Annotated in this window: 57 protein-coding genes (1 of these 57 running past the window's edge); 31 read left to right on the plus strand and 26 right to left on the minus strand. The window is 73.3% G+C overall.

What is annotated here, in order from left to right; all coding sequences use genetic code 11:
• Positions 1-110 precede the first annotated feature (110 nt).
• Complete coding sequence (locus ACZ49B_RS14125; protein WP_468304933.1) at positions 111-539, minus strand: type II toxin-antitoxin system Rv0910 family toxin; 429 nt, start codon at positions 537-539, stop codon at positions 111-113.
• Between the two features lie 171 nt (positions 540-710).
• On the opposite strand from ACZ49B_RS14125, the gene ACZ49B_RS14130 reads away from it, so the two are divergent.
• Together ACZ49B_RS14130 and ACZ49B_RS14135 are read left to right on the plus strand one after the other, a co-directional pair.
• Positions 711-1,682 carry an EamA family transporter gene (locus tag ACZ49B_RS14130; RefSeq protein ID WP_468304935.1) on the plus strand — a complete coding sequence of 324 codons (972 nt, stop codon included), beginning with the start codon at positions 711-713 and terminating at the stop codon, positions 1,680-1,682.
• Between the two features lie 165 nt (positions 1,683-1,847).
• Positions 1,848-2,864 (plus strand): DMT family transporter, encoded by a 1,017-nt coding sequence (locus ACZ49B_RS14135; protein ID WP_468304937.1) that lies wholly within the window; start codon positions 1,848-1,850, stop codon positions 2,862-2,864.
• Here the strand turns inward: ACZ49B_RS14135 and ACZ49B_RS14140 are convergent.
• The gene (locus ACZ49B_RS14140; protein WP_468304940.1) at positions 2,846-3,547 is read right to left on the minus strand and encodes a pyridoxamine 5'-phosphate oxidase family protein; all 702 of its coding nucleotides are present in this window, start codon (positions 3,545-3,547) and stop codon (positions 2,846-2,848) included. The genes ACZ49B_RS14135 and ACZ49B_RS14140 overlap by 19 nt on opposite strands.
• Before the next feature lie 37 nt (positions 3,548-3,584).
• On the opposite strand from ACZ49B_RS14140, the gene ACZ49B_RS14145 reads away from it, so the two are divergent.
• Positions 3,585-4,916 carry an aminotransferase class I/II-fold pyridoxal phosphate-dependent enzyme gene (locus ACZ49B_RS14145; protein WP_468304943.1) on the plus strand — a complete coding sequence of 444 codons (1,332 nt, stop codon included), beginning with the start codon at positions 3,585-3,587 and terminating at the stop codon, positions 4,914-4,916.
• 225 nt (positions 4,917-5,141) lie between these two features.
• Here the strand turns inward: ACZ49B_RS14145 and ACZ49B_RS14150 are convergent, their stop codons facing one another.
• Positions 5,142-6,074, minus strand: coding sequence for a DMT family transporter (locus ACZ49B_RS14150; protein WP_468304946.1), 933 nt, complete (start codon positions 6,072-6,074; stop codon positions 5,142-5,144).
• A 74-nt stretch (positions 6,075-6,148) separates the two neighbouring features.
• Here ACZ49B_RS14150 and ACZ49B_RS14155 point away from each other — a divergent pair, with 74 nt between their 5' ends.
• Positions 6,149-7,048: a LysR substrate-binding domain-containing protein gene (locus ACZ49B_RS14155; protein ID WP_468304949.1), complete on the plus strand. Its 900-nt coding sequence runs from the start codon at positions 6,149-6,151 to the stop codon at positions 7,046-7,048.
• Positions 7,049-7,126: 78 nt separating this feature from the next.
• On the opposite strand, the gene ACZ49B_RS14160 is transcribed toward ACZ49B_RS14155, so the two are convergent.
• Complete coding sequence (locus ACZ49B_RS14160; RefSeq protein ID WP_468304951.1) at positions 7,127-7,585, minus strand: pyridoxamine 5'-phosphate oxidase family protein; 459 nt, start codon at positions 7,583-7,585, stop codon at positions 7,127-7,129.
• Positions 7,586-7,661: 76 nt separating this feature from the next.
• Here ACZ49B_RS14160 and ACZ49B_RS14165 point away from each other — a divergent pair, with 76 nt between their 5' ends.
• The 8 genes from ACZ49B_RS14165 (at position 7,662) to ACZ49B_RS14200 (ending at position 14,410) form a co-directional block, all read left to right on the plus strand.
• On the plus strand, positions 7,662-8,276 hold the full coding sequence (locus tag ACZ49B_RS14165; protein ID WP_468304954.1) for a cysteine hydrolase family protein: 615 nt from the start codon (positions 7,662-7,664) through the stop codon (positions 8,274-8,276).
• An 18-nt stretch (positions 8,277-8,294) separates the two neighbouring features.
• On the plus strand, positions 8,295-9,140 hold the full coding sequence (locus ACZ49B_RS14170) for a HipA family kinase (RefSeq protein ID WP_468304956.1): 846 nt from the start codon (positions 8,295-8,297) through the stop codon (positions 9,138-9,140).
• The gene (locus ACZ49B_RS14175; protein ID WP_363178003.1) at positions 9,137-9,520 is read left to right on the plus strand and encodes a DUF3037 domain-containing protein; all 384 of its coding nucleotides are present in this window, start codon (positions 9,137-9,139) and stop codon (positions 9,518-9,520) included. Before ACZ49B_RS14170 ends, ACZ49B_RS14175 begins: the two co-directional genes overlap by 4 nt.
• A gap of 179 nt (positions 9,521-9,699) precedes the next feature.
• The gene (fabG, locus tag ACZ49B_RS14180) at positions 9,700-10,461 is read left to right on the plus strand and encodes a 3-oxoacyl-ACP reductase FabG (RefSeq protein WP_468304959.1); all 762 of its coding nucleotides are present in this window, start codon (positions 9,700-9,702) and stop codon (positions 10,459-10,461) included.
• 21 nt (positions 10,462-10,482) lie between these two features.
• The gene (locus ACZ49B_RS14185; protein WP_267000725.1) at positions 10,483-11,253 is read left to right on the plus strand and encodes an SDR family oxidoreductase; all 771 of its coding nucleotides are present in this window, start codon (positions 10,483-10,485) and stop codon (positions 11,251-11,253) included.
• A 152-nt stretch (positions 11,254-11,405) separates the two neighbouring features.
• A complete protein-coding gene (locus ACZ49B_RS14190; protein WP_468304963.1) occupies positions 11,406-12,989 on the plus strand; it encodes an ABC transporter substrate-binding protein in 1,584 nt (527 codons plus the stop codon).
• 131 nt (positions 12,990-13,120) lie between these two features.
• On the plus strand, positions 13,121-13,789 hold the full coding sequence (locus ACZ49B_RS14195) for a uracil-DNA glycosylase (protein WP_468305556.1): 669 nt from the start codon (positions 13,121-13,123) through the stop codon (positions 13,787-13,789).
• Positions 13,790-13,885: 96 nt separating this feature from the next.
• Positions 13,886-14,410, plus strand: a complete 525-nt coding sequence (locus ACZ49B_RS14200; RefSeq protein WP_468304966.1) for a hypothetical protein — start codon at positions 13,886-13,888, stop codon at positions 14,408-14,410.
• A 5-nt stretch (positions 14,411-14,415) separates the two neighbouring features.
• Here ACZ49B_RS14200 and ACZ49B_RS14205 read toward each other — a convergent pair whose 3' ends face one another.
• Positions 14,416-14,970, minus strand: a complete 555-nt coding sequence (locus tag ACZ49B_RS14205; protein WP_468304967.1) for a hypothetical protein — start codon at positions 14,968-14,970, stop codon at positions 14,416-14,418.
• A gap of 118 nt (positions 14,971-15,088) precedes the next feature.
• The gene (locus ACZ49B_RS14210; protein ID WP_468304970.1) at positions 15,089-15,613 is read right to left on the minus strand and encodes a DinB family protein; all 525 of its coding nucleotides are present in this window, start codon (positions 15,611-15,613) and stop codon (positions 15,089-15,091) included.
• An 83-nt stretch (positions 15,614-15,696) separates the two neighbouring features.
• Here ACZ49B_RS14210 and ACZ49B_RS14215 point away from each other — a divergent pair, with 83 nt between their 5' ends.
• Positions 15,697-16,602, plus strand: coding sequence for a Gfo/Idh/MocA family protein (locus ACZ49B_RS14215; RefSeq protein ID WP_468304973.1), 906 nt, complete (start codon positions 15,697-15,699; stop codon positions 16,600-16,602).
• On the opposite strand, the gene lnt is transcribed toward ACZ49B_RS14215, so the two are convergent.
• The 5 genes from lnt to ACZ49B_RS14240 form a co-directional block, all read right to left on the minus strand.
• Positions 16,547-18,145 (minus strand): apolipoprotein N-acyltransferase, encoded by a 1,599-nt coding sequence (gene lnt, locus ACZ49B_RS14220; RefSeq protein WP_468304976.1) that lies wholly within the window; start codon positions 18,143-18,145, stop codon positions 16,547-16,549. The two genes, ACZ49B_RS14215 and lnt, sit on opposite strands and share 56 nt — an antisense overlap.
• A 69-nt stretch (positions 18,146-18,214) precedes the next feature.
• The gene (locus ACZ49B_RS14225) at positions 18,215-18,685 is read right to left on the minus strand and encodes a nuclear transport factor 2 family protein (protein ID WP_468304979.1); all 471 of its coding nucleotides are present in this window, start codon (positions 18,683-18,685) and stop codon (positions 18,215-18,217) included.
• 69 nt (positions 18,686-18,754) lie between these two features.
• Positions 18,755-18,931: a hypothetical protein gene (locus ACZ49B_RS14230; RefSeq protein WP_099893904.1), complete on the minus strand. Its 177-nt coding sequence runs from the start codon at positions 18,929-18,931 to the stop codon at positions 18,755-18,757.
• Between the two features lie 123 nt (positions 18,932-19,054).
• On the minus strand, positions 19,055-19,933 hold the full coding sequence (locus ACZ49B_RS14235) for an undecaprenyl-diphosphate phosphatase (RefSeq protein ID WP_053789703.1): 879 nt from the start codon (positions 19,931-19,933) through the stop codon (positions 19,055-19,057).
• Between the two features lie 48 nt (positions 19,934-19,981).
• Positions 19,982-20,707 carry a TVP38/TMEM64 family protein gene (locus tag ACZ49B_RS14240; protein WP_468304982.1) on the minus strand — a complete coding sequence of 242 codons (726 nt, stop codon included), beginning with the start codon at positions 20,705-20,707 and terminating at the stop codon, positions 19,982-19,984.
• 49 nt (positions 20,708-20,756) lie between these two features.
• Between ACZ49B_RS14240 and ACZ49B_RS14245 the strand changes: the two genes are divergently transcribed.
• The 5 genes from ACZ49B_RS14245 to ACZ49B_RS14265 all read left to right on the plus strand — a co-directional run bounded on the left by ACZ49B_RS14245 (position 20,757) and on the right by ACZ49B_RS14265 (position 24,764).
• Complete coding sequence (locus ACZ49B_RS14245) at positions 20,757-21,473, plus strand: DNA alkylation repair protein (RefSeq protein ID WP_468304985.1); 717 nt, start codon at positions 20,757-20,759, stop codon at positions 21,471-21,473.
• 52 nt (positions 21,474-21,525) lie between these two features.
• Positions 21,526-21,657, plus strand: coding sequence for a hypothetical protein (locus ACZ49B_RS14250; protein WP_468304988.1), 132 nt, complete (start codon positions 21,526-21,528; stop codon positions 21,655-21,657).
• Positions 21,658-21,750: 93 nt separating this feature from the next.
• Positions 21,751-22,932, plus strand: a complete 1,182-nt coding sequence (tuf, locus tag ACZ49B_RS14255) for an elongation factor Tu (protein WP_468304991.1) — start codon at positions 21,751-21,753, stop codon at positions 22,930-22,932.
• A 108-nt stretch (positions 22,933-23,040) separates the two neighbouring features.
• Positions 23,041-23,889 carry a patatin-like phospholipase family protein gene (locus tag ACZ49B_RS14260; RefSeq protein ID WP_468304994.1) on the plus strand — a complete coding sequence of 283 codons (849 nt, stop codon included), beginning with the start codon at positions 23,041-23,043 and terminating at the stop codon, positions 23,887-23,889.
• A gap of 83 nt (positions 23,890-23,972) precedes the next feature.
• A complete protein-coding gene (locus ACZ49B_RS14265; protein ID WP_468305559.1) occupies positions 23,973-24,764 on the plus strand; it encodes a spermidine synthase in 792 nt (263 codons plus the stop codon).
• Here ACZ49B_RS14265 and ACZ49B_RS14270 read toward each other — a convergent pair.
• Positions 24,751-26,076 carry an MFS transporter gene (locus ACZ49B_RS14270; protein WP_468304997.1) on the minus strand — a complete coding sequence of 442 codons (1,326 nt, stop codon included), beginning with the start codon at positions 26,074-26,076 and terminating at the stop codon, positions 24,751-24,753. The genes ACZ49B_RS14265 and ACZ49B_RS14270 overlap by 14 nt on opposite strands.
• A gap of 130 nt (positions 26,077-26,206) precedes the next feature.
• Positions 26,207-27,232 carry a DUF8017 domain-containing protein gene (locus ACZ49B_RS14275; protein WP_468305000.1) on the minus strand — a complete coding sequence of 342 codons (1,026 nt, stop codon included), beginning with the start codon at positions 27,230-27,232 and terminating at the stop codon, positions 26,207-26,209.
• Between the two features lie 95 nt (positions 27,233-27,327).
• Between ACZ49B_RS14275 and ACZ49B_RS14280 the strand changes: the two genes are divergently transcribed.
• From ACZ49B_RS14280 to ACZ49B_RS14295, 4 genes are all read left to right on the plus strand, one after another.
• Positions 27,328-27,780 (plus strand): DUF4442 domain-containing protein, encoded by a 453-nt coding sequence (locus ACZ49B_RS14280; RefSeq protein ID WP_468305003.1) that lies wholly within the window; start codon positions 27,328-27,330, stop codon positions 27,778-27,780.
• 315 nt (positions 27,781-28,095) lie between these two features.
• Complete coding sequence (locus ACZ49B_RS14285) at positions 28,096-28,296, plus strand: DUF2191 domain-containing protein (RefSeq protein ID WP_468305005.1); 201 nt, start codon at positions 28,096-28,098, stop codon at positions 28,294-28,296.
• Positions 28,297-28,411: 115 nt separating this feature from the next.
• On the plus strand, positions 28,412-30,922 hold the full coding sequence (locus ACZ49B_RS14290; protein WP_468305008.1) for a beta-glucosidase: 2,511 nt from the start codon (positions 28,412-28,414) through the stop codon (positions 30,920-30,922).
• Between the two features lie 57 nt (positions 30,923-30,979).
• The gene (locus ACZ49B_RS14295) at positions 30,980-31,636 is read left to right on the plus strand and encodes a DedA family protein (RefSeq protein WP_468305011.1); all 657 of its coding nucleotides are present in this window, start codon (positions 30,980-30,982) and stop codon (positions 31,634-31,636) included.
• 31 nt (positions 31,637-31,667) lie between these two features.
• Here the strand turns inward: ACZ49B_RS14295 and ACZ49B_RS14300 are convergent, their stop codons facing one another.
• A complete protein-coding gene (locus tag ACZ49B_RS14300; RefSeq protein WP_053789694.1) occupies positions 31,668-32,219 on the minus strand; it encodes a gamma carbonic anhydrase family protein in 552 nt (183 codons plus the stop codon).
• A gap of 137 nt (positions 32,220-32,356) precedes the next feature.
• On the opposite strand from ACZ49B_RS14300, the gene ACZ49B_RS14305 reads away from it, so the two are divergent.
• Positions 32,357-33,130: an acyltransferase gene (locus ACZ49B_RS14305; RefSeq protein ID WP_468305014.1), complete on the plus strand. Its 774-nt coding sequence runs from the start codon at positions 32,357-32,359 to the stop codon at positions 33,128-33,130.
• A gap of 60 nt (positions 33,131-33,190) precedes the next feature.
• Here the strand turns inward: ACZ49B_RS14305 and ACZ49B_RS14310 are convergent, their stop codons facing one another.
• On the minus strand, positions 33,191-34,057 hold the full coding sequence (locus ACZ49B_RS14310) for an EamA family transporter (protein WP_468305017.1): 867 nt from the start codon (positions 34,055-34,057) through the stop codon (positions 33,191-33,193).
• Positions 34,058-34,222: 165 nt separating this feature from the next.
• The gene (locus ACZ49B_RS14315) at positions 34,223-34,627 is read right to left on the minus strand and encodes a CoA-binding protein (protein ID WP_468305020.1); all 405 of its coding nucleotides are present in this window, start codon (positions 34,625-34,627) and stop codon (positions 34,223-34,225) included.
• A gap of 101 nt (positions 34,628-34,728) precedes the next feature.
• Here ACZ49B_RS14315 and ACZ49B_RS14320 point away from each other — a divergent pair, with 101 nt between their 5' ends.
• The 3 genes from ACZ49B_RS14320 to ACZ49B_RS14330 all read left to right on the plus strand — a co-directional run bounded on the left by ACZ49B_RS14320 (position 34,729) and on the right by ACZ49B_RS14330 (position 39,666).
• Positions 34,729-35,355: a YigZ family protein gene (locus ACZ49B_RS14320; RefSeq protein ID WP_468305022.1), complete on the plus strand. Its 627-nt coding sequence runs from the start codon at positions 34,729-34,731 to the stop codon at positions 35,353-35,355.
• 136 nt (positions 35,356-35,491) lie between these two features.
• Complete coding sequence (locus ACZ49B_RS14325) at positions 35,492-36,658, plus strand: exonuclease SbcCD subunit D (protein WP_468305025.1); 1,167 nt, start codon at positions 35,492-35,494, stop codon at positions 36,656-36,658.
• Positions 36,655-39,666 (plus strand): AAA family ATPase, encoded by a 3,012-nt coding sequence (locus ACZ49B_RS14330; protein ID WP_468305028.1) that lies wholly within the window; start codon positions 36,655-36,657, stop codon positions 39,664-39,666. Before ACZ49B_RS14325 ends, ACZ49B_RS14330 begins: the two co-directional genes overlap by 4 nt.
• Here the strand turns inward: ACZ49B_RS14330 and ACZ49B_RS14335 are convergent.
• On the minus strand, positions 39,656-40,102 hold the full coding sequence (locus ACZ49B_RS14335) for an Lrp/AsnC family transcriptional regulator (protein ID WP_266669214.1): 447 nt from the start codon (positions 40,100-40,102) through the stop codon (positions 39,656-39,658). The genes ACZ49B_RS14330 and ACZ49B_RS14335 overlap by 11 nt on opposite strands.
• 94 nt (positions 40,103-40,196) lie before the next feature.
• Between ACZ49B_RS14335 and ACZ49B_RS14340 the strand changes: the two genes are divergently transcribed.
• On the plus strand, positions 40,197-40,724 hold the full coding sequence (locus ACZ49B_RS14340) for a rhodanese-like domain-containing protein (protein ID WP_468305031.1): 528 nt from the start codon (positions 40,197-40,199) through the stop codon (positions 40,722-40,724).
• Between the two features lie 91 nt (positions 40,725-40,815).
• Here the strand turns inward: ACZ49B_RS14340 and ACZ49B_RS14345 are convergent, their stop codons facing one another.
• The 4 genes from ACZ49B_RS14345 to ACZ49B_RS14360 form a co-directional block, all read right to left on the minus strand.
• Positions 40,816-42,519 carry a DUF885 domain-containing protein gene (locus ACZ49B_RS14345; protein ID WP_468305035.1) on the minus strand — a complete coding sequence of 568 codons (1,704 nt, stop codon included), beginning with the start codon at positions 42,517-42,519 and terminating at the stop codon, positions 40,816-40,818.
• A 161-nt stretch (positions 42,520-42,680) separates the two neighbouring features.
• Positions 42,681-44,150, minus strand: a complete 1,470-nt coding sequence (locus tag ACZ49B_RS14350) for a GNAT family N-acetyltransferase (protein ID WP_468305037.1) — start codon at positions 44,148-44,150, stop codon at positions 42,681-42,683.
• Positions 44,151-44,303: 153 nt separating this feature from the next.
• Positions 44,304-45,899: an alkaline phosphatase D family protein gene (locus ACZ49B_RS14355; RefSeq protein ID WP_468305041.1), complete on the minus strand. Its 1,596-nt coding sequence runs from the start codon at positions 45,897-45,899 to the stop codon at positions 44,304-44,306.
• Between the two features lie 106 nt (positions 45,900-46,005).
• On the minus strand, positions 46,006-46,857 hold the full coding sequence (locus ACZ49B_RS14360; protein ID WP_468305043.1) for an alpha/beta fold hydrolase: 852 nt from the start codon (positions 46,855-46,857) through the stop codon (positions 46,006-46,008).
• A gap of 310 nt (positions 46,858-47,167) precedes the next feature.
• Between ACZ49B_RS14360 and ACZ49B_RS14365 the strand changes: the two genes are divergently transcribed.
• Positions 47,168-47,929: a GntR family transcriptional regulator gene (locus ACZ49B_RS14365; protein ID WP_468305046.1), complete on the plus strand. Its 762-nt coding sequence runs from the start codon at positions 47,168-47,170 to the stop codon at positions 47,927-47,929.
• Between the two features lie 469 nt (positions 47,930-48,398).
• On the opposite strand, the gene ACZ49B_RS14370 is transcribed toward ACZ49B_RS14365, so the two are convergent.
• From ACZ49B_RS14370 to ACZ49B_RS14380, 3 genes are all read right to left on the minus strand, one after another.
• Positions 48,399-49,556 (minus strand): ROK family transcriptional regulator, encoded by a 1,158-nt coding sequence (locus ACZ49B_RS14370; RefSeq protein ID WP_468305049.1) that lies wholly within the window; start codon positions 49,554-49,556, stop codon positions 48,399-48,401.
• Positions 49,557-49,687: 131 nt separating this feature from the next.
• Positions 49,688-50,338, minus strand: coding sequence for a response regulator (locus tag ACZ49B_RS14375; RefSeq protein WP_030300198.1), 651 nt, complete (start codon positions 50,336-50,338; stop codon positions 49,688-49,690).
• A gap of 4 nt (positions 50,339-50,342) precedes the next feature.
• Positions 50,343-51,518 (minus strand): sensor histidine kinase, encoded by a 1,176-nt coding sequence (locus tag ACZ49B_RS14380; RefSeq protein WP_468305052.1) that lies wholly within the window; start codon positions 51,516-51,518, stop codon positions 50,343-50,345.
• Positions 51,519-51,626: 108 nt separating this feature from the next.
• On the opposite strand from ACZ49B_RS14380, the gene ACZ49B_RS14385 reads away from it, so the two are divergent.
• From ACZ49B_RS14385 to ACZ49B_RS14395, 3 genes are read left to right on the plus strand one after another with little or no spacing between them, the layout of a single operon-like run.
• Positions 51,627-52,538 carry an ABC transporter ATP-binding protein gene (locus tag ACZ49B_RS14385; protein WP_468305054.1) on the plus strand — a complete coding sequence of 304 codons (912 nt, stop codon included), beginning with the start codon at positions 51,627-51,629 and terminating at the stop codon, positions 52,536-52,538.
• 29 nt (positions 52,539-52,567) lie between these two features.
• Positions 52,568-53,317, plus strand: a complete 750-nt coding sequence (locus tag ACZ49B_RS14390; RefSeq protein ID WP_468305057.1) for an ABC transporter permease — start codon at positions 52,568-52,570, stop codon at positions 53,315-53,317.
• A 40-nt stretch (positions 53,318-53,357) separates the two neighbouring features.
• Positions 53,358-53,792: a hypothetical protein gene (locus ACZ49B_RS14395; protein ID WP_468305060.1), complete on the plus strand. Its 435-nt coding sequence runs from the start codon at positions 53,358-53,360 to the stop codon at positions 53,790-53,792.
• On the opposite strand, the gene mug is transcribed toward ACZ49B_RS14395, so the two are convergent.
• Positions 53,789-54,349 carry a G/U mismatch-specific DNA glycosylase gene (gene mug, locus ACZ49B_RS14400; RefSeq protein ID WP_468305561.1) on the minus strand — a complete coding sequence of 187 codons (561 nt, stop codon included), beginning with the start codon at positions 54,347-54,349 and terminating at the stop codon, positions 53,789-53,791. The two genes, ACZ49B_RS14395 and mug, sit on opposite strands and share 4 nt — an antisense overlap.
• A protein-coding gene (gene purB / locus ACZ49B_RS14405) for an adenylosuccinate lyase (RefSeq protein WP_468305062.1) crosses the window boundary here: on the minus strand, positions 54,346-54,790 show its 3' portion. It continues 989 nt past the right edge of the window; the window shows 445 of its 1,434 coding nt (coding positions 990-1,434); its start codon lies off the right edge, out of view; the stop codon is at positions 54,346-54,348. Before purB ends, mug begins: the two co-directional genes overlap by 4 nt.

Consider the following 54,790-nt stretch of genomic DNA (forward strand, 5'->3'; position numbering starts at 1 on the left):
TACTCCCCCCCCCCCCCCTCCCCCCCCCCCCCCCCCCCCCCCCCCCCCCCCCCCCCCCCCCCCCCCCCCCCCCCCCGCCGCCGTATCTGCGTACCGACCGGGGGGCGGGGTCAGACGACCAGGCCGGCGAGCTTGCGGAGCGACTCGTTCAGGGCGGCGGTGGCCGAGTCCTTGAGCTTGCCGGCCATCAGGGAGACGGCGGCCCCGTTGAACTCCCCGTCGATGCGGACCGTCGTGGCCCCGCCGTCCGGGATCAGGGTGTACCGGGTGAGGATGGCCACGCCCATGGGGCCCTTGCCCGTGATGGCGAAGACGCGCTCGGTCTCCAGCTCCGAGACGGTCCAGGCGACCTCGGCCGGGAAGCCCATCATCTTCATGTTCTCCTCGAAGGTCGCGCCGACCGCGAGGGTCTCGGGGCCGCCCTTCGGGAAATTGGTGTGGGTCATGCTCCACTGGCCGTACGCCGTCCAGTCCGTCAGCTGGGCCCAGAGCTTCGCGGCGGGCGCCTCGATGCGTGATTCCGCGGTGACTTCGGCCATGCGACCACCCCTTCTCGTCGGGTACGTGCGGCGGAACGTAGCCCCGGCGGGCGGAACATTCAATACTGACGACCTGTCAGAAATGATCGGCCCGGTCACGCCCGGTCTCGGATGCGTCTCAACAGGTGTCACGTCCGTGACGGTCCTGACCGGCCCTGCCATGATGGCCGGATGCAAGCGTCAGGGAGAAACGCCGGACTGGGCCTCGCGCTCGTCTCGGCGTTCGCGTTCGGTGGTTCGGGTGTGGCGGCGAAGCCGCTGATCGAGGCGGGTCTGGACCCGCTGCACATGGTCTGGCTCAGGGTGGCCGGGGCGGCGCTGGTGCTGTCCCCGCTGGCCTGGCGGCACCGCGGCCTCCTGCTGCGCAAACCCCTGCTGCTCGCCGGCTTCGGCCTCGTCGGCGTCGCGGGCGTGCAGGCCTTCTACTTCGCCTCCCTGTCCCGGATCCCGGTCGGCGTGGCCCTGCTCCTGGAGTACCTCGGCCCGGCGCTGCTGCTCGGCTGGATCCGGTTCGTGCAGCGCAAGCCGGTGACCCGGGCCGCCGCGGCCGGCGCCGCCCTGGCCGTCGTGGGGCTGGCCTGTGTCGTCGAGATCTGGTCCGGGCTGAGCTTGGACCTGCTCGGTGTGCTGCTCGGCCTCGCCGCCGCCTGCTGCCAGGCTTTCTACTTCGTGTTCGCGGACCACGGCGCCGACGGCGGCGCCGGGGACGAGGTGCCCGACCCGCTCGGGGTGATCGCGTACGGCATGCTCGTCGGCGCGCTGGTGATGACGGTGATCGCCCGGCCGTGGGAGATCGACTGGCAGCTGCTGGGCGGGCAGGCCGCGATGGGGGACCTGTCGGTGCCCGCGTGGACGCTGCTCGCCTGGGTGGTGCTGATCGCGACGGTCCTCGCGTACCTGACCGGCGTGGTCTCGGTGCGCAGGCTCTCGCCGCAAGTGGCCGGTGTCGTGGCTTGTCTCGAGGCGGTCGTGGCCACCGTGCTCGCCTGGGTCCTGCTGGGCGAGCACCTCTCGACCCCGCAGATCGTCGGCGGGGCGCTGGTGCTCGGCGGGGCCTTCGTCGCACAGTCCTCGAGGCCCACTCCGCCGGGAGCGCCGGATCCGGAATCGGCCGTTCTGGACCGTGAGACGACGACGGCCTAAGGTGGCGATCATGCATTCGACCGTTCTTCCGCCTCCGGCCGCGTAGCCGCGGGCAGCTGCCCCTCGTGACGAGGACCCGGCCCGGGGAGTTCCCGGGCGGGTCAGCGCTGCCCGCGAAGCGATGACCTTCCTCTTTCATCCTTCACGCATGCGCGGAGCACACTCGTGTCGAATCTTTCGCCCGCTTCAGGGCGCAGCCTGCTGTACCTCGTCGTCGCCGGAGCCGCCTGGGGCACCGCCGGGGCGGCCGCCTCCCTCCTCTTCCTGGCCAGTGACCTCGGCCCGCTCGCCCTGTCGTTCTGGCGGTGCGCCGGCGGGCTCGTGGTGCTGCTGGGGGTGCTCGCCGTACGCCGGCCCCGGGGTCCGCGGCGGGCGGTGCGACCGTCGGTGGCCTCGCTGATCGGGACGGGGCTGATGTTCACCCTGTTCCAGGCCGCGTACTTCGCCGCCGTGCGGGAGACCGGCCTCGCGGTCGGGACCGTGGTGACCCTGGGCGCCGGGCCGGTGCTGATCGCGCTCGGAGCGCGGCACTGGACGGGCGAGCGGCTCGGCCGGGGCGGGGCGGCCGCCGTCGTCGGGGCGCTCGCCGGGCTCGCCGTGCTGGTCCTGGGCGGCGGGGGCGGCGAGGTGCGGCCGGCCGGCGTCGGCTGGGCCCTGTTGTCGGCCGCCGGGTACGCCGCGATGACCCTGCGGGCCCGCTCGCTGGGGCGGCGCGGGGCGGGCGGGGACCCGCTGGTCACGACCGCCTGGTCGGTCGCGGTGGGCACGGTGTGCCTGCTGCCGCTCGCCGCGGCGGAGGGGCTGTTCCCGCACACCGCCGAACTCGGGCGGGTGCTCTGGCTGCTGGTGTACGTGGCCACCGTGCCGACGGCCCTGGCGTACGCGCTGTACTTCACCGGGGCCGCCGCGGTGCGGGCCGCGACGGTGTCCGTGATCATGCTGATCGAGCCGGTCAGTGCGGCGGTGATCGCCGTACTGGTGCTCGGTGAGCGGCTGACCGGCGCCGTGGTGCTGGGCACCGTACTGCTGCTGACCGCGGTGGGTGCGCTGATCGCGGCCGAGGCGCGCAGGCCGGCGGGCGGGCCGGTGGTCCGGCCCGCCCGCGAGACCCATGAGACCCATGAGACCCATGGGGCGCGCGAGCCCCATGAGCCCCGCGAGGCTCAGAGCGCGGCGAGGTAGTCCGGGGTGGCGATCCCGGGGGCAAGGTCGTCGGCCGGGATCGGGGTCCCGTGCACCGGCGCGACCGGGACCACGCCCGACCAGTACGGCAGGTCCATGTCCTCGGGTTCGTCGTTGGGGCCGCCGGTGCGGAGCTTCGCCGACACCTCGTTCAGGTCCAGGCGGATCACCGCGGTGGCGGCGAGCTCCTTCGCGTTGGCGGGCCGGGAGTCGGCCGAGCGGCCCGGCACCACGTGGTCGACGAGGGCGTCCAGGGCCATCCGGCGTTCGTCCTCGTCGGTCACCTGGTACGCGGTGCCGTGCACGATCACCGAGCGGTAGTTGATCGAGTGGTGGAAGGCCGACCGGGCCAGCACCAGGCCGTCCACGTGCGTCACGGTCAGGCAGACGGGCAGGCCCGGGTCGGCCTGGCCGGCGGCGAGAAGCGGGCGCGAGCCGGTCGAGCCGTGGACGTACAAGGTCTCGCCGACCCGGCCGTAGAGCGTCGGCAGGACCACGGGCGCGCCGTCGCGGACGAAGCCGAGGTGGCAGACGTAGGCCTGGTCGAGTATCGAGTGCACCGTCTCGCGGTCGTAGCGCGCCCGCTCGCGGGAGCGGCTCGGGACGGTGCGGTCGGTGGGCTCGTAGCCGCCGTTCGTCCCGTTCGTCTCGGGCATCGCTTGCGTGTCGGTCGTGGCGGTCATGATGCGCGCTCCGTTGTACTAGTGCATACTTGTCTTTGTGCTAGGAGAGTATCGGATCACAGGGAGCCGCGCATCGGATATCGCGGCCAGTGTCGAAACGGGCGTCGGATCGGGCGCGCTCGCGCCGGGAGCGCTGCTGCCGCCGATGCGGGAGCTCGCGGGGGTGCTCGGGGTGAACCCGAACACCGTGGCCGCCGCGTACCGGACCCTGCGCGAGCGCGGGGTCATCGAGACCGACGGGCGGCGCGGCAGCCGGGTACGGGGACGGCCGGCGAGTGCGCCGCGCGACGAGCTGCGGATGGCGGTGCCGCCGGGCGCGCGGGACGTCGCCTCGGGCAATCCGGACCTACGGCTGCTGCCTTCGCTGGACGGAGCCCTGGCCGAGGCCGCGCGCCGGTACGCACAGGCGCCGACGCTGTACGGGGACGACCCGGTGGTGCCGGAGCTGCGCCGGCTGGCCCGGGCCGACCTCGACGCGGACGGTGTGCCCGCCGGGCCGGTGGGGGTGACCTCGGGCGCGCTGGACGGGATCGAGCGGGTCCTGGCCGCGCACCTGCGCCCGGGGGACGCGGTGGCGATCGAGGACCCGGGGTGGGGGAGCGTGCTGGACCTGGCGGCGGCGCTGGGCCTGCGCGTGGTGCCGGTGGCGGTGGACGACGACGGGCCCCTCGTCGCGGCGGTGGAACGGGTGCTCGCGCAGGGCGCGCGGGCGCTGCTCGTGACCGCGCGGGCGCAGAACCCGACCGGGGCCGCGGTCGGCGCGGACCGGGCGGCGGAGCTGCGCGGCGTGCTGGCGCGGTACCCGGAGGTGCTGGTGGTCGACGACGACCACGGGCACGCCATCGTGGACCTCCCGCTGCACTCGCTGGGCGGGGTGACCCGGCACTGGGCGCTGGTGCGGTCCACGGCGAAGGCGTACGGGCCCGACCTGCGCCTCGCGGTGCTGACCGGCGACGCCGTGACCCTGGACCGGGTCCGGGGGCGGCAGCGGCTGGGGCCGGGGTGGGTGAGCCGGCTGCTCCAGTACGCGGTGGTCGAGCTGTGGACCTCGGGCGCGGTGGACCGGGCGGCGGTCGCGCGCTCCTACGGGGAGCGGCGGGACGGGCTGGTCGCGGCCCTGCGGGAGCGGGGCGTACGGGCCCACGGCCGCAGCGGGATGAACGTATGGGTGCCCGTCGCCGACGAGACGGGGGCGGTGACGCGGCTGCTGGCCGCGGGCTGGGCGGTGGCCCCGGGCAGCCGGTTCCGGGTGGATTCGGGGCCGGGCGTACGGATCACGGTGTCGGGCGTGCAGCTCGGCGAAGTGCCGGGGCTCGCGGCCGCGGTGGCGGCATCGGTCCGGCCCGCGGCGGGCGGCCGCTTCGACTGAGGGCCCCCCGGAGCACAAGACGCCGCGGGCCAGGCGGGACTTCTGGGACCCCTAGGGGGTGTCGTCAAAGTAGCGTCGTCCGCCCGTGAGGGCAGGGCCGGCGGGGTCTGGTGCGTGTGATCGCAAGGCGGAGGAGGGAGGCGACGCTCGCGTCGTCGACCGACGACAACGCGGCGAGCGCGCGTGCCGGGCTCCGCCGGCCAGACGGGACTTTGACGACACCCCCTAGCGGCGGCGGGTCTGCGTCAGGGCGGCTCCGGCCAGGACGATCGCCGCGCCCACCGGCGTGTTCCAGTGCAGCTGTTCGCCGAGGAGCAGGACGCCCGCCGTGGTGGCGATGACCGGGATGAAGTACGTGACCATCTGGGCCGTGGTCGGGCCGACCTCCCCCACCAGGCCGTACTGCATCTGCAGGGCCATCCCCGTGCCCAGGGCGCCCAGCGCGATCACCGACAGCGTCGGCCAGAGCGGGAACGAGGCGGGGGCCGAGGTGAACGCGGTGCTGATCACCAGCAGTTGGACCGTCGAGAGCATCAGCTGGGCGCCGGTCAGCGCCACCGGCGAGCCCGGGACCGATGCCAGCGTGCGCCGGACGTAGATCCAGCCGATCGGGTAGCAGAGCGAGGCGAGCAGGGCGAGCGCGGTGCCCCTGGCGTCGATGCCCGAGAAGCCCTGCCAGGCGCCGAGGACGGTCAGGACGCCGAGGAAGCCCAGGCCCAGGCCGGCGAAGCGGCGGCGCGTCGGGCGGTCCTCGGACAGGGCCACCATCGACAGCGCCATGCCCCACAGCGGCGAAGTGGCGTTGCAGATCCCGGCCAGGCTCGACGGGATGCTCAGCTCGGCGTACGAGAAGAGCGAGAACGGGGCGGTGTTGAGCAGGAGCGCGGCCACGGTCAGGTGCGCCCAGGTGCGCCGGCCCCGGGGGAGCGGCTCGCGGCGGACCACGAGCACGGCCAGCAGCGCCAGCGCACCGAACAGCACCCGGCCGAGGGCGACCTGGAACGGCGCGTACGCCTCCGTGCCCACCTTGATCAGCAGGAAGCTGAAGCCCCAGACCACCGAGAGGAGCGCGAAGCGGAGCCGCCAGTCCACCCGCCGGGCCCGGGTGGGGGCGACCGGCGCGGAGAGGAGGGGGCGAGGGGTGGCGGGTGCGCTCATGAGGAGCACTCTGCTCCGCTCGACTGCGTAGGACAAGCGAGACTTCTTCGTGGTGACGGCGTAGCATCGCTTACATGTTGAACCTGGAGCGCCTGCGTACCCTCGACGCCCTCGCCCGCCACGGCTCGGTCAGCGGCGCGGCCGACGGGCTCCACGTCACCACCTCCGCCGTCTCCCAGCAGATGGCCAAGCTGGAGCGGGAGGTCGGCCAGCCGCTGCTGGCCAAGAACGGCCGCGGTGTCCGGCTCACGGACGCGGGCCGGCTGCTCGCCGACCACGCGGCCCGGATCATCTCCCAGGTGGAGCTCGCCCAGGCCGACGTGGAGGCCCAGCGGGGCTGCGCCGTCGGCGAGCTGCGGATCGGCGCCTTCCCGACCGCCATGCGCGGACTGCTGCCCCAGGCGCTCACCGCCCTGCGCGCCGGACACCCCGAACTGCGGCCCCTCGTACGGGAGCAGGAGCCCGAGGACAGCATGGCGGCCGTCGTACGCGGCGACCTCGACCTGGCCCTGGCCATCGACTGGCACAACAAGCGCATGCCGGTGCCCGCCGAGCTCACCCGGGCGCACCTGCTCGACGACTCCTGCGACATCGCCGTGTCGGCGGGGCACCGGCTCGCCGACCGCGACCGGATCTCCCTCTCCGAGTTCGCCGACGACGACTGGATCTCCTGGAACGAGGGCCAGTTCTGCCACGAGTGGCTCGTGTACACGCTGCGCGGCACCGGGATCGAGCCGCGCATCGCGCACATCGCCGAGGAGCACCACACCCAGCTGGCCTTCGTGGAGGCCGGGCTCGGGGTGTGCGTGGCGCCCCGGCTCGGGCGCGGCCCCGTGCCGCCCGGGGTCCGGCTGCTGCCCGTGAGCGACGCGGTCCGCCGCCACGTGTACGTCGTCTGGCGGGCGGACGCCGACCGGCGGCCCTCGATCCGGGCCGCCGTCGAGGCCCTGCGGCAGGCCGCCGCGGTGCTCTAGAACATCGGGGCATCGGGGCATCGGGGCATCGGGGCGCCGGGACGTCAAGGCACCCACGGCATCAGGGCGCCAACGGCATCAGAGCTTGCGGAAGTCCCAGGAGACGATCGACTCCGGGGTGAGCCGGATCCACGCGTGGCGGCCGTCGTGCGGCATCTCCTCGATGCCGAAGTTCTTGGCGGGAAACAGCCGTTCCGCCTCGGCCAGCTCCGGGCAGGGCTCGCCCGTGCGCGGAGCCTCGCCCACGAAGACGGCGCTGCCGGTGAGTTCGACACCGCGCAGTTCGTCGTACGCCTCGCCCGCGTCCACGACCACCGAGATCCGCGGGTCCTTCCGCAGGTCGGACCACCGGCGGCTGCGCGTGATCGAGTACAGCCACAGGGAGCTGCCGTCCCAGGCGAACCACAGGGCGCCCACGTGCGGCCGGCCGTCCGGGGAGACGGTCGCCACCCGGCAGGTGCGCTGCTCGCGCAGGAAGGCGTCCACTTCGGCGTCGGTCATCATGATGCGGCGGCCCCGCCGCTGTGTCCCGTCCATCCGTCCCGCACCCCTTCACATCTGACTGTGTGTCAGGAATCATGCGGGATCGATGGTCGTCACGCCAGGGGGAGCCATGCCGGAACTCGATCCCGCCACCACCGCGCTGCTCACCGTCGAGTGCCAAAGCGGCGTCGTCGGCGAGGAGAGCGCCCTGCCCGAGCTGGCGAAGGAGGCACGGGACTCCGGGACGCTGGGGCGGGTGGCCGCGCTGGTCGACGCCGCGCACGGGGCCGGCGTACAGGTGCTGCACGCGATCGCCGAGCGACGGCCGGACGGGCTGGCGGCCAACGACAACGCGCGGCTGTTCCGGGCCGCCGGGAAGCTGCCCGTACGCCAGCTGTCGGGGAGCCGGGCTGTCGAGGTGGCGGCCCCGATCGAGGTGGCCGAGAACGACCTGGTGGTCCGCCGGCTGCACGGGCTCTCGCCGATCGCGGGCACCGACGTGGACGCCCTCTTGCGCAACCTCGGCATCCGCACCCTCGTCGTCGTCGGGGTCTCCTCGAACATCGCGATCCCGAACACCGTCTTCGACGCCGTCAACCTCGGCTACCGGGTGGTGGTGCCGTCCGACGCCATCGCGGGGGTGCCCGCCGCGTACACCGCCGAGGTGATCCGCAACTGCCTGGCGCTCGTCGCGACCGTCACCACGGCCGAAGCCCTCCTCGCGCAGTGGGATTCCGCGCACTGACCCCCGTAACCTGGGCGGATGCTGTCCGAAGTGATCGCGACCCGTTACGTCACGCCTCTGCGTGAGGGCGGCTCGCTCCCGGGGATCGTCGAGGCCGACGACCTCGGTACCTATGTCATGAAATTCACCGGAGCCGGACAGGGCCGCAAGACCCTGGTCGCCGAAGTCGTCTGCGGGCGCCTGGCGCAGCGGCTGGGCCTGCGGGTCCCGCGGCTGGTGCAGATGCAGCTCGACCCCGTGATCGGGCTCGGCGAACCCGACCAGGAGGTCCAGGAGCTGCTGAAGGCCAGCGGCGGCCTCAACCTCGGGATGGACTACCTGCCCGGGTCGATCGGCTTCGACCCCCTCGCGTACCAGGTGGACCCCGCCGAGGCGGGGCGCGTGGTCTGGTTCGACGCGCTGATCAACAACGTCGACCGGTCCTGGCGCAACCCGAACATGCTCGTCTGGCACGGGGACCTGTGGCTCATCGACCACGGCGCCACCATGATCTGGCACCACAACTGGCCCACCGCCGAGAGCGCCGCCGCCAAGCCGTACAACGCCTCCGACCACGTCCTGGCCCCCGTCGGCCCGGACGTCGCGGCGGCCGCCGCCGCGCTCGCGCCCCTGGTGACCCGGGACCTGCTCGAGGAGGTCGTCGCCGACGTGCCCGACGAGTGGCTGGTCGACGAGCCGGGCTTCGACTCCACCGACGCGGTGCGCCGCGCCTACGTGGAGGTGCTGCTGCCGCGCGCGGCCACGATCCACGAGAGGATCTCGATGGAGGCCGAGGCGAAGGCGCCCTCCAAACCGCCCGGGTGGCTGACCGACCATCTGACCGAATGGCCCCACAAGACCAAGAAGAAGAGCGACAGCGAGTGACCAAGCGGGACGTGTTCGAGTACGCGCTGGTGCGCGTGGTGCCCCGGATGGAGCGCGGCGAGTGCTTCAACGCCGGCGTGATCGTCTACTGCCGGGCGCGCTCGTACGTGGCTGCGCGCACCCACCTGGACGAGGCCAAGCTCCTCGTCCTGGACCCGGAGGCCGACGTGGCCGGCGTACGCGCCGCCCTGCACGGGGTCGAGGGCGTGTGCACCGGCGGCGAGCGGGCCGGTCAGGCGGCGGGCGACGACGCGGGCCGCCGGTTCCGCTGGCTGATCGCCCCGCGCAGCACGGTGGTGCAGCCCGGGCCGGTGCACACCGGGCTGACGGCCGACCCGGAGGCCGAGGTGGAACGGCTGCTGGACCTGCTGGTGCGCTGATCCGCGAGGCGGTCGTACGACGATCCGTACGGCTGCCGATGTGACGTGAGGAGCCCTGGGGCCGGGTGCCGTTGACACCGGGTGCCAGGGCTCCTAGCGTCTCCTCAGCTGAAGCTACTAAGCGGTTGCTCACCCACGGGGAGCCGCTGATGAGGATTCCGAGCGCGAGGAGATCCACCATGTCCACCACCGAGCAGCGCGTCGCGATCGTGACCGGGGCGGCCCGGGGCATCGGCGCGGCCACCGCCGTGCGTCTGGCCGCCGAAGGCCGGGCCGTCGCCGTGCTCGATCTCGACGAGGCGGCCTGCAAGGACACCGTCGAGGCGATCACGGCGGCCGGCGGCAAGGCCCTGGCGGTCGGCTGCGACGTTTCCGACGCGGCGCAGGTGGAGGCGGCCGTCGAGCGCGTCGCGAGCACCCTGGGCGCCCCGACCATCCTGGTCAACAACGCGGGCGTGCTGCGCGACAACCTGCTCTTCAAGATGAGCGAGAACGACTGGGACACCGTCATGAACGTCCACCTGCGCGGTGCGTTCCTGATGTCGAAGGCCTGTCAGAAGTACATGGTGGACGCCAAGTTCGGCCGTATCGTCAACCTGTCCAGCAGCTCGGCGCTGGGCAACCGGGGCCAGGTCAACTACTCCGCCGCCAAGGCCGGCCTGCAGGGCTTCACCAAGACCCTGGCCATCGAGCTCGGCAAGTTCGGCGTCACGGCCAACGCCGTCGCCCCCGGCTTCATCGTCACGGAGATGACCGCCCAGACGGCCGCCCGCGTGGGCATGGGCTTCGAGGACTTCCAGGCCGCCGCGGCCACCCAGATCCCCGTCCAGCGCGTCGGCCGCCCGGACGACATCGCCAACGCGATCGCCTTCTTCACGGGCGAGGCCGCCGGCTTCGTCTCCGGCCAGGTCATGTACGTGGCCGGCGGCCCGCTCAACTGACGAGAGGCAGGGCGCAGGATCATGACGAACAGCAGCACGAACGCAGCGGACAGCGGGAAGGTCGCGCTGATCACCGGCGCGAGCCGGGGCATCGGCTACGGCATCGCCGAGGCGCTCGTCGCCCGCGGCGACCGGGTGTGCATCACCGGGCGCAACGAAGACGCGCTCAAGGAGGCCGTCGAGGCGCTCGGTGCGGACCGGGTGATCGGGGTCGCCGGCAAGGCGCACGACGAGGCCCACCAGGCGGTCGCGGTCGAGCGGACGATGGAGGCCTTCGGGCGGGTCGACTTCCTGATCAACAACGCGGGTACCAACCCGGTCTTCGGTCCGATCGCGGACCTGGACCTCGGCGTCGCGCGCAAGGTCTTCGAGACCAATGTGATCTCGGCGCTCGGGTTCGCCCAGCGGACCTGGCACGCCTGGCAGAAGGACAACGGCGGTGCGATCGTGAACATCGCGTCCATCGCCGGCGTCTCCGCCTCGCCCTTCATCGGCGCGTACGGGATGAGCAAGGCCGCCATGGTCAACCTCACCCTTCAGCTCGCCCACGAGATGGCGCCCGGGGTCCGCGTGAACGCGATCGCCCCCGCGGTGGTCAAGACGAAGTTCGCCCAGGCGCTCTACGAGGGCCGGGAGCAGGAGGCCGCGGCCGCGTACCCGCTCGGCCGGCTCGGGCTGCCGGAGGACATCGGCGGCGCGGCGGCTTTTCTCACATCTGCACAAGCGGAATGGATCACGGGCCAAACTCTGGTCGTTGACGGGGGAATGTTCCTCAATGCCGGAGTGCACTGATCGATAATCGGACGCATTTGCCTCCCGAGGGGAGGCAAATGCGTACCTAATATGCACGAAATCGGTCAAGTGTCACATGAAACCTACCCATTGGATTTGTGAGGCACTGCGGTAGGGTCTGCCGCACCCCTGGCTGATCGAGGAGCGTGCACGTGTTCATCCGGACCAGATGCCTGCAGATCACTGCGGCCCTTGCGTCCATATCCCTGCTCGCCGGATGCGGTCTGCTTTCGGACGACAGCAGTGACGCCGCGAAGAGGATCGTCGTCGGCACGACGAGCGCCCCGAGCACCCTCGATCCCGCCGCCGCCTGGGACGGCTCCTGGGAGCTGTACCGGAACGTCTACCAGACCCTGCTGGCGTTCCCCACGGGCTCCACCAAGCCCCAGCCCGACGCCGCCCAGAACTGCGACTTCACCGACGCTGCGAACGAGTCGTACCGGTGCACGCTGAAGAAGGGCCTGAAGTTCTCCAACGGCGAGGCGCTCGACGCCAAGGCCGTCAAGCACTCGCTCGACCGGATCCGGACGATCAACTCCCAGACCGGTCCGCTGGGCCTGTTCGGCAGCCTGGACAAGATCGAGACCCCGGACGCGCTGACGGTCGTCTTCCACCTGAAGACCCCCGACGCGACCTTCCCCTTCGTCCTCGGTTCGCCGGCCGCCTCGCTGGTCGCCCCGAAGGACTACCCGGCCGACAAGGTGCGGGAGGACGACAAGGTCACCGGCTCCGGCCCGTTCGTGCTCGACTCGTACAAGGAGGGCAGCGAGGCCGTCCTCGGCAAGAACGGGACGTACAACGGCTTCGCGAACCGGCGTAACGACGGGGTGACCATCCGCTACTTCGCGGACTCCACCAAGATGATCGCGGCGCTCAAGGACAAGGAGATCGACGCGACCTACCGCGGTCTGTCGGCTCCTGAGATCAAGGACCTGCAGACCCCCGCCTCGCACTCGCAGGGCGTCCAGGTCGTCGAGAACGTCGGCGCCGAGATCCGCTACCTGGTCTTCAACCCCAAGGACCCGCAGGTCGCCAAGCTGCCGGTGCGCCAGGCCATCGCCCAGGTCGTCGACCGCGGCGCGATCGTCTCCAAGGTCTACCAGGGCACCGCCGAGCCGCTCTACTCGATGGTCCCCAAGGGGGTCGTGGGCCACAAGACGCCCTTCTACGACAAATACGGCCAGGCCGACGTCAAGAAGGCCCAGAAGATCCTCAGGGACGCCGGGATCACGCAGCCGGTGGAGCTGACGTTCTGGTACACCACCGACCGCTACGGCGCCTCCACCGCCGACGAGTTCACCGAGCTCAAGCGCCAGCTGGACGAGAGCGGCCTCTTCAAGGTCACCCTGCGCGGCCAGCCCTGGAAGGTGTTCCAGGTCGGCTACAAGAACGGCGAGTACCCGGTCTTCGGCCGCGGCTGGTTCCCCGACTTCCCGGACCCGGACAACTTCATCGCGCCGTTCGTCGGCAAGGAGAACGCGGTCGGCACCCCGTACGAGCCCGCCCAGATCCTCACCGACCTGCTGCCCAAGTCCCGCCGCGAGAGCGACCGCGCCGCCGGCGTCCGCGAGTTCGAGCAGGCCCAGCAGATCTTCGCCGAGGACGTCCGCCTCCTGCCCCTGTGGCAGGGCAAGCTGTACGTCGCCGCCCGTGAGGACATCGCGGGCGCCGAGCGGGCGCTCGACCCGCAGACGGTCTTCCAGATGTGGGAGCTGTACCGCAAGACCAGCTGGTAGCAGGCCCGCCTCGTCCGCGGGTGCCCCCGGGCGCCCGCGGGTGAGGCGTTGTCAGTGGCCCCGGGTAGGTTCTGAGCTGTTGCACCACGCAGTTGCGCGAACTTGTACCGGAGGTTGTAGACGTGACCCAGATGCTGCCCGAGTCCTGGCTCCCCGTCCTCGGCGACGAGCTGGACCAGCCCTACTTCAAAGAACTCGCCGAGTTCGTCGAGAAGGAGCGGGCGAACGGGCCGGTCTACCCGCCCCGAGAGCAGGTCTTCGCTGCCCTGGAGGCCACCCCCTTCGACAAGGTGAAGGTCCTCGTCCTCGGCCAGGACCCCTACCACGGCGCCGGCCAGGGACACGGCCTGTGCTTCTCCGTGCGGCCCGGGGTCAAGACCCCGCCCTCGCTGCGCAACATCTACAAGGAGATGCACGCGGAGCTGGGCACGCCCGTCCCGGACAACGGGTACCTGATGCCGTGGGCCGAGCAGGGCGTCCTGCTGCTCAACGCGGTGCTCACCGTCCGCGAGGCCGAGCCCAACTCGCACAAGGGCAAGGGCTGGGAGAAGTTCACCGACGCGGTGATCCGCGCGGTGGCCGACCGCCCCGACCCGGCCGTCTTCGTGCTGTGGGGCGCCTACGCCCAGAAGAAGCTCCCGCTGATCGACGAGGAGCGGCACGCGGTCGTCAAGGGCGCCCACCCCTCCCCGCTGTCGGCCAAGAAGTTCTTCGGCTCCCGGCCCTTCACGCAGATCAACGAGGCCGTCGCGGCGCAGGGCCATGAGCCGATCGACTGGCGGATCCCGGACCTGGGCTGACGTCCCACCGCGCCTCGGTGCCATTGCCGGTGCCTGCCGTTAGCGTCGTGACGAACCAGGCCGGAGCAGGCCTGGCAGAGCAAGACGGAGGCCGCCGTGACGGAGCAGCAGGAGGCGTCGGAGGACGCCGTCATGACCAGGATCGGCCAAGCCGTCATCCTGCTGCACGCCGGTGACCGAGAGGAGGCCCGCAACCGCCTCGGCGAGATCTGGAACGAGATCGGCGAGGACGGCGACTGCCTCCACCGGTGCACGCTCGCGCACTACATGGCCGACGCCCAAGACGACCCCGCCGACGAACTGGCCTGGGACCTGCGGGCCCTGACCGCCGCCGACGGGCCGGGGCGGGTGCTGCGGGACGGGCTGCCCGCGCAGCACGAGCCGCATCCCGCCGTGCGCGTGTTCTACCCGTCCCTGCACCTCAGCCTGGCCGCCGACTACGTCAAGCTCCGGCGGCCCGAGGCGGCGCGGGTGCACCTGGCCAGGGCCCGGGCCGCCACCGGGGCCCTGGCCGACGACGGGTACGGGAACGGCGTCCGGGCCGCCATCGCCCGGCTGGAGCGGCGCCTGGCCGCGGAACCGGGCAGGGGGCCCCGGCCGTTCCCGGAGCAGTATCAGTAGCCTGCTCAGCCTTCGTGGACGCCCGCACAGATGCGGGCCTCCGGGCTGTCCGGGTGCCAGCGGCCGTGCCGGCGGCCCATCGCGCACACGTCGGCGGGCCGGACCGGCAGTTCCTTCATCAGCTCGCGCGGCACCTCCACGTCCCGCCCCGACGGGTCCGTACGGCCCCCCTTGCCCGCTGAGCGGCGTGCGCCGGGCCGGTGCGGCTCCGGGATGTCCGGCACCGGCGGGACGGCCTGTGAGGGTGCCTCGGGCGCCGCGCCCGCCGGGTCTGCCGGAACCGCCGCGCTGCGGGGCGCGGCCTGCCGCCCCGCAGCGGAGGCCGCCGGCTGCGCGGACTGCCCCGGCACGGCCTTCAGCGCCTCCAGGGCGGGCGCCTGGACCGCCACCGGCGCGGCCCCCGGGCCGCCGCGCGGCTCGTACTGCGGCGGCACCCCCGTGGTGCCGGGTGCGGCCGCCGGCTGCATCGGGGCGGGGGTCACATTCACGCAGCCGGAGACGGCCGAGACGGCACAGGCGACTCCGAGCAGCAGCTTCGTCGTGGTTCGCGTTGGATGCACTCGCGCAACTCTGCTGTGCGAGGACCCCGTTGCGAAAACCCGGAGCCGATATTGACCCCGCACGGGTGACGGACATCCGCCGGACACCGGCCCGGTACCCGGCTCGCACCGCAGGGCGTCAGTCGCCCGTGGCGCCGTCGATCTGCTCGCGCAGCAGGTCCGCGTGCCCGTTGTGGCGCGCGTACTCCTCGATCATGTGGGTGTAGACCCAGCGCAGGCTGAACGCCTCGCCGCGGTGGTGGCTCGCGGGATCCGACAGCAGGTCCAGCGAACGGCCCGCCGAGGCCTGCCGCGCCAGCTCGATCTCGGTCTGCCAGGTCTGCTCGGACTCGGCCCAGGTGGCGTCCGCGCCGAAGCGGAAGTCCCCGTCCGGCTCTTCGCGCGTGCAGTACAGCTCGGGGAGGTCCTCGCCCAGCATGATCTCCCGGAACCAGTACCGTTCCACCTCCGCCATGTGCCGTACGAGCCCCAGCAGGCTCAGTTCGGAGGGGGCGAGCACGGCGCGGCTCAGCTGCTCGTCCCCGAGGCCCTCGCACTTCCAGGCCAGGGTGGCGCGGTGGTAGTCGAGCCAGCCGTCCAGCATCTCCCGCTCGTTCGCGGTGGTGGAGGGCTCGGTGCGATGGGATCCGGTGGTGGTGTTCATGGTCGACATCCTCGGCGAACGCGCCTCCCGCCACCAGGGATTAAGCTGCGGAAGTCCTGAACGGATCAACCTGGAGGTTCCCGGTGAAGGTCGGCGTCATCGGACTCGGCGACATCGCCCAGAAGGCGTACCTGCCCGTCCTCACCGCCCGCCCGGGCGTCGAGCTGCACCTGCAGACCCGCACTCCGGCCACGCTGGAGCGGATCGGGGAGACGCACCACATCCCGGCCGCACGCCGGCACACCGGCCTCGACGCACTGCTGGCCGAAGGTCTCGACGCGGCATTCGTGCACGCACCGACGGCCGTTCACCCCGAGATCGTGACACGGCTGCTCGAAGCGGACGTGCCCACGTACGTGGACAAGCCGCTCGCCTACGAGCTCGAGGAATCGCGGCGGCTGGTGGAACTGGCCGAGCAGCGCGGGGTGTCGCTCGCCGTCGGCTTCAACCGCCGCCACGCGCCCGGCTACGTGCAGTGCGCCGACCACCCGCGCGACCTGATCGTCATGCAGAAGAACCGGATCGGGCTGCCCGAAGACCCGCGGACCTTCGTCCTCGACGACTTCATCCACGTCGTCGACACCCTGCGCTTCCTGCTGCCCGGCGAGACCGACCACATCGACGTCCGGGCGCAGGTGCGCGACGGGCTGATGCACCAGGTCGTCCTCCAGCTCTCGGGCGCCGGCTTCACCGCGCTCGGCATCATGAACCGGCTGTCCGGCTCCACCGAGGAGATCCTCGAGGTGTCCGGGCAGGAGACCAAGCGGCAGGTCGTCAACCTCGCCGAGATCATCGACCACCGGGGCCAGCCGACCGTGCGGCGCCGCGGGGACTGGGTGCCGGTCGCCCGCCAGCGCGGCATCGAGCAGGCCGTCGACGCGTTCCTGGAGTCCGTCGAGGCGGGCAGGACGGTCAGTGCCCGCGACGCGCTGCTCACCCACGAGCTGTGCGAGCAGGTGGTGTCGTCGGCTCTGGAGCAGGCTTCCTGAGCCCGAGCGAGCGGGCGCCCTCGAGCGTGCAGTACGCCGCCAGCAGCGCGAGGGCGGCCCCCACGGGCCAGTCCCCGAAGCGGACGTAGAACGTCGTGCCGCCGGCGAGCGGGACCTCGTACACCTGCGCCGCGCGCGCGGAGGTCGCCAGCGCCGGGCCGATCCGCTCGCCCGAGGGGCCGTGCACCGCGCTGATCCCGGTGAGGGTGGCGTGCACCACGGGGCGGCCGTTCTCGGCGGCGCGCACGGCGGCGAGCGAGGCGTGCTGCGCCGGGGCCCAGCTGTGCTGGAAGCTCGAGGTGGCCGACTGGGCGATCAGCAGCGCGGCCCCGTCGCGGGTCAGGCGGCGGCTCATGTCGGGGAAGGCCGACTCGAAGCAGACCAGCGGGCCGAACCGCACACCGGGCCGCCCCGGCAGGTCCATCAGCACCGGGTTCTCCCCGCGCCGACGGTCCTCGCCCGCGGCCTTGCCGACCGAGGTGGCCCAGCCGAGCAGGGACCGGGCCGGTATGTACTCGCCGAAGGGGACAAGGCGCATCTTGTCGTACCGGTCGCCGGTCGGCCCGCCGGGGCCGACGAGCACGGAGCTCTTGTAGATGCCGCCGCCGGGCAGCGCGGCCGGCGTGGCGACCGGGGCCGGAGCCGCAGCCGGGCCCGGCGGGCGCCGGGCGTCGACGTTGACCAGCAGCGGCGCCCCGACCTCGGCTGCCAGCGAAGCCAGCCGCCGGGTCAGGTCGGGGCGCGCCGAGAGATCTGCCCCCACGCTGCTCTCGCCCCACACCACCAGGTCCACCGGCTGCCCGGCCAGCGTCCGCGTCAGCCGCTCCCCGGCGGCGAACCGCAGGTCCGTACTGTCCGGGCCGTCCGCCACCAGGCCCGGCTGTACGACGGCCACGCGCAGCGTGCCCGACACCTCCGGCCGCGGCACCCACAGCCACACCACGCCGGTCAGCACCGCGCACCCCGTCACCCCGGCCACCGCCGGGACCCGGGCGCCCGGCACCGCGATCAGCAGCACCAGCGCGCAGTTCACCGCCACCACGAGCAGGCTCACCAGCCACACCCCGCCCACCGAGGCGAGCCGCAGTGCGGGCGCCACCTGCCACTGGCTCGCCCCCAGCAGCCCCCACGGCCCGCCCAGCCCCTGCCAGGACCGGGCCAGCTCCGACAGCAGCCAGCCCGCCGGTACGAGGAACAGCGCGGCCGTCGCCCGGCCCGGCTCCGGGGCCCCGCCGAGGAACTCCCGCACCAGCAGGGCCCAGGGGATCCAGAGCAGCCCCAGCAGGGCAGCCATCGGCAGCAGGAACACGTGCAGGCTGGGCAGCAGCCAGTGGTGGACGGCCACGATGAATCCCGCGCCGCCGATCCAGCCTTCCAGGGCGGCGCGCCGCCCGGTCGGCGCCGACCTCAGCAGCAGCATCCAGGGCACGAGGGCGACGTACGCGAACCACCAGAGCGCGGGCGCGGGGAAGGCGAGGCACGCCAGCGCCCCGGCGGCGGCCGCGGCCGCCGCACGCCAGCACCGGCTCCGCTTCGAGAGCATGACGCGCCTCCGCTTCCAGTGTGGAACAGGGCCGCCCGGGCGGCCGTTCGAGCCGAGTCCGGAGACGGTCTACGCGGACATGTGCCGCCATTTCTCGTGCACGGTCACCCGGGTGAGCCGCCAGCCGTCGCGGGCGGTGCGGGCCAGGCAGAAGATGTAGCGGCCGGCGGCGACGAAGTTCGGCGCGGTCACCGTCCCGTCGAACTCCTCGCCGGCCAGCCGCATCGGGTTGAGGAAGTCGGCGCGCACCTCGGCACGGTCGCCGGGGGAGCCGCCGAGGTCCTCGAGCCGGATCAGCCGGTTGACGATGAGGTGCTGGCGCACCGGGAACAGCTTCATGGTCTCCGCGAGCCAGTCCGCGACCTCGGCGGCCGGGCCCTCGATGCCGCCCGCCGAGCTGTAGTCGGCGCGCCCGGCGGGAGTGAACAGCGCGCGGTACGCCGCCCAGTCGCCGTCGTCCACGGCCACCGCGTACCCCGTGACCACCTCGTCGATCGCCAGCCGGTCCATGACCGTGGCAAGGTCCACACGCTGCGTCATCGGGTCAGTGTGGGGGTGCGGGGCGGCGAGGCCAAGGGGCGTGCGCGCACCGGATCTCCGGACGGTGGATCAGTGACCGGAATGCGCCTCCCGCTGCCGGACCACGACGAGGAAGGCGTCGGTGGCCAGGTCCATCACCACTTCGGCCGGCACGCCCTCGCGCATCCGCTCGGCGGCGTACTCCTCGGCGGGCCAGCTTCCCCTCGGACTTCCGGCCGGAAACCGCTCCAGCACCACTCGACCCATGGGACACCCCCTGCTGCTTGCCTTCCGGTCTCTTCAGGTCTCTTCAGGCACAACGACGCGGAGGCCGCCCGGGAACGTTCCCGAGCGGCCTCCGGTTCACGCGAAGCGGTGACGGCAGCCGTGTCAGCCGGCCGACTCGGCCGCGAAGGGGCTGAGCACGCCCATGCCGATCAGCACGAACAGGGCGATGCCCAGGGCGATCCGGTAGACCACGAACGGCATGAAGCTCTTGCTGGAGATGAACTTCATGAACCACGCGATGACGGCGTAGCCCACGAAGAACGCGATGACCGTGGCGAAGATCGTCGGCCCCCAGGAGATGTGCCCCGGGTTCTCGGCGACATCCTTGATCTCGAACGCGCCCGAGGCCAGCACGGCCGGGATGGCGAGGAGGAACGAGTAGCGGGCGGCCGCCTCACGCGTGAAGCCCAGCAGCAGACCGCCGGAGATCGTCGCACCGGAGCGGGAGACGCCCGGGATCAGGGCCATCGCCTGGCAGAGACCGAAGATCAGGCCGTCCTTGACGCCGAGTTCCTTGAGCGTCTTGCGCTCGCGGATGGCGCGGTGCCGGCCCCCCTCCTCGTCGCGGGCGGCCAGCCGGTCCGCGATGCCGAGGACGACGCCCATCACGATCAGGGTCGTGGCGGTCAGCCGGAGATCACGGGCCGGGCCGGTGATCTGGTCCTTGAACGCGACGCCGAGGACACCGATCGGGATCGACCCGACGATCACCAGCCACCCCATCTTGGCGTCCTGCTCCGAGCGCAGGGCCTTCGTGAACAGCGAGCGGAACCAGGTGGAGATGATCCGCGCGATGTCCTTGCGGAAGTAGATCAGCACGGCGGCTTCGGTGCCGATCTGCGTGATCGCGGTGAAGGCCGCGCCCGGGTCCTGCCAGCCGGCGAATGCCGCGGTCAGCCGGAGGTGGGCGCTGGAGGAGATCGGGAGGAACTCCGTAAGCCCCTGGACGAGACCGAGGATTAGGGATTCGAACCAGCTCATGTCGGGGTGCGCTCGTCCTTGTGATCGTCGGGCAGTTCGGGTCCGATGCTAGGGCCCATGGGGAGCGGCGCTGACCACAGGGGGGTGCTGAGGTGCATGATCGTACGTTTCACATGCCGGTACGGGCGCCAGCCGGTGCCGCTTGCGCCACCCGACGATTGCGGCCGCCACCGCGGAGACGGCGATGAAACCGAAGGAGGCGAGGAAGGCGGGGGAGTCCGGCGAGGAGGCGCTCGCGCCCGCGACCACGTACGCGGCGGTGTTCGGGACGACGCCGATCGCCGTCGCGAGGAGGAAGGGCAGCCACCCGCAGCGGGACACGGCGGCGCAGTAGTTGGCGACCGCGAAGGGCAGGCCCGGGAAGATGCGGACCGCCAGCATCGAGCGGAAGCCGTGCCGGGCCAGCTGGTCGTCGGCCGCCTCGAGCCAGCGGCCGCGCAGCAGCGGCCGTACGGCGTCCCGGCCCATCATCCGGCCCAGCCCGAAGGCGATCCCGGCGCCGATGACGGAGCCGCCGACCGCCGCCACCAGGCCGAACGGGATGCCGAAGACGGCCCCTGCCGCCAGGTTGAGCAGCGGACGCGGCACCAGGGCCGCCGTGGCCACCCCGTACACGGCCGCGAACAGCAGGACCGCCGAGCCCACCGGCAGACCCGGGGGCCAGCCCTCCGACAGGATGCGCTGGGGCTCGTACAGCACGACGCACACGCCGGCCGCCAGCAGCAGCACGACGAGCAGCGACAGCCGGGTCCACGGCGCGAGGAGGAGGGACATCCCGGGAGACTAGCCGACCAATGCGGCGTCGCGCCGTAATCTGGGCCTCATGCGGCCGAACGACCAGCGACCCCCGAAGGTCCCGCGCAGCGCCCTCGCGGACACGCTCCTCGGCCGCCTCACGACGACGTACGGAGCGGCCGCCGACCCGGTGCACGCCCGGTCCATGGCCGCGTACATGAAGGACGTCGCGCCCTTCCTCGGCATCCGCACCCCGCTGCGGCGCGAGCTGTCGAAAGCCGTGACCGCGCAGACCCCGAAGCCGGGGGAGGAGGACCTGGCGGCGCTCGTGCTGCGGTGCTGGGAGCTCCCGGAGCGCGAGTACCACTACTTCGCGGTGGACTATCTGCGCCGGCACGTCCGGGTGTGCTCCTCGGGCTTCCTGCCGGTGGTCCGGCGGCTCATCGTCACCGTCCCGTGGTGGGACACCGTCGACCACCTCGCGGCCCACGCGGCCGGCCCGCTCGTGGCCGCCGATCCGCGGCTCACGGCCGTGATGGACGAGTGGATCGGGGACGAGGACCTCTGGCTCGCCCGCACGGCCCTCCTCCACCAGCTGCGCTACAAGTCCGCGACGGACCCCGAGCGCCTCTTCGGCTACTGCCGCCGCCAGTCGGGCCACCCGGACTTCTTCATCCGCAAGGCCATCGGCTGGGCACTGCGCGAGTACGCGAAGACGGACCCGGAGGCGGTCCGCGCCTTCGTCGCCGCGGAACGGGCCGCTCTTTCCCCGCTGTCCGTGCGCGAGGCGCTCAAGAACTCCTAGCGGCGCGGTAATTCGTTCGACGCGGCGGGGGCGGTCCGGCAGGATCTGGGCCATGCCCCGGTACGCCTTCCCCGCAGCGCCGTCCGCAGTCGCGGACGCGCCGAAGGCTGCCGCTTTCCTCTTCGAGGCGTTCGAGGTCTTCGAGGCAACCGCCTTCGCCGCATTCGACGGCGCACGAAGCTGACCCTTCCCGGATCGTCCGGCGGACCCCACAGGGGGAGGGTCGGTTCGCTCCAGGGGTCCCGTCTCCAGCTTCGGAAGCACTCGGGAAGACATCATGGCCAAGACGGCCTTCGTGCGCACCAAGCCGCACCTCAACATCGGCACCATGGGTCACGTCGACCACGGCAAGACCACCCTCACCGCCGCCATCACCAAGGTCCTCGCCGAGCGCGGCGGTGCCTCCTTCGTGCCGTTCGACCGGATCGACCGGGCCCCGGAGGAGGCCCGGCGCGGCATCACCATCAACCTCACGCACGTCGAGTACGAGACCGACACCCGGCACTACGCCCACGTCGACATGCCCGGGCACGCCGACTACGTCAAGAACATGGTCACCGGCGCCGCGCAGCTCGACGGGGCGATCCTCGTCGTCTCCGCGCTCGACGGGGTCATGCCACAGACCGCCGAGCACGTGCTCCTCGCCCGGCAGGTCGGCGTCGACCACATCGTCGTCGCGCTCAACAAGGCCGACGCCGGGGACCCCGAGCTGACCGACCTGGTCGAGCTCGACGTCCGCGAGCTGCTCACCGCCAACGGATACGGCGGGGACGCCGCGCCGGTCGTACGGGTCTCCGGACTCGGGGCGCTGGAGGGCGACCCCCGCTGGACCGGGGCGATCGAGGCGCTGCTCGACGCCGTGGACACGTACGTGCCGATGCCGGTGCGGTACACGGACGCGCCCTTCCTGCTGCCGGTGGAGAACGTCCTGACCATCACCGGACGCGGGACGGTCGTGACCGGCGCCGTCGAGCGCGGGAGCGTCCGCGTCGGCGACCGCGTGAGCGTCCTCGGCGGCGACGGCGAGCCCGTCGAGACCGTGGTGACCGGCCTGGAGACCTTCGGCAAGCCGATGGAGTCCGCCGAGGCCGGGGACAACGTCGCGCTGCTGCTGCGCGGGGTGCCGCGCGACGGCGTACGCCGCGGGCAGGTGGTCGCCGCGCCCGGGAGCGTCGTGCCGAGGCGCCGCTTCACCGCGCAGGTGTACGTGCTGTCCGCGCGGGAGGGCGGGCGTACGACCCCGGTGGCGTCCGGGTACCGGCCGCAGTTCTACATCCGCACCGCCGACGTGGTGGGGGACGTGGACCTGGGCGAGGCGGGGCTCGCCCGGCCGGGCGAGACGGTCGCGATGACCGTCGAGCTCGGACGGGACGTACCGCTGGAGGCGGGGCTCGGCTTCGCGATCCGTGAGGGCGGGCGGACCGTCGGCGCGGGGACGGTCACGGCCGTGCTCGACTGAACCGCCGCCCGCACCGGCGTCGACGTCCTGACGCCCTGCCGTGGTGGCGGCGGTCCGGTTGCGCCAGACTGCCGTCACCACGGGCGGGCGAAGAAGGGGCGGGACGGGATGGGCGGCGACGGTACGGCACTGGTGCTGGGCGGCGGGGGACTCACCGGCATCGGCTGGGAGTCCGGGATCCTGTACGGGCTCGCGCAGGCGGGCGTGGACCTGACCGCCGCCGACCTCGTCGTCGGCACCTCGGCGGGCTCGGTGGTGGGCGCCCAGCTCACCTCCGGGCTGCTCACCCCGCAGGAGCTGTACGAGCGCCAGCTCGGCGACCCCGCCGGAGAGGCCGTGGCCCGGCTCGGGGCGGGGCTCTTCGCCCGCTACGCCGTCGCGATGGTGCGCTCGCGGGACCCGGAGAGCTACCGCAAGCGGGTCGGCGCCCTCGCACTGGCCGCCGAGACCGGCGGGGAGGCGGAGCGGCGCAAGGTGCTGGAGGCCCGGCTCGTCTCGCACGACTGGCCCGAGCGCAGGCTCGTCGTCACCGCCGTCGACGCGCTCACCGGCGAGCTCGCGGCCTTCGACCGGGAGAGCGGGGCCGGGCTGGTCGACGCGGTTTCGGCGAGCTGCGCGGTGCCCGGGGTGTGGCCGCCGGTCACCGTGGGCGGACGCCGGTTCATCGACGGCGGGATCCGGTCGGCGACCAACGCCGACCTCGCCTCCGGCTGTTCGCGGGTGGTGATCCTCGCGCCGCTGGCGCTCGGATCGGGGCTCGTCCCCTCACCGGCCGCCCAGGCCGCGCGGCTGCGGGAGGCGGGGGCGCGGGTCCTGCTGATCACCCCGTCCACACAGGCCCGCAAGGCCTTCGGGCGCAACGTCCTGGACCCGGCGCGGCGGGCCCCGGCGGCGCGCGCCGGGCTGGCGCAGGCGGCCGAGCACGCGGCCGAGGCGGCCGCCGTCTGGGCGGCCTGACGTACTGCTTGCCGGACAATGGTGCGGTGAGCGACGAACAGATCCCGGTCGTCCGGGACGTGGGCCAGGGCACCGCCAAACTGATGCCGGACGTGGACCGGGAGCGGGCCTGGCTGCTGACCGTCGACGGCGCACCGCAGTCGTACGTCGACCTCGACGATCCCGAGCACCTGGAGTTCGAGTACGTACGCCGGCTCGCGCACGTCCTGGACTGCGTGGCCCAGCCAGGTACCGCGCTGGACGTGCTGCACCTCGGCGGCGGCGCGCTGACGCTGCCCCGGTACGCGGCGGCGACACGGCCGGGCTCCCGGCAGGTGGTGGTGGAGTTCGACGCGGGGCTGGTGGAGCTGGTCGCGGAGCACCTGCCGCTGCCGGCCGGATCGGATGTCACGGTGCACGCCGCCGATGCGCGGGCCTGGCTGGAGGGCGCGGCCGCCGACAGCGCGGACGTCCTGGTCGCCGACGTGTTCGGCGGCTCGCGGGTGCCGGCGCAGCTGACCTCCGTGGAGTACGCGCGGGAGGCGGCGCGGGTGCTGCGGCCGGGCGGGGTCTACGCGGCGAACCTGGCCGACGGGGCGCCGTTCGGCTTCCTGCGGGCCCAGCTCGCCAATTTCGGCGCCGTGTTCGGGGAGCTCGCGCTCGTCGCGGAGCCGGGTGTGCTGCGCGGTCGGCGGTTCGGGAACGCGGTGCTGCTCGCCTCGGACGCGGAGCTGCCGGTGGCCGCGCTGTCGCGGCTGTGCGCGGCGGATGCGTTTCCCGCGCGGGTCGAGGAGGGGGCGGCGCTGGCCCGGTTCACGAAGGGGGCGCTGCCGGTCGGAGACGCGGACGCCGTCGCCTCGCCGGAGCCGCCGGCGGGCGCGTTCAGCCTGGGCTGACCCCGGTGGACGCGGCCGCCGGGTCGGGAGCGGCGGCGGCCGGGACCGAGGAGGCCTTCGGGGGCGGGGGCTTGCGGGTCAGCCGGCGCACGTCGGGGACGAAGAGGACCGCCGCGGTGCCCAGGACGACCAGCGTGGCGCAGCCCCACAGGGCGGACGTGCGGCCGAACGCCGACTCGACCGGGCCGGCCACGGCGGTGGCCAGCGGAAGCATCGACACCGAGCCGAACCAGTCGTACGCGGAGACCCGGGAGAACTTCTCCTCCGGGATCTCCTGGTGCATGGTCGTCATCCAGTTCACGCCGAACACCTCGACGGCCGTGCCGCTGACGAACATCACCGCACACAGGCCCCACACGGGCAGCGGGACCGCCAGGCCGGCCGACGGAAGCGCCAGCGGGAACACGCACAGGGTGCCGACCAGCAGCAGCCGGCGCGGTTTCCACACCATCATCAGGAGGGCCCCGGCGATGGTGCCGATGCCGAAGAAGGCCAGCGCCAGCCCCCAGGGAGCGGGCCCGCCCAGCTGGTCGCGGGCGACGAGCGGACCGTAGACCGCCTCGGCCGCACCGACGACGGCGACGACCACGGAGAACTGGAGCACGATGCTCCACAGCCAGGGCCGGGTCCGGAACTCCACCCATCCCTCGCGCAGGTCCGCCAGCAGGCCGCCCCCGGGCGCCCGGTCGGGGACGTGACTGACGTCCAGGAAGGCGCGGAGGGCTCCGGCCAGCGCGAACGCGGCGGCGTCCACGGCCAGGACCCAGCCCGGGCCGATCGCGGCGATCATGGCTCCGCCGAGGGCCGCCCCGCCGATGCCGGCGCCGTTCATGGCCATCCGGAAGAGCGCGAAGGCGCGGTTGGCGTGCTCGCCGGAGACGCTGGAGAGCAGCATGCCCTCGGCGGCCGGGTTGAAGAAGGCCGTACCGGTGCCGCAGAGCGCGGTGAGCAGCATCATCTGCCACAACTGCGGATGTCCGGTCAGGACGAGCACGGCGAAGGCCGCCTGGGAGACGCAGTTGAGTGCGTTGGCGGCGACCATCACGCGGTGGCGCGGCAGCCGGTCGGCGAGGGCGCCGCCGATGAGCAGGAAGAGGACGAGCGGGAGCGTGCGGGCCGCGGCCACCAGGCCGACGTCCCCGCCGGACCCGCCCGCCTCCAGGACGGCGAAGGCCGAGGCGATGAGCGCTCCGTGGCTGCCGAGGTTCGTCACGACCGCGGCGCCCGTCAGCAGGGTGTAGTTGCGGCCGGCCCAGGCGGGCCGGCGGCGGTGTGCGGTCGTACGGGGCGGGGCGGTGGGGGGAGAGCTCACCCCCGGACTATCCACGCCCCGGGCCGAGAATCCAAACGGATTACGACCCGGGGCGCGGGGGCGAACGGATGGTGCGAACAGGCGGATCGGGGACAGGCGGACCTGCGACGTCTGAAGTGTGACCTGTGCGTCAGCCGTTGCTTGCGGTGCCGTTCAGGCGCACCGAGCTGAGGATCTTGTCCATCGTCTCCTGGGGGACCTCGCCCTGGACGCCGGAGGCGGCGAAGAGGACCCAGCTGGAGAAGTCACCGTTCGCGGTCTTGAAGCTGAACGCGATCGACTTGCCGTCCGAGGAGCACTTGTTCTCCTTGGGTACGCCGGTCGCCGTGGCGGTCGCCATGTGGCCCTTGAGGCCGGAGGAGGTGGTGTACTCCTTGGGGTCCGAGACCTTGACGGTGCCCTTCGGCGCCTTCTGTGCGAACGCCGCGAACGCCCAGTTGCCGGCCTCGTTCTTCACGGCCTCGGCGGTGTCCTTGGCGCCCTGGCCGCCCTTGGTGCCGGTGCCGGCGAGCTCGGTCGACTCCTCACGGCCGTCCTTGTTGGAGTCGACCTTGCACCAGTCCTCCTTGAGGAAGGCCGGCGCGGAGAAGCTGACGATCGGCTTGCCGTCGTTCTTGACCGCGTCCTCGAAGCCGGCGATGACGCCCGCGCTCGACACGTTCCACTCCGGCGGGACGTCGAAGGCGGTGCCGTACTTGGGGTTGACGACGACCTTCCAGCCCGGGATGACCGGCTTGACGTCGCCGCCGGCGCGCGGGTTGGCGCCGGGCGAGGCCGGGGCCTCGGAGGTGGCCGGGGCCGAGGAGGCGGTGGCGGGCTTGTTGTCGGCCTCGTCGTTCTTCTTGTCGTCCCGGGTCAGGACGAACGCGCCGGTGGCGGCCGCCACCACGACGACCGCGGACGCCGCGACGATGGCCACGGTCTTGGTCGCGAACGGGCTCCCGCCGCCGCCCTGCGGCGGCACGGCCTGCTGGGGCTGGCCCCACGGCTGGACGGGCGGGGGCGTCTGGTAGCCCGCCTGCGGGTATCCGTAGCCGGGCTGCTGCTGGTACGGGTTCGGCTGCTGTCCCGGCTGTCCCGGCTGCTGGTACGGGTTCTGATGCGCGTCCTGAGGGTTCTGCTCTCCCCCGGGCGGCTGCTGCTGTCCTGGCCACATGGCCGGTAACGATAGTAGGAGTGGGTATCGGGAGGCACGTCCGCCCCGTGTGAAGGTCTGGCCAGGGTGTCTACTCGCGGGTAACATCGCGTTCCATGAGCGCAGACCAGATGAACGTGGGCGAACTGCTCGCCGCGACGGTGCCGATGGCCCGGACCCTGAACCTCCAGTTCCTGGAGACCACCCCCGAGCGTGCGGTCGTCCGGCTGCCGGACCAGCCCGACTACCACAACCACGTGGGCGGCCCGCACGCCGGCGCCATGTTCACCCTCGCCGAGTCCGCGAGCGGCGCGATCGTCCTGGCCGCCTTCGGCGACCAGCTCTCGCGCGCCGTGCCCCTCGCCGTCAGGGCCGAGATCGGCTACAAGAAGCTCGCCAAGGGCGTCGTGACGGCCACCGCCACCCTCGGCCGCCCGGCCGCCGAGGTCGTCGCCGAACTCGACGCGGGCGGCCGCCCGGAGTTCCCGGTCACCATCGCCATCCAGCGCGAGGACGAGGCCGTGACGGGCGAGATGGTCGTCGTCTGGACGTTGCGCCCGAACGCGTAACCGGCACGTCCGCCGGGGGCCGACGGCCGGTTCGCCGCCCGAACCGCCCGTGGCCGGACCGCCGGTCGAGGACCCGCCCGGGACGAGGGAGAAGAACCCTCGTCCCGGGCGGGTTCCGTGTTTTCGGCCGGCGCCGCGTGCAGGGCTGCGAACGGATTCCCCGGCCTTGACCGTCGGATGCGCGCGCCGTGCGGTCGCGGGGCAACTGGCGGTGGTACCTGCCGCCGACATCGGGGCGGGCGCCGGGAGTTGCCTCCGCCCTGCGACGGGGCGCCGGGGACGCTAGAGTCCCCGTCCGACGATGAGGAGGTGGCCGTGGCCAGGGTCGACATCAGTCTCGACGCCGAGCTCGTGGTGGAGGTGATGGTCCTCGCCGGGATCGGTTCGCCCCAGGACGCCGTGGAGGCCGTCGTACGGGACTACATCGCGCGCGGGCACCGCACCGAGGCGCGCGTCCAGGCACAGGACGGGCACCGCCGCGACGCCGACGCGCTGGAGCCGCCGCCGCAGGGCTGAACCTCGGCGCAGCGGTGGCGCGTCTGAGCCGAACCGGGCGGGCCGGCGGCGCACAGTGGGCGTGGGAGCGGTCCGGCGCGGGCCGCTCCCGCCGACCGGAGCCGCAGGGAGCGCCATGAGCGAGGCCGTGTCCAGACGCTGCGCGATGCGGCTGCTCGGGGCGATGGGGGTCGCCCTGGGAACGGGCGGCTGCGTGGCCGCGGTGCCGCCCGGCGCGGTCTCCCGTACGGCCCCGGCGGCCGCAGCGGCCACCCCGGCCGAGGCCCCGCCCGGCAGCACCGCCCGGATCGACGCCCTCCTGGAGCGGCTCACCCTCGAGGAGAAGACCAGCCTGCTGCACGGCGGCCCGGACCCGGCCCCGCTCGGCCAGGCCGGGTACCTGCCCGGCGTGCCGCGCCTCGGCATCCCGCCGCTGCGGCTCGCCGACGGGCCCGCCGGGGTACGGGTCGCCAAACCGGCCACCGCACTGCCCGCGCCCGTGATGCTGGCCTCCGCCTTCGACCCGGCGCTGGCCCGCGAGTACGGCAGGGTCGTCGGCCGCGAGGGCCGGGCGCTCGGCCAGGACGTACTGCTGTCCCCGATGGCCAACCTGATCCGCACCCCCTACGCCGGGCGGAACTTCGAGACCTTCGCCGAGGACCCCCGGCTCACGGCGGACCTCGTCGCGGAGATGGTCCGAGGCATCCAGGACGAAGGGCTCATCGCCACCGTCAAGCACTTCGCCCTGAACAACCAGGAACAGGGCCGCGACACCGTCGACGTCGTGGCCGCCGAACAGACCCTGTACGAGACGGAGCTGCGCGGGTTCGAGGCCGCCGTCAGTGCCGGCGCGGGCGCGGTGATGGGCGCGTACAACAAGGTCAACGGCACGTACGCCTGCGAGCACAAGCCGCTGCTCGACGAACTGCTGCGCGGGCGCTGGGGGTTCGGCGGCTGGGTGATGTCCGACTGGGACGCGGCCCACAGCACCGTCGCCGCCATCGGCGCCGGCCTCGACATGGAGATGCCCGGCGGCACCCACTTCGGCGGCCCGCTCCAGGAGGCCGTGCGCGGCGGCTCCGTCCGAGTGGACGCCGTGGACCTGGCGGTACGCCGGATCCTGGCCACCATGGACCGCTTCGGGCTCCTGGCGGCGCAGCAGCCGGCGCGGCCCGCCCGTGACGCCGCCGCCGGGGCCCGGGTCGCCCGCCGGGTCGCCACCGCCGGCGCGGTGCTGCTGCACAACGAGCACGCCACCCTGCCGCTGACCGGCGCCGCGGCCCGCTCCGTCGCCGTGATCGGACCCACCGGGCAGGTGCCCTTCGTCAGCGGCGGCGGCAGCGCGCACGTGGTCCCCGACAAGGCGCTCTCCCCGCTCGACGCGATCCGGCAGCGCGCCGGGAACGGCAGCACGGTGCGCCACGCCCTCGGCGAGGACGTGTACGGCCGGCCGCTCCCGGCGAACCTGCTCACCCCGGCGGCCGACCTCGACGACCGGCGGGTGGACGCCGGGCGGAGCTGGAGCCACGAGGGCGAGTTCACGCTCGCCGCGGACGACGAGTGGACGCTCCTCGTCCACTACACCGGGAAGCGGCCGAGCGTGCGCCTCGACGGCGAGGAGCTGTTCCCGGTCCGGCAGGGAGCGGCCGAGCACTTCGCCGGCGGACTCCTCGGCAGGGCGCCCGACGGCTTCGCCGTACGCCGCCGCACCCTCGCCCTGACGGCGGGCACGCACCGGCTCGCCGTCTTCGCCGAGGGCGGGAACGAGGGCCGGCGGTTCCGGCTGCGGCACACCACCAAGGCGACCCGGGCCGCCGATCTCGCCGAGGCCGTGAAGATCGCCGCGGCAGCGCGCAGCGTCGTGCTGTTCGCCTACGAGGACGCCACCGAGGGCAGCGACCGGACCTCGCTGGGCCTGCCGGGCGGGCAGGCGCGGCTGATCGAGGCGGTCGCCGCCGCGAACCCCCGCACCACGGTCGTGCTGAACACCTCCTCCAGCACGGCCATGCCGTGGCTCTCCCGTACCGGAGCGGTCCTCCAGATGTACTACCCGGGCCAGGAGGGGGCCGCAGCCACCGCCGACATCCTCTTCGGGGACGTGGACCCGGGCGGCCGGCTCACCCAGACCTTCCCGGCCGACGAGCACGCGACCCCGGTCGCCGGCGACCCGCTGCGCTACCCGGGGGTGGGCGGCCGGCAGGAGTACACCGAGGGCATCCACGTCGGGCACCGCTGGTACGACGCGCAGCAGGTGGTCCCGCTGTTCCCGTTCGGGCACGGGCTCTCGTACACGACGTGGGAGTACGAGAAGCTGAGCGTCCGGCCGGGGCGCGACGGGCTGCGCGTGGAGTTCACGGTCCGCAACACCGGGCGCCGCAAGGGCACCGAGGTGGCCCAGGTGTACGTCGGCCCCTCCGCGGAGCTGAAGCTCGACCAGCCGGTGCGCGCGCTGGCCGGCTACCGGCGGCTCACCCTGGCGCCGGGCGAGGCGCAGCAGGTGGTCCTCGACGTCGACGCCCGCACGCTGTCCTCCTGGGATCCCGAACGGCACGCCTGGGTGCTGGGTTCAGGCCGTCGTGAAGTGTTCGCGGGCCGTTCCTCCCGCGAACTCCACCTGACGGCAAAGGCTGTGGTCAAGAGCAGATAGGCTGCCCGTTCGGCGTGTCACAGCGGACGCGCCGCCGCGATACGGGAGGACGTACCGGTGCACATCCAGGAATGGCTGGAGACGATTCCGGCGGTCAGCATCTATCTCCTGGTCGGTCTGGTCATCGGGCTGGAGAGCCTCGGCATCCCGCTGCCGGGGGAGATCATCCTGGTCAGCTCGGCGCTGCTGGCCTCGCAGCACGGCGAGATCGACCCCGTGGTCCTGGGGATCTGCGCGTCCACCGGGGCGATCGTCGGCGACTCCGTCGGCTACGCGATCGGGCGCAGGGGCGGCAAGCCGCTGCTGGACCGGCTCGGCCGGCGCTTCCCCAAGCACTTCGGGCCGCAGCACGTGGCCCAGGCGGAGCGGGCCTTCGACAAGTGGGGGATGTGGGCCGTCTTCTTCGGGCGGTTCGTGGCCCTGCTGCGGATCTTCGCCGGTCCGCTGGCCGGCGTGCTGCACATGCCGTACTGGCGGTTCCTGGTCGCGAACATCCTCGGCGGCATCCTCTGGGCGGGCGGCACCACGGCCGTCATCTACTCGATCGGCATCGTCGCGGAGCCCTGGCTGAAGGGCTTCTCCTGGGTCGCGCTGGTGCTGGCGCTGGTGATCGGCCTCACCGTGACCCTGGTGCTCCGCAGCCGCATGAAGAAGGCGGCTGCGGCTGCCCCGGAGACCGCTGCCTCGGAGACGGCGGCCGCCGCGGCCGAGTAGCCGGCCGCGGGGCGCAGGTGGGTGCGTACGGCTACTGCGGGGGCTGGACGGCGGCGCGGTGCTGCTCGGCCAGGTCCGCGTACATCAGGGCGTTGACCTTGATGCCCTCGCGCTCCTCGTCGGTCAGCTCGCGCCGCACCTTGGCCGGCACGCCCGCGACCAGTGAACCGGGCGGGACCACCATGCCCTGCGGGACCAGCGCCTGCGCGGCCACCAGCGAACCGGCACCGATCACCGCACCGTTGAGGACGGTGGCGCCCATGCCGATGAGGCAGTCGTCCTCGACGGTGCAGCCGTGCACCACGGCGTTGTGGCCGATGGAGACGCGCTCGCCGATCGAGACCGGGAACCCGGGGTCGACGTGCAGCGTGCAGTTGTCCTGCACGTTGCTGTCCGCGCCGAGCGTGATCGGGCCGCAGTCGGCGCGCAGCACCGCCGAGTACCAGATGCTCGCGCCCGGGGCCATCGTGACGTCGCCGATCACGACCGAGGTCGGTGCGGTGAAGGCCGTGGGGTCGATCTGCGGGCTCTTGCCGCCTACGCCCGCGACGAGTGCCTGGCCCCGGTCCGCGTGATACGTCATGTTCTCTTCCTCAGTCCTGTGTGCTGGAGTGCCCTGCGTGTCGCGCTACCGGCACGGTAGGGCACGGGTCCGGCCCGACCGGCGATGGGGTGAAGATCACGGCGCGCTCCGGGTGCTCGGCGCGTTACGGTGACCCGGTGCCGAAGAACCAGAACACGTTCTCATCCCTGACGGCCCTGCGCCGCCGACTCGCCAACCGTGCGGTCCACGCCGGCTGGCGCTGGATGCAGCAGGCCGGTGCGGTCACCGCGCAGACCCCCGGGCGCCTGCGCTTCGGCGCGATCGGGCACGGCACCCGCCTCGCCTTCCCCCAGGGCACGGTCTTCGGTGAGCCGTGGATCCGCCTCGGCGAGCACTGCATCATCGCCGAGCAGGTCACGCTGACCGCCGGGATGATGCCCGGCCTCGACCTCGGCACCGAGCCGGTGCTGGTCCTCGGCAACGGCGTGGTGCTCGGCCGGGACACGCACGTCATCGCCGACACCCGGATCACCATCGGGGACGACACGTTCTGCGGGCCCGGGGTCTACATCACCTCCACCAATCACAGCTACGACGATCCGCACGAGCCCGTCGGCAAGCAGTGGCCGCGCAGTGCACCGGTGGAGATAGGCCCCGGCTGCTGGCTCGGCACGGGCGCGGTGATCCTTCCGGGGGCGCGGCTGGGCCGCAACGTGGTGGTGGCCGCGGGGGCCGTCGTACGCGGCGAGGTGCCGGACCACGCCGTGGTGGCCGGGGCGCCCGCGCGGATCGTGCGCCGGTGGCAGCCGGAGACGGGCTGGCAGCCGCCGCTGCGGACCCCGGCGCCCGTACCGATCCCGGACGGGATGACTCCGGAGCAGCTGCGCGCGGTGGCGCAGCTGGTGGAGGCCGAGCAGCGCTCCGCCGACGCGGCCGCGGAACCTGCCTGATCCCGGTCCCGGTCCCGGTCCCGGGCCGGGTGCTGATCCGGAAGGGAAGGGGCAGCCGGCCTAGCCGGCAGCCAGCAGGACCGTTCCGGCGAGGGCCAGGCCTGCGCCGGCCGCCTGGACCGCCCGCAGCCGTTCCTTGAGCACGACGAAGGCGGCGAGCGCGGTGATCACCGGGTAGAGCGAGGAGAGCACGGCGGCCACGGTCACCGGACCGTGCTGGGCGGCGATGGCGTAGGTGCCGTTCGCCGCGACGTCCGCGAGGCCGACGAAGGCCAGCGCCGGCAACAGCGCCCACAGGATCCGCGGGCTCGCACCGGCCGGGAGGGCCGGGGCGCCGTGCCGGGTCCGCATCCACAGGGCGGTGCCGCCCGCGGCCACGTTGGTGATCCGCTGGACGAACAGGGCGAGGAACAGCCCCGTGATGCTGCCGGAGGCGTGCGCGATCAGCGCCATCACCGAGCCGAACCCGAAGGCGGCGACCAGGGTGAGCACCACAGCCCGCCGCCGTACGGGCGCACCGCGCAGCTCGGGGCCGCCCGCGAGGACGATGCCCACGACGGCCACCGCGATCCCGGCGAACCGGCCGAGCCCGGGCCGTTCGCCCAGGGCCAGCCCCGCCACGACGGGCACGACCACCCCGAGCGAGCCGAGCGGCGACACCACGCCCATGGGCCCGAGGGCCAGGGCCTTGTAGAAGCTGAGCATGGCGACCGGCCCGACCAGGCCCGCGGCGACCGCGAACCACAGCTGCGGCCCCGCCACCCGCCAGGCCCCGGTGCCCAGGACGACCGCGCCGAGCGCGACGACGGCGAGGCCCTGCGAGGCCACGACCACCGTGAGCGCCGGCAGCCGGCGGGTCAGCAGCCCGCCGCCGAGGTCGGCGAGGCCCCACAGCACGGCGGAGGCCAAGGCGAAGAGGGCGGTCATGACAGGGCCTCGCAGTGCAGCGCAGCGCAGCGGACGGTGGAGTGCAGCGTGGAGCAGCACGCACGGGAGTTCAAGCCCCGCCGACGCCCTGGGCGTGAGCATCACCACGCCGCCGAGTCGACCTGGCCGTCTCGATCCCGCCCGCCGACGGCGTGCGGCGGCCGGCTACAGGGCCGGGATCTCGATGGCCGGGCAGCGGTCCATCACCATCTCCAGGCCGGCATCGCGGGTGCGTGCGAAGGCCTCCTCGTCGATCACGCCCAGTTGGAACCAGACGGCCTGCGCGCCGACGGCCACGGCCTCGTCGGCGACCGCCCCGGCGAGCGAGCTGTTCACGAAGACGTCCACCACGTCCACCTCGAACGGGATCTCCTCGAGCGAGGCGTAGCCCTGCTCGCCGTGGACCGCCTCCGCCTTCGGGTGCACGGGGACCACCCGCTTGCCGAAGCGCTGGAGCGTGCGGGCCACTCCGTAGGCCGCCCGGTCCCGGTTGTTGGACAGGCCCACCACGGCCCAGGTGTCGCCGAGCTCGGTGAGGATCTTGCGGATGGTTGCCGGGTCGCCGTACACGGGTGCCGCCTCCTGTTGCCTTCCGGGCGCGGTCCGGTACTCCGGGCCGCACTCGTGATCAACCGAAAGGACGCATGTCCGATTCCCCGTAGGGTGGAGCGGTGAAGTCAGACCAGTACGTGACGGTGGCCCGCGAGGGCGTGCACGAGTCGGAGATCAACCGCTCGCGCTTCCTGTGCTCGCTCGCGCCCGCGGCGACCGAGCAGGAGGCGCAGGAGTTCGTCGCGCGCGTCCGCAAGGAGCACCCCACCGCCACGCACAACTGCTTCGCCTACGTCATCGGGGCCGACGCCTCCGTCCAGAAGGCCAGCGACGACGGCGAGCCCGGCGGCACCGCCGGGGTGCCCATGCTGCAGATGCTGATGCGCCGCGACATCCGGTACGCCGTGGCGGTGGTCACCCGCTACTACGGCGGCGTCAAGCTCGGCGCCGGCGGTCTGATCCGGGCCTACGGCGGCGTCGTCGGCGAGGCCCTCGACGAGCTCGGCACCCTCACCCGCCGCCGGTACCGGCTGGCCACCGTCACCGTGGACCACCAGCGGGCCGGCAAGACCCAGAACGACCTGCGCTCCACCGGCCGCACGGTCGTGGACCTGCGCTACGGGGCCGCCGTCGAGATCGAGGTCGCCCTCCCGGAGGAGGACCTGCCCGCCTTCGAGGCCTGGCTCGCCGACAGTACGGCGGGCAGCGCCACCCTCACCCTCGGCGGGGAGACGTACGCGTCCTGAGGACGAGCCTCCGCGGACGCGTCCTGGGGGCCCCGGCGACGCGTTAGCGTAGAGGGGCTCAGCGAGCGGGTGACGACCGGGACGACCAGGGGGACGGAAGAAACATGTGCGGCGAGACGTCCGGCGGGGCCGGCGAGTGAGGCTCCTGCACACCTCCGACTGGCATCTCGGCCGGTCCTTCCACCGCGTGAACCTGCTCGGGGCCCAGGCCGACTTCATCGACCATCTGGTCGAGACCGTCCGCGAGCACGAGGTCGACGCCGTCCTCGTCGCGGGTGACGTCTACGACCGGGCCGTGCCCCCGCTGCCCGCCGTCGAGCTGTACGACCGGGCCCTGCACCGGCTCGCCGACCTCGGCGTGCCCACCGTGATGATCTCCGGGAACCACGACTCCGCCCGCCGGCTCGGCGTCGGCGCCGGGCTCATCGGCCGGGCCGGGATCCACCTGCGGACCGATCCCGAGGGCTGCGCCGACCCCGTGGTGCTGGCCGACGTACACGGTGAGGTGGCGCTGTACGGACTGCCGTACCTGGAGCCCGCCCTGGTCAAGGACCGGTTCGGCGCGGAGAAGGTGAGCCACGAGGCCGTGCTGGGCGCGGCCATGGACCTGGTCCGGGCCGATCTCGCCGCGCGCGCCCCCGGCACCCGCTCCGTCGTCCTCGCCCATGCCTTCGTCACCGGCGGGCTGGCCAGTGACAGCGAGCGCGACATCGCCGTCGGCGGGGTCGAGGCCGTGCCCGCCTCCGTCTTCGACGGGGTGGACTACGCGGCCCTCGGGCACCTCCACGGCTGCCAGACGATCAACGAACGGGTCCGCTACTCCGGTTCCCCGCTCGCCTACTCCTTCTCCGAGGCCGACCACCGCAAGAGCATGTGGCTGGTCGAACTCGGCGCGGCCGGCGAGATCACCGCCGAGCGCATCGACACCCCCGTGCCGCGGCCGCTCGCCCGGATCCGGGGGCGGCTCGAGGAGCTGCTCGAGGAGGCGTCGTACGCCGCGTACGAGGACTCCTGGATCGAGGCCACCCTCACCGACCCGGTCCGGCCCGAGGACCCCATGGCCCGGCTCGCCGCCCGCTTCCCGCACACCCTCAGCCTCGCCTTCGATCCCGAGGGCCGCGAGGAGGACGGCGGGACCTCGTACGCCCAGCGCCTCAAGGGGCGCAGCGACCAGGAGATCGCCGAGGACTTCGTCGCCCACGTGCGCGGCGGCGGGATCGCGGACGACGCGGAACGGGCCGTGCTGCAGGACGCCTTCGAGGACGTACGGGCGGACGACAGCCGGCAGGAGACCCGCCGATGAGGCTGCACCGGCTCAGGATCACCGCCTTCGGGCCCTTCGCCGAACCCCAGGAGATCGACTTCGACGCGCTGTCCGGCGCCGGGATCTTCCTGCTCCACGGCCCCACCGGCGCGGGCAAGACCTCCGTCCTCGACGCCGTCTGCTACGCCCTGTACGGATCGGTGCCCGGCCCCCGCCAGGCCCCCGGCACCAGCCTGCGCAGCGACCACGCCGACGCCGGGACGCCGACCGAGGTCACCCTCGAACTCACCGCGGGCGGGCGCCGCCTGGAGATCACCCGGCGCCCCGAGCAGGACCGGCCGAAGAAGCGCGGCACCGGCACCACCAAGGACAAGGCGCAGAGCTGGCTGCGCGAATTCGACGGGGAACGGTGGCAGGCGCTCAGCCGTTCCCACCAGGAGATCGGCGAGGAGATCGAGCAGCTGCTCGGCATGAGCCGCGAGCAGTTCTGCCAGGTCGTGCTGTTGCCGCAGGGCGAGTTCGCCAAGTTCCTGCGGGCCGACGAGGTGGCGCGGGGCCGGCTGCTGGGCCGGCTCTTCGACACCCGCCGCTTCGCCGCCGTCGAGACCCTGCTCGCGGAGCGCCGCCGCGACGCCGAGGCCAAGGTGCGCGCCGGCGACGAGAAGGTGCTCGGCACCGCCCAGCGGCTCGCCCAGGCCGCCGGGGACAGCGCCGACCTGCGGGCCTGGCCGCTGCCCGGGCACCAGCCGGGCGACCCCGGGCTGGCCGGGGCGATCCGGGCCTGGGCGGCCGTCGCACGCTGCGCTGCCCGGGAGCGGCTGACCGTCGCCGAGTACGCGCTGGCCGCCGTCGAGGGCCGCCACGCCGCCGCCCGGCGGGCCGCCGATGAGGCGCGGGAGCTCGACCGCCTCCAGCGCCGGCACGCCGAGACGGCCCGCCGGGCCGCCCTGCTCGCCGAGGCGGAGCCCGAGCGGGACCGGGTCCGCGCCCTGCTGGACCGGGCCCGCCGGGGCGCCCTGGTGGCCCCCGCCCTGGAACTGCGCGGAGCCGCGTCGGCGGCCCACCTGTCCGCCGCCCACGCGGAGGCGGCCGCCCGGGCGGAGCTCCCGGCGGCCCTCGCCGAGGCGGGCACCGAGCAGCTGTCCGCCGTGGAGCAGCGGCTGCGCGAGGACCTCGGCGCGCTCGGCGCCGCCCAGCGGTCCGAGCAGCGCAGCGCCGAGATCGGCCGCGAGCGGGCCACCCTGGAGCGGGAGGCCCGCGACGCCGAGGAGCAGCTGCGGGAGTCCGCCGACTGGCTCGGCCGCTGGGAGGCCACCCGGACCGCGCTGGCGGAGCGGGTGGAATCCGCCCAGCAGGCCGCGACACTGGCCGAGCAGCTGGCGGGGCGGCTCGAGCCGGCCCGCCTGCACCTGAACGCCGCCCGGCGCCGGGATGCGCTGGACGGCGATGCGCAGCACGCCGAGGGCGAACTGCTCTCCGTACGCGAGGAGTCGACCGCCGCCCGGGAGCGCTGGCTGGAGCTCAAGGAGACCCGGCTGCGCGGGATCGCCGCCGAGCTCGCCGAGGCGCTGGTGGCGGGGGAGGCGTGCACGGTGTGCGGATCGGCGGAGCACCCCGCTCCGGCGCGCCCGGCCCCCGGGCACGTGGACCGGGCCGCCGAGGACGCCGCCCACGCCCGCTACGAGCAGGCCGAGGAGCGCAGGACCGCCGTCGAGCGGAAACTCGCCGCCGTCCAGGAGGCCCGCGCCGAGGCCGCGGCGGCCGCCGGGGAGGCCACCACCGAGGAACTCCTCGCGCTGACCTCGGACCTGAGCTCCCGGCACGCCGCCGCCCATGCCGCGGCCGCCGGACTGCACGCGGCCCGGGAGCGGCTGGCCCGCGCCGAGCGCGAACACGCCGTACGCAGCTCCGACCGGCTCGACGCCGAGCGCCGCTCCGCCGCCCGGGCCACCCTGCGCGACTCCCTGGATCAGGAACAGGCCAAGCTGGAGGCCGAACTGGCCCTCGTCCGGGGGGATGCGCCGACGGTCGCCGCGCGCGCCAGGCTCCTGGAGGAGCGGGTGCGGATGGTCACCCGGGCGGCCGCCACGCTGCGCCGGGCCGAGGACACCGCGGCCCGGCTGAAGGAGGCCGACGCCCAACTGGCCGACGCCGCCTTCAAGGCCGGGTTCGACACCGTCGAGGCCGCCGCCGACGCGGTGCTCCCGGACTACGAACGCACCGCGCTCCAACGGAGGCTGGACGCCTGGCAGGCGGAGGAGGCCATGCTGGCGGACCGCCTCGGCGAGACCGACACCGTCGCCGCCGCGACGCTGCCCCGGGCCGCGCCGGACGCCGCCGAGGCGTACGAAGCCCGGGCCGCGGCGAAGCTTCGTACGGCAGGGTCTGCCGTGGACGCGGCCCGGGTTCGCTGCGCGGAGCTGGACCGGCTCTCCCGGCAGGCGGAGCAGGAGCTGCGGGCGCTCGGCCCGCTGCGCGAGGCGTACGACCGGGTGGCCCGGCTGGCCGGGCTCACCGCCGGCACCTCCGCCGACAACGAGCGCAAGATGCGGCTGGAGGCGTACGTCCTGGCCGCCCGGCTGGAGCAGGTCGCGGCCGCCGCGACACTGCGGCTGCTGCGGATGTCCGGCGGCCGCTACACGCTCGTCCACTCCGACGCCAAGGCGAGCGGACGCGGACGTTCCGGCCTCGGGCTGCACGTGGTGGACGCCTGGACCGGCAGCGAGCGGGACACCGCTACGCTGTCGGGCGGCGAGACCTTCTTCGCCTCGCTCGCCCTGGCCCTCGGCCTGGCCGACGTCGTGACCGACGAGGCGGGGGGCATGCGCCTGGACACCCTCTTCATCGACGAGGGTTTCGGCAGCCTCGACGACCAGGCGCTGGACGAGGTGCTCGACGTCCTGGACTCGCTGCGCGAACGGGACCGCAGCGTCGGCATCGTGAGCCACGTCGCCGACCTGCGGACCCGGGTGCAGGCGCAGCTGGAGATCGTCAAGCAGCGCGGCGGCTCCGTGGTGCGCCACCGCACCGCGGCCCTCACGGACTGAGCGGCCGACGGGACAGCGGCGAGGAGTACACGATGCTCGTGGTGACGGCGCCGAGGCCGGCGATCCGGCCCGCGACCTCCTCCAGATGCCCCATCGAGCGGGCGGCGACCTTGAGCACGAAGCAGTCGTCGCCCGTGACGTGATGGGCCTCCAGGATCTCCGGCGTGGCCTCCAACAGGTCGTGGAACGGCTTGTAGTTGCCGTGCGGATAGCGCAGCCGGACCAGCGCCAGGATGGACTTGCCCAGCTTCTCCGGGTCCACCACGGCGGTGTACCCGGTGATCACGCCCGACTCCTCCAGGCGGCGCACCCGCTCGGTGACCGCGCTCGCGGACATGGAGACGGCGCGTGCGAGCTCGGCGAAGCTGGCCCGGCCGTCCTCCTGGAGGGCGGTCAGGATGCGCCAGTCGGTGGCGTCAGGGGAATAGTCGGTCATGGAGCAGATGTAGCAGGGGAATCCCCGGCCGAACAAGAGGAAGGCCGGGGAAAGGCACTTCCCGAGATGATCAGCGGCTCGTAGATTCTGAGCCATGACGACGACGCAGAACACCGCAGCCCCGGCCGCCGCCCCCGCTCCCGCCGCCAACCCCGTGCTCCGGGTGCCCCCGGCCGCCCCGGCCGCGGCCGCCGCCTACTTCGCCGCGAGCCTCGCCTTCCACGCGGACGTGTCCGATGTCGCCGCCGCCTTCAAGGCCCACCGCGAGCAGGGCGCCGAGCTCGGCTTCCAGCTGGTCGACTCCCGCTCCACGCCCGCCTGGGACCAGGCCCACGTGCCCGGCGCGGTCCACCTGCCGACCGCCCTGATCCCCGAGCAGGCCGAGCAGCTCCTCGACAAGGACCTCCCCGTGGTCACGTACTGCTGGGGCCCCGGCTGCAACGGAGGCGCCCGCTCCGCCCTCGCCCTGGCCCAGCTCGGCTTCCAGGTCAAGGAGATGCTCGGCGGCATCGAGTACTGGATCCGCGAGGGCTTCGAGGTCGAGACCTGGCAGGGCAGCGAGCAGCGCGCCGAGGCGGACCCGCTGACCGCGCCGACCGACTCCGACGACTGCGGCTGCTGACGCTCCGATTCCGCGCGCGCCGCAACGCCGTACGGGCCGCCCGCTCCCTCGCAGGGGAACGGGCGGCCCGTACGCGTGACGGCCGACGGGGTCAGAGCTTCGACAGCTCGTCCACCAGGTCGTCCAGGCCCAGCGAACCCTGCGACAGCGCCGCCATGTGCCACGCCTTCAGGTCGAAGGCGTCGCCGTGCGCGGCGCGGGCGTTGTCCCGCCCGAGCAGCCAGGCCCGCTCGCCCAGCTTGTAGCCGATCGCCTGACCCGGCATCGACAGGTAGCGGGTGACCTCGCTCTCGATGAAGTCCGCCGGCCGGCCACTGTGCAGGCCGAAGAACTCCTGCGCCAGGTCCACCGTCCAGCGCTCGCCCGGGTGGAACGGCGAATCCGCCGGGATCTCCAGGCCCAGGTGCATGCCGATGTCCACGATGACCCGCGCGGCGCGCATCATCTGGCAGTCCAGGTAGCCCAGGCGCTGCTCGGCGTCCTTGAGGTGGCCCAGCTCGTCCATCAGGCGCTCCGCGTACAGCGCCCAGCCCTCGACGTTGGCGCTGACGAGGCCGACGCTGGCCTGGTAGCGGGAGAGCTGGTCCGCGACGTGCGTCCACTGCGCGAGCTGGAGGTGGTGGCCGGGAACGCCCTCGTGGTACCAGGTGGAGACCAGGTCGTACACCGGGAAGCGGGTCTGGCCCATCGTCGGCAGCCAGGTGCGCCCGGGGCGGGAGAAGTCCTCCGAGGGGTTGGTGTAGTACGGGGCCGCCGCGCCGCCCGGCGGGGCGATCATGGACTCCACCCGCTTCACGCGCTCGGCGAGCTCGAAGTGCGTGCCGTCGAGGTTCTGGATGGCCTCGTCCATGATGCCCTGCAGCCAGGCCTGGACCTCCTCGACGCCCTCGATGTGGGTGCCGTGCTCGTCGAGGTGCTTCAGCGCCTCCCAAGGACCCGCGCCGGGCAGGATCTTGGCCGCCTCGGCCTTCATCTCGGCGAGCAGGCGGTGGTACTCCGACCAGCCGTAGGCGTACGCCTCGTCGAGGTCCAGGTCCGTGCCGTTGAAGTACCGGGACCAGCGGGCGTAGCGCTCGCGGCCCACCGGGTCCGGGGCGTCGGCGACGGCGGGTTCGTACACGTCGCGCATCCAGTCGCGGAGCTCGGCGAGGGCCGTGGTCGCTCCGGCGGCCGCCTCCTCCAGCCCGGAGCGCAGCGACTCCGGGCCGCGGGACGCGAATTCGCCGAAGAAGCTCTCGCCGTCGCCGTCCTCGCCCACCCAGGTGGTGAGCTGGCCGATGAAGGTCGCGGTGGCGCGCGGGCCGCCGTACAGGCCGCGGTCCAGGCCGAGTCCGAGGCTCTCGCGGTAGCCGGCGAGGGCGGCGGGGACCGCCCGCAGCCGCTCGGCGATCGCCGCCCAGTCCTCGTCCGTGTCCGCGGGGGTCAGGGTGAAGACGTCGCGGACGGAGTGCGCGGGCGAGTGGATGTTGCTGACGGCCCGCAGGTCCTCGTCCGCCTCGTACACGGCGAGTTCGGCGGTGAGGCGCTCGCGCAGCAGGCGGGCGCAGCGGCGCTCGGCGTCGCTGTCCGCGCCGGGCAGCCGCTCGGCGGCGTCGAGGCGGGCGAGGGTGGAGCGGGACAGGTCGGCGGCGGCCGCGCGGCCGGCCGGGGAGAAGTCCGGGAGCCGGCTGGAGCTCGCGGCGACACCGAGATAGGTGCCCGTGATCGGATCGATGGCGATGAGGTCGTCGACATATGCGTCGGCGACCTGGCGGGGCAGCCGGGAGGCGCTGTCGCTGCGAAGGGTCTCTGACATGCGGCCATCTTCGTACGGCGGACCGCCCCGCGTCATCACCGTTCGCTGTCAGCCTGCTGACGTACGCGGGAGCGGCGGACCGGGCGTCCGCTCCCGCGCCGTCAAGCGGATCCGACCGGGGGCGCCTTCTCGCCGCCCGGCCGGATCCCGCCGGGCCGGGTTCAGTGCGGGTGGTTCTGCTGCCCGTACGGGTACTGCGCGCGGGGCAGCTCGTACGGGACGCGGGAGACGACCGGCGAGGCGTCCAGACGGGCCGTGATCACCAGGGTGCCCTCCTCGATCTGGTAGTCGAGCGGGAGGCCGAGGCCGCGCATGGCCGCGACCATGCCGGTGTTGGCGGCCCGGGTGACGGCGTACACGCTGTCGCAGCCGGCCTCGACGGCCATCGCGATCAGGCGGCGCAGCAGCTCGGAGCCGATGCCGCGGCGCTGCCAGTCGTCCTCGATCAGCAGCGCGACCTCGGTCTCGTCCCCGTCCCACAGCAGGTGGCCGAGGGCGACGAGCTTTCCGGAGGCGGTGGTGGCGGCGAGGGTGCGGCCGAAGCGGGGGCTCAGCAGGTGGCCGAGGTAGCGGTCGGCGTCGGCGACGGGCCCGTGGTAGCGCAGGCCCAGGGTGCGCTCGGAGCAGCGGTCGTGCATCGCGCGGGCGGCGGCGAGGTCGGAGCCGTCGGCGCGGCGCACGGTGATCTCGTTGCCCTCGGGCAGGGTCAGCACGTCCTGGCTGCGCGGGACGCGCGGTCCGAGCCGGGTGTCGAGCTCGACGAGGGCGCGGGCCCGGGCGAACTCGGTCGGGGTGAAGCGCAGGTAGGGGCGCTCCACGGTGATGGCACCGCCCGAGGGGTCGCGCAGCCGCATCACCGTCGCCTCCAGGACGCCCTCGACCGGGGCGTCGGCGGCCGCGTTGGGGCGGCCGGAGAGGGTGGTGGCCGGGATCGAGTGGATGGTGCAGCGGCCGAGCAGCTGGCGCAGCGCGAGGGGCAGCTCGGCGGCGTCCAGGGCGGTGCGGGTGGCCAGGCCGAGGACGCGGGTCGGGGTGTCGACCAGGTCGTGCGCGTCGGCGCGCTCGATCCAGGTGCTGTGGGCGCCGGCGCGGGCGATGGCGCGGGTGAGGTCGGCGGAGGCCAGCTGCTGCGGGGAGCGCAGCAGGAACTCGTCGACGGTGCCGCCCTCGGGGAGCGGGTGGGTCTGCAGGGTCAGGATGTCGACGCCTTGGTGGGCGAGCGCGGTGCACACGGCGGCGAGGCTGCCGGGCTCGTCCCGTACGGTCGTCCGCATCCGCCACAAGGAGGTGGTGGCGGCGGTCTCCGTTGCGGGCTCCGACGTGGACCCGGGCGCGGACCCGGACGGCGACTCGGCCCGGGCCGCGCCGGGGGCCGTATCGGAGGGCGCCGTACTCAGCGGCGGCGGCGCATGGCTGTGGCGGCGTGCCCACCAGGTGTGGAACGCCGCCGTGACCAGGAGCGCGACGGCCGAGGCGACGAGCAGGACCGGGCCCTTCGGGCCGTGTACGACCAGATTGGCGATGCCGTCGGCGACCGCGACGGCGCAGAACAGCGCGGCCAGTTCGACGATGTCGCGGCGCCAGTGGTGGCGGTGGTGGCGGTGTGCGGGGGTGTGGATGCGTTCAGTCATGCATGCCACTGTGGCGCAGGGGTGTTGCGTGATCACGAACGGTCTGTGACCGACTGGTTAAGTGTCAGTCTGGCCGATTTCGCCCTGTTTTCCGGCGGGATTCCGGGATCCGGGATCCCGCCGGCGGCCGGGCCTGCGGTCCTGCCCGCTGTCCTACTGGCCCACGCGCCCGGGCTGGAGCGTCGTGGTGAAGAGTACGCCGCCACCCTGGCGGCGCAACCGGACGGTCAGCTCCCCGCACTCGCCGTCGATGTCGACCTCTCCGTAGTACGGCGGGTTCTCGGACGGCGACATGTTGGCGAGCGGGGCCGACTGGACGTACGCGGTCTCGGGCCCGAAGGTGGCGTCGAGCTTCCCTGCGGGGAACCCGCCCGCGCCGACGGGGCCGGAGACGAACTCCCAGAACGGTGCGAAGTCGGTGAAGGCGGCCCGCTCGGGGGCGTAGTGGGTCGCGGCCGTGTAGTGGACGTCGGCGGTGAGCCAGAGGGTGCCCGTGATGCGCTGGTGCTTGATGTGGCGCAGGAGTTCGGCGATCTGCAGCTCGCGGCCGAGCGGGGCGCCCGGGTCGCCCTGGGCGACGGCCTCGAAGTTCGCGGCCCCGTCGGGTACGACGATGCCCAGCGGCATGTCGGCGGCGATGACCTTCCACGTGGCGCGCGAGCGCGACAGCTCGCGCTTGATCCAGGCCAGCTGCTCCTGGCCGAGGATGCCGACCGGGTCCACGGTCTGGCGGCCGGGGGAGTTGGCGTCGCGGTAGGTGCGCATGTCGAGGACGAAGACGTCGAGCAGCGGCCCGTACCGCATGACCCGGTACATCCGGCCCTCGGCGCGGCCGCCGCGGAGGTCGGTGACGGGGAAGTACTCGCCGAAGGCCCGGCGGGCGCGGCCGGCGAGCGTGTCGATGTCCCGCACGGTGTAGCGGGGGTCGTCGATCACCTGGCCGGGGTACCAGTTGTTGCGCACCTCGTGGTCGTCCCACTGGGCGAGGACCGGCACCTGGGCGTTGAAGTCGCGCAGGTTGCGATCGAGCAGGTTGTAGCGGAAGTTCCCGCGGAACTCGTCGAGGGTCTCGGCGACCTTCGCCTTCTCCTCGGTGGTGATGTTGTGCCAGATGCTGCCGTCGCGCAGGGGGACGGAGGCCTGGATCGGGCCGTCGGCGTAGATCGTGTCCCCGCTGAAGAGGAAGAAGTCGGGGTCGCGCTGCCGCATCTCGTCGAAGACGCGGTAGCCGCCGAGGTCCGGGTTGATGCCCCAGCCCTGCCCCGCGAGGTCCCCCGACCACAGGAAGCGCACGTCGTGGCGGCGTGAGACCGGGGTGGTCCGGAAGGTGCCGCGGACCGGCTCGCCGGTGCGGCGCGGGTCGTCCGGGTCGGCCAGGACCACCCGGTAGTGGATCTGCTGCCCGGGCGGGAGGTCGCGCAGGGTGGTGGTGCCGGTGAAGTCGGTGGCGGGGCCGAGGAACGGACCGCCGTGGCGCCGGACGCCGTAGCGGAACGACTCGCTCGGGGAGGTCTCGACGTACATCCGCGCCGGCCGGTCGGAGCGCGTCCAGACGGTGGCCGAGTGCGCGGTGATCTCACCGCACTGGGTGCCCCACGGCGCGCTCGGCCGCCCGGAGCGGGTGAACGCCGTAGCGGGGGTGGGCGCGGCGAGCGCGGGCGCGGCCGCCGCCCCGGACAGGGCGAGGCCCACCGGCACGGCGAGCGAACCGCCGAGCAGGGAGCGTCGGGTGTGCGGAATCGGTGCCATCGGAGCGTCTCCAGGGGCCGGCGGGGACGGGTCGGACCAGTGTGCCGCCGCACACCGGCCCGTCCGCGTCGCGCAACCGAACCGTGGATGAACAGCCGTCAGCCGCTCAGCCCACCTGGCTGGTTGTGGCACGTACCGTGTCCAGAACCACACGGGAGACCAGCGCCGGGTCGTCGTTCATCGGGACGTGACCGCATCCGCGGAGCCGGATCAGCCGGGCGCCCGGGACCGCCCGCTTGGCGCGTACGCCCTGGCGCGCCAGGAGCAGCCGGTCGCGGGAGCCCCAGGCGATGGTGACCGGCAGGCCGGGCACGTCCGAGGTGAACCGTACGGAGCGCCCCGCGGCCAGGGTCTCGTCGAAGCCGGTGGCCTCGCGCAGGGCGAGCGTCTCGGCGACCACGGCCTCCGGTGAACGGCGGGCCGGGTGGGCGTAGATGGTGCCGGTCAGTGCGGCCCGGCCGGCGGCGCTGCGCGAGAGCCGCTCGAGGGTGGAGTGGGGCAGCGTGAGGGCGCCGACGCGCATCGCGCGGAGGGTGGCGAAGGCGTACTTGCGCTCGGCTTCGGTCCAGAAGCCGGCGGGGGAGAGCGCGGTGACCGAGCGGACCAGGTTGCTCCGGCCCATCTCGAGCGCGAGGAGGCCGCCGAGGGAGTTGCCGACGACGTGCGGGCGTTCGACGCCGAGGGCCGAGCAGAGCGCGCCGAGCGCGGGCACGAAGGTTCCCAGGTCGTACGGAACCCCCTCGGGCAGGGGCTCCGAGACGCCGAAGCCGGGCAGGTCGACGGCGATCACGTCGTGCTCGGCGGCCAGGATGTCGGTCACCGGGTGCCAGGCCTGGAGGTGGTGGCCGATGCCGTGCAGCAGGAGAAGCGGTGCGCCGGCGCCCTTGCGCTCGTAGGCGACGGTGGCGGTGCGGGGGCCCAGCGGCGATTCGATCGGGAAGGAGACCGTGGCGGTCATGCTGCTCCTCGTCGGTTGGACGCGTGTGAGACAGGCTGTCAGTAATGGCTAAGGCCATGATTACCGCCCGGTAGCCCGGCGGGACAAGCCTCCGGCGCGTGTCGGGGCGAGTCGTCGCGGTGAGCGAGAACATCGCGTGAACGGCTTGATACGTATGCCCGATCTGCCCGGTAAAGGGGTGAGCATTGGTCTTGACCAAGGGGGTGCGCCGTCCTATGGTCGGCAGGGATAGTGCAAGAACCTTTAATAAACAAAGGCGCGGAACTGCCGCTGGAACACGGCGATTGCAGCGATGGCAGGAGGAGTCAGGGTGGGGACCACGCAGCTCGAAACGGTGCCGGAACCGAAGTACTGGCACCTCAAGACCGTCCTCAGCGAGGCGCTCGACCGCGACTTCTCCGTGGGCGAGATCCTGCCGAACGAGCGTGAGCTCGCCGCCCGCTTCGGAGTCGCCCGCGCGACCCTGCGGCAGGCCCTGGAACAGCTCGAACTCGAAGGCCGCCTGCAGCGCCGTCGCGGCGTCGGCACCACCGTCGCCCCGCCGCGGGTCGGCGTGGCCGTCGGCAGCACGGGGCACGGCTGGCCCGGCGAGAGCGTCGACGGCTGGGAGATCGTGGACGGGGCCGGGGCCGCCCTGCCGTCCGCCGCCGTCCTGAAGCTCCTCGGCGGCGCCGCCGACCAGCTCGTGCACACCGTGCGCCGGACCCGGGTCTCCCACGGCCAGGCCGTCGCCGCCGAGCTGCTGTACGTGCCGGCCGCCTCCGTGCCCGGCCTCTCTGCCATCGACGCCCCGGCCGGACCCGCCCGGGCCCGTGCCGTGCTGCGCGAGCTCCAGCGGCTCGCCCTGGACGGCCAGGACCGCTCGGTGGAGCTCGGCTCGGCGCGTGCCGACGACGCCAAGGAACTGGACCGGCTGCCGGGCGCCCCGGTGCTGGTGGTCACCACCCGCTACTTCACCGCCGCGGGAACGGCCGCCGTCTCGGTCGCCACGTACCGCGCGGACACCTGCCGCCTGACCTTCGGCGACACGGGAGACGTGGAGATCACGCACGAGGCCCGCGTCGCCTCCTGACACCCTGCCCCCCGAACGGCCCTACTCCGGCGCCCCCGGACCAGGGCCGTTCGGCGTTTCATCCCCCGGCTGGGCCGCCTCTTCCGGATCTTGCTCCCCCAGCTACCGCTGGGAGGTGCCCCCAGACCCGCGTCGTCCGGCACCGCACCTCGCCGCGTTGTCGAGGCTCCCGAGTACGTCCAATACTCGGGAGCCTCTCCGCCTTGCGATGCACGGCACCGGACGACGCGGGCCCAACCGGCAAGGTCAGGAAGCGACGACCTGGAGGCGGGGCCGGGGGCCAGGACCTCTCGACGGCGGATGCCGGAACGGGCTGGGGGCGAGCCCGCGGCGAGCTCGGGCTGAAGGCGGACCGGAGGTCGGGCCGCCACCCGGCGGCGGGTTACGGGAAGCCGCGGAAGGAGTCGGCAGCCGACCGGAATCCGGGGCGTCTCCCCGGCGTTGGTCCCGGGACCCTGCCGGGTCGCGGTCAGCGGCGGCGGGTGGTGACCGTTTTCTCCACCGCGAAGAGCTCTTCCTCCACATGGTCCAGCGCCAAGCGCAGGGCCCCGGTGGCCACCGCGGCCTCGCCGAGCAGGGACTGTGCCACGCGCGGGGGGCGCAGGCAGTAGCGCTCCAGCTCCCGGCGCAGGGGATCCAGTACCCCGTTCAGGCCGGCCGCCCAGCCGCCGACCACGACCAGCTCCGGATCCATGGCCAGCACCAGCGCCGCCACATCGTGCACCAGCCGTTGGATGAAGCGCTCCACCGCGGCCACGGCCTGCTCGTCGCCCCGCTTGGCCATGGCGAACACCTCGGCCACCGCCTGCTCGTCCAGCGGATGCAGCGGTTCGCCCGTCGTGGACAGCAGCTTCTCGGGCGTCACGCCACGGCCCAGCAGGTGCAGCGCACCGATCTCGCCCGCCGCCCCGCCGAACCCGCGGTGCAGCCGGCCCCCGATCAGCGAACCCGCCCCGGGGCTGAGCCCCGCCATCACGAACACCATGTCGTCGGTGTCCTGCGCCGCGCCCTTCCAGTGCTCGGCGACGGCGGCCGCATTGGCGTCGTTCTCCACCTGCACCGGGCAGCGGAACGAGCGCCGCAGCCGCTCGCCGAGCGGCAGGCCGGTCCAGCCGGGCAGGGCCGTGCCGAGGCGTACGGTGCCGTCCGCCTCCACGATGCCGGGGCTGCCGACGCCGACCGCCCGCAGGGAGTCGCGCGGTACGCCGGCCCGCCGCAGCAGATCGGCCACCGCCGCCCGCACCCGCTCCAGCCGCTCGTCGGCGGAAGCCGTCTCGGCGACCTCCTTGGTGCCGGCGCCGATCACCCGCCCGTCCAGCCCGGACAGCAGCACCGCGACCCGGTGCGAGCCGATCTCGATGCCGAGGAGGTGCCCCGCCTCGGCTCGGAACCGATAGCGCCTGGCCGGCCGCCCCTGGCGCCGCGCACCCTCTTCCGCGCCCGCCTCGACGACGAGCCCGGTCCCGATCAGCCCTTCGACCACGCCTTCGACGGTCGGCCGGGACAGGCCGGTCAACCGCGTGAGGTCGGTGAGTGTCGGCGACTCCGCCGCGCGCAGCGCACGCAGCACCACGGCCGAATTGATCCGCCGGAGCAGAGAGGGATCCCCGCCGGTCAGCTGCCCCAACGTGTGTCCTCCCAGCTAGCGAGCTTGTCTGCCGGATGGTACTGCGCCCCTGGGGCCGGGGCGAGAACCAGCCCCCCATCGGCCGGAACCGGCTGTTCCCCTCAGGTCGCGGCGACTCAGGCCGGGGCGACTCAGGCCGGGGCGACGAATCCCGACTCGTACGCCGCGATCACGGCCTGGGTCCGATCCCGCGCCCCCAGCTTGCCCAGAATCGCGCTCACATGGGACTTCACCGTCTCCGTGCCGACGATCAGCTCCTTGGCGATCTCGACGTTCGTCAGTCCTCGCGCCATCAGCCGCAGCACCGCCTCCTCGCGCTCGGTCAGCGCGGCCCGCTCCAGCACCGCCCGCGCCTGCCGGTTCCCGTACTCCGCTGCGAGGGCCCGCACGGCCGCGGGGAAGAGCAGTGTCTCGCCCTCCGCCACCAGCCGTACCGCGTGCACGATCTCGGAGGGGCGGGCCCGCTTCAGCAGGAACCCGTCCGCCCCGGCCCGCAGCGCCTGGTACACGTACTCGTCGTTCTCGAACGTGGTCACCACGAGGATCTTCGGCGGAGAGTCCACGGTCCGCAGCACGGCCCGCGTCGCCTCGATCCCGTCGAGGAGCGGCATCCGCACGTCCATCGCCACCACGTCCGGCCTCAGCTGCCGCACGAGCGGGACGACGGAGGCTCCGTCGGCCGCCTCACCCACCACTTCGATGTCGGGCTGGGCATCCAGGACGGCACGCAGACCCGCGCGCACCAGGGGTTCGTCATCGACGAGCAGAACGGTAACCGGCATCCGGTCAGCGTATTCGCTCCAGCGGAAGCCGTGCGCGCACTCTCCAACTGCCCTCGAACGGCCCGGTCTCGGCCTCCCCGCCGAGCAGTGCGGCCCGCTCCCGCATCCCGCGCAGCCCGCTCCCCCTGCCGGAGATGAAGGCGGGCCCCTCCGGCAGCGGGTTCGTGACCTCCATGTCCAGCCTGCCGACGGCCATCTCCACCCGGACCCGGACCGGCACCGGACCGCAGTGCCGCAGCACGTTCGTGAGGGCCTCCTGCAGGATCCGGTAGGCCTCCCGGGTGACCGGGCCCGGCAACTGCTCCAGCCGTCCCGTCAGTTGCGCGTCCACATCCGCCCCCGAGGCGCGGGCCGACTCCAGCAGCCGGTCGGCCTCCGCCAGCGTCGGCCGCTGCGAGACGGGCTGCGCCGACTCCCGCAGGACCAGCAGGACCCGTTCCAGGTCCTCCAGCGCGGTCCGGCCGGTCTCCTCGATGGCGCTCAGCGCCCGGTCGGTGAATTCCGGGTCGCCGGCTGCCCGAGCCGCTCCCGCCTGCACCACGCACACCGTCAGGGCGTGCCCGATCGAATCGTGCAACTCCCGCGCGATGCGGGTCCGCTCCAACAGCTGCTCGGTGCGGGCCTCCAGGGCGGTGAGCCGCTCGGCGGCCGAAGGCCCCAGCAGCCGGCGGGCGATCGCGGTGACCAGCTCGCCCAGCAGCACCACTATGACGATGAGAAGGACCAGCGGCACCGGGACGAGCAGGGCGGCGGCCCAACGCGGCGGGACGAAGGGGATCATGAGGTCCGAGTTGAGCGGGTGCCCGAGCGCCGCCGCGATCAGTTCGACCGTGATCGTCGGGAGCCATACGGTCGCCGCCATGGCGGCGAGCGCGATGACGAGCCGTGCCTCGAGCCACAGCAACGTCCGCCACCGGTCGCCCCACCGCGCCGACGGCGCGGCGCTGATGCCGCTGTCGGGGTCGCCGTGATCGTGCGGGGTGAGCAGGAACTGCGCCTGCAGCCCCTCCGCCAGCCGCACCCACGGCACCAGGCCGAACGGTATGACGATGACCAACGGCATCCACGGCCACTCAGGCTCTATGAACATCCACAGGGCCAGCAGCAGCACGGGCACGCACAGATGCAACCAGCGTGAGTAGGTCACCGGTTGGAGCGGAGCACGGAGCAGTCGGTACATGCCCCCATCGTGGCAGTGTGCGGCCCGGCCGCGTCTCCCCCACGTGGGGGAGACGGCACCCTCGCACGGGGGAGGGAAGGGGGTGGGTCGGGCGGCGAGTCTTGAGCCATGAACAGCATCGAGATCCGAGAACTGACCAAGGAATACGGCCGCACCCGGGCCGTGGACCACCTCACCTTCGACGTTCTGCCCGGGCGGGTCACCGGATTCCTCGGGCCCAACGGCGCCGGGAAGTCCACCACGATGCGCCTGCTGCTGGGCCTGGACCGGGTCACCTCCGGGACGGCCACCATCGGTGGCGCGCGGTTCACCGACTTCCCCGACCCGCTCCACCGGGTCGGCGCTCTCCTGGACGCCCAGGCGGCCCACGGCGGGCGCACCGCGCGGGACCACCTGCGCCTCCTCGCCGCCGCCAATCGCATTCCGGTGCGCCGGGTCGAAGAGGTACTGGAGCAGGCGGGGATCGCCTCGGCGGCGAAGCGGCGGGTCAAGACGTTCTCGCTCGGCATGCGCCAGCGCCTCGGCATAGCGGCCGCACTGCTGGGGGATCCCGAGGTCCTGCTGCTGGACGAGCCCACCAACGGCCTCGACCCCGAAGGCATCATCTGGATCCGCGAGCTGATGCGGGGACTGGCCGCCGAAGGCCGCACGGTGCTCGTCTCCAGCCATCTGATGTCCGAGACCGCGGCGCTGGCCGACCACTTGGTCGTGCTCGGGCAGGGCAGGTTGCTGGCCGACTCCTCGATGGAGGATTTCATCGAGGCCCGCAGCACCCCGAAGGTACGCCTGCGTACCTCGGATCCGGTTCGGCTCCGGGCGGCCCTCGCCCGGGACGGCTTCGAGCTGGCGGCCGCCGAGGGCGAGCGCTGGACCGTGGAGGGCATACGGGCCGAGCAGCTCGGCGGCATGGCCGCCCGCGAGGGCATCCCCGTGCTGGAACTCTCCGACGAACGCGCCTCGCTGGAGCAGGCCTACCTGGACCTCACCGCCGACCACGCCCAGTTCGCCGCCACCCACTGACTTTCACCCCCACCCAAGGAGGCTTCGCCATGAGCGCCGCTCTGCCCACCGTCCCCGTCCTGCACTCGGAATGGATCAAGATACGGTCCCTGCGTGGCACGTTCGGGGCGCTGATCGCCATTCTCGTGGTCACCGCCGGGATACAGGCTCTGGCGGCCGCCGCCATAGGCCAGGCGGAGGCAGGCAGCTTGGGGGAGGACTCGCTGCTCGGAGCCTTCTACGGCATCAACTTCGGCCAGATAGCGGCGTTCACCTTCGGGGCGAGCGCGCTGGCAGCCGAGTTCCACAACGGCGCCCTGCGCACGACGCTGACCTCGGTGCCGAACCGTACCCGTTTCTACCTGTCGAAGATCGCCATGGTGGGTGGGCTCGCCTTCCTGGTGGGTCAGGTCACCGGACTGCTCACGTTCGTCCTGGGCCAGGCGTTCATGGGCCGGTACGCGCTGTCGCTGGGGGACCCGGGTGTCCTCCGGGCCGTCTTCGGCAGCGGGGTGTACCTGACGCTCATGGCCCTGTTCGCGGCCGGACTGACGGCGGTGCTGCGCAGCGCGGCGATCGTGCTGAGCGTGCTCATACCCTTCGTCGTCATGGTGCCGTTCATCATCGGTCAGGCCGCGGGCGGCGTCGCCGAGTTCCTGCCGGACCAGGCGGGGCAGCTCGTCATGCACGTGGACTCCACCGGACGGCTCGGTCCCTGGAGCGGCCTCGGTGTGCTGGCGCTGTGGGCGGCGGCCGCGTTGGCCGGAGGCTGGCTGGCGGTGCGCCGGCGGGACGCGTGACGCGGGGCCAGTTGTCAGACCCCGGCGCGATACTGACGGCATGACCACGGCAGAGCATCTCGACACGATCGACCGGCTCCGGACGCGTGACTTCCCCGACGTCCGGGGCAGGTCCGAAGTGGGCACCAGCGGGCCCGGCTACCACCTCGCCGAGCTGGGCGGGAGCCGGTGGTACGGGGACGAGGACGCGGCCGACCGCTTGGCGCACGAGGACCAGGTGTCCGCCGAGTACGAGGCCCTGACCCAGCGGCTGGAGGAGCGGTGGGGCAAGCCCGACCGGTTCACGCTCGACAGCCTGAAGCTGCGGGCGGAGTCCGGGGAGGTGGCGCAGCCGTGGCAGGAGATCGGCGCCACGAGCGACCACCTCCACCTGTGGCGGGCCGGGGACCGCTGGGTCGCGATCTACGAGGCCCGGTGGGGGGCCGACCACTCACCGCAGCTCATGGCCGCGGTGACCGTGATCGACCCGCCCTAGTGCTCGGGGAACGACTCGGGGGTCGCCTCGGCGGCCACGCGGAGGCGGGCGTACTCCTGGGCCATGGATTCTGCCGTCCAGTGGGCGTTGAGGCCGCTGGGGTTGGGGAGCGCCCAGATGCGGGTGGAGCCGATGGTCCGGTCCTGGGGGCCGATCTGGGCCCTTCGCTCGCCGAACGCCGTGCGGTAGGCGGTGACACCGACGACCGCCAGCCATTGCGGGCGCAGCTGTTCCACCTTGGCGGTCAGGATGCGGCCGCCTTCCCGGAACTCTTCGGCGCTCAGCTCGTCGGCCCGGGCCGTGGCGCGGGCGACGACGTTGGTGATGCCGAGCCGGTAGGTCAGCAGCTCCTCCTGCTCCGCGGGGGCGAGGCGGCGAGGGGTGAAGCCGGACAGGTGCAGGACGGGCCAGAAGCGATTGCCGGGGCGGGCGAAGTGATGGCCCGTCGCGGCGGAGAGGAGACCCGGGTTGATCCCGCAGAACAGCACGCGCAGACCGCCCGCGACCACGTCCGGGATGACGCGGTCACGGGCGGCGCTCAGCTCCTCGGGGGTCAGAGGATCGACCCCGGCGTGTACCCGGCGGCCTCCGGGTGCTGCTTGGCGATCGCCTCGATACGGGAGACCACCGCGGCGACCTGGTCACCGGCGGCGCCCGTGAAGGACAGCTTGTCGGCCATCAGGGCGTCGAGCTGGGCCCGGTCCAGCGGCATCCGCTCGTCGGCGGCCAGCTTGTCCAGCAGCTCGTTGCGCTCGGCGCCCTGCTCGCGCATGGCGAGGGCGGAGGCCACCGCGTGCTCCTTGATGACCTCGTGGGCGGCCTCACGGCCGACACCCGCCCGCACCGCGCCCATCAGGACCTTGGTGGTCGCGAGGAACGGCAGGTAGCGGTCCAGCTCGCGGGCCACGACCGCCGGGAATGCGCCGAACTCGTCGAGGACCGTCAGGAAGGTCTCCAGCAGGCCGTCGAACGCGAAGAACGCGTCGGGCAGAGCCACC

The sequence above is a fragment of the Streptomyces sp. NPDC031132 genome (genome assembly GCF_055570595.1).

Excerpts from the sequence above, each read along its gene's own strand:
- ACZ49B_RS14125 (WP_468304933.1), bottom strand. The coding sequence starts at position 539 with ATGGCCGAAGTCACCGCGGAATCACGCATCGAGGCGCCCGCCGCGAAG.
- ACZ49B_RS14130 (WP_468304935.1), top strand. The coding sequence starts at position 711 with ATGCAAGCGTCAGGGAGAAACGCCGGACTGGGCCTCGCGCTCGTCTCG.
- ACZ49B_RS14140 (WP_468304940.1), bottom strand. The coding sequence starts at position 3,547 with ATGACCGCCACGACCGACACGCAAGCGATGCCCGAGACGAACGGGACG.
- ACZ49B_RS14150 (WP_468304946.1), bottom strand. The coding sequence starts at position 6,074 with ATGAGCGCACCCGCCACCCCTCGCCCCCTCCTCTCCGCGCCGGTCGCC.
- ACZ49B_RS14155 (WP_468304949.1), top strand. The coding sequence starts at position 6,149 with ATGTTGAACCTGGAGCGCCTGCGTACCCTCGACGCCCTCGCCCGCCAC.
- ACZ49B_RS14160 (WP_468304951.1), bottom strand. The coding sequence starts at position 7,585 with ATGGACGGGACACAGCGGCGGGGCCGCCGCATCATGATGACCGACGCC.
- ACZ49B_RS14165 (WP_468304954.1), top strand. The coding sequence starts at position 7,662 with ATGCCGGAACTCGATCCCGCCACCACCGCGCTGCTCACCGTCGAGTGC.
- ACZ49B_RS14170 (WP_468304956.1), top strand. The coding sequence starts at position 8,295 with ATGCTGTCCGAAGTGATCGCGACCCGTTACGTCACGCCTCTGCGTGAG.
- fabG (WP_468304959.1), top strand. The coding sequence starts at position 9,700 with ATGTCCACCACCGAGCAGCGCGTCGCGATCGTGACCGGGGCGGCCCGG.
- ACZ49B_RS14185 (WP_267000725.1), top strand. The coding sequence starts at position 10,483 with ATGACGAACAGCAGCACGAACGCAGCGGACAGCGGGAAGGTCGCGCTG.
- ACZ49B_RS14195 (WP_468305556.1), top strand. The coding sequence starts at position 13,121 with ATGCTGCCCGAGTCCTGGCTCCCCGTCCTCGGCGACGAGCTGGACCAG.
- ACZ49B_RS14210 (WP_468304970.1), bottom strand. The coding sequence starts at position 15,613 with ATGAACACCACCACCGGATCCCATCGCACCGAGCCCTCCACCACCGCG.
- lnt (WP_468304976.1), bottom strand. The coding sequence starts at position 18,145 with ATGCTCTCGAAGCGGAGCCGGTGCTGGCGTGCGGCGGCCGCGGCCGCC.
- ACZ49B_RS14225 (WP_468304979.1), bottom strand. The coding sequence starts at position 18,685 with ATGACGCAGCGTGTGGACCTTGCCACGGTCATGGACCGGCTGGCGATC.
- ACZ49B_RS14230 (WP_099893904.1), bottom strand. The coding sequence starts at position 18,931 with ATGGGTCGAGTGGTGCTGGAGCGGTTTCCGGCCGGAAGTCCGAGGGGA.
- ACZ49B_RS14235 (WP_053789703.1), bottom strand. The coding sequence starts at position 19,933 with ATGAGCTGGTTCGAATCCCTAATCCTCGGTCTCGTCCAGGGGCTTACG.
- ACZ49B_RS14240 (WP_468304982.1), bottom strand. The coding sequence starts at position 20,707 with ATGTCCCTCCTCCTCGCGCCGTGGACCCGGCTGTCGCTGCTCGTCGTG.
- ACZ49B_RS14245 (WP_468304985.1), top strand. The coding sequence starts at position 20,757 with ATGCGGCCGAACGACCAGCGACCCCCGAAGGTCCCGCGCAGCGCCCTC.
- ACZ49B_RS14250 (WP_468304988.1), top strand. The coding sequence starts at position 21,526 with ATGCCCCGGTACGCCTTCCCCGCAGCGCCGTCCGCAGTCGCGGACGCG.
- tuf (WP_468304991.1), top strand. The coding sequence starts at position 21,751 with ATGGCCAAGACGGCCTTCGTGCGCACCAAGCCGCACCTCAACATCGGC.
- ACZ49B_RS14260 (WP_468304994.1), top strand. The coding sequence starts at position 23,041 with ATGGGCGGCGACGGTACGGCACTGGTGCTGGGCGGCGGGGGACTCACC.
- ACZ49B_RS14265 (WP_468305559.1), top strand. The coding sequence starts at position 23,973 with ATGCCGGACGTGGACCGGGAGCGGGCCTGGCTGCTGACCGTCGACGGC.
- ACZ49B_RS14275 (WP_468305000.1), bottom strand. The coding sequence starts at position 27,232 with ATGTGGCCAGGACAGCAGCAGCCGCCCGGGGGAGAGCAGAACCCTCAG.
- ACZ49B_RS14280 (WP_468305003.1), top strand. The coding sequence starts at position 27,328 with ATGAGCGCAGACCAGATGAACGTGGGCGAACTGCTCGCCGCGACGGTG.
- ACZ49B_RS14290 (WP_468305008.1), top strand. The coding sequence starts at position 28,412 with ATGAGCGAGGCCGTGTCCAGACGCTGCGCGATGCGGCTGCTCGGGGCG.
- ACZ49B_RS14300 (WP_053789694.1), bottom strand. The coding sequence starts at position 32,219 with ATGACGTATCACGCGGACCGGGGCCAGGCACTCGTCGCGGGCGTAGGC.
- ACZ49B_RS14310 (WP_468305017.1), bottom strand. The coding sequence starts at position 34,057 with ATGACCGCCCTCTTCGCCTTGGCCTCCGCCGTGCTGTGGGGCCTCGCC.
- ACZ49B_RS14330 (WP_468305028.1), top strand. The coding sequence starts at position 36,655 with ATGAGGCTGCACCGGCTCAGGATCACCGCCTTCGGGCCCTTCGCCGAA.
- ACZ49B_RS14335 (WP_266669214.1), bottom strand. The coding sequence starts at position 40,102 with ATGACCGACTATTCCCCTGACGCCACCGACTGGCGCATCCTGACCGCC.
- ACZ49B_RS14340 (WP_468305031.1), top strand. The coding sequence starts at position 40,197 with ATGACGACGACGCAGAACACCGCAGCCCCGGCCGCCGCCCCCGCTCCC.
- ACZ49B_RS14345 (WP_468305035.1), bottom strand. The coding sequence starts at position 42,519 with ATGTCAGAGACCCTTCGCAGCGACAGCGCCTCCCGGCTGCCCCGCCAG.
- ACZ49B_RS14350 (WP_468305037.1), bottom strand. The coding sequence starts at position 44,150 with ATGACTGAACGCATCCACACCCCCGCACACCGCCACCACCGCCACCAC.
- ACZ49B_RS14355 (WP_468305041.1), bottom strand. The coding sequence starts at position 45,899 with ATGGCACCGATTCCGCACACCCGACGCTCCCTGCTCGGCGGTTCGCTC.
- ACZ49B_RS14360 (WP_468305043.1), bottom strand. The coding sequence starts at position 46,857 with ATGACCGCCACGGTCTCCTTCCCGATCGAATCGCCGCTGGGCCCCCGC.
- ACZ49B_RS14375 (WP_030300198.1), bottom strand. The coding sequence starts at position 50,338 with ATGCCGGTTACCGTTCTGCTCGTCGATGACGAACCCCTGGTGCGCGCG.
- ACZ49B_RS14380 (WP_468305052.1), bottom strand. The coding sequence starts at position 51,518 with ATGTACCGACTGCTCCGTGCTCCGCTCCAACCGGTGACCTACTCACGC.
- ACZ49B_RS14385 (WP_468305054.1), top strand. The coding sequence starts at position 51,627 with ATGAACAGCATCGAGATCCGAGAACTGACCAAGGAATACGGCCGCACC.
- ACZ49B_RS14390 (WP_468305057.1), top strand. The coding sequence starts at position 52,568 with ATGAGCGCCGCTCTGCCCACCGTCCCCGTCCTGCACTCGGAATGGATC.
- ACZ49B_RS14395 (WP_468305060.1), top strand. The coding sequence starts at position 53,358 with ATGACCACGGCAGAGCATCTCGACACGATCGACCGGCTCCGGACGCGT.